General features: G+C 36.6%; 30 protein-coding genes and 5 tRNA genes (1 of these 35 running past the window's edge). 17 read left to right on the forward strand and 18 right to left on the reverse strand.

The features are described 5' to 3' along the window. Nucleotides 1–1,004: 1,004 nt before the first annotated feature. The 14 genes from rpoC to HCX49_RS22435 form a co-directional block, all read right to left on the reverse strand. The gene (gene rpoC, locus HCX49_RS22370; RefSeq protein WP_132773509.1) at nt 1,005–5,282 is read right to left on the reverse strand and encodes a DNA-directed RNA polymerase subunit beta'; all 4,278 of its coding nucleotides are present in this window, start codon (nt 5,280–5,282) and stop codon (nt 1,005–1,007) included. Between the two features lie 74 nt (nt 5,283–5,356). After that, nucleotides 5,357–9,166 (reverse strand): DNA-directed RNA polymerase subunit beta, encoded by a 3,810-nt coding sequence (gene rpoB, locus HCX49_RS22375; protein WP_132773507.1) that lies wholly within the window; start codon nt 9,164–9,166, stop codon nt 5,357–5,359. Nucleotides 9,167–9,335: 169 nt separating this feature from the next. Beyond that, on the reverse strand, nt 9,336–9,707 hold the full coding sequence (rplL, locus tag HCX49_RS22380) for a 50S ribosomal protein L7/L12 (protein WP_021191047.1): 372 nt from the start codon (nt 9,705–9,707) through the stop codon (nt 9,336–9,338). 80 nt (nt 9,708–9,787) lie between these two features. Further along, nucleotides 9,788–10,306, reverse strand: a complete 519-nt coding sequence (gene rplJ / locus HCX49_RS22385; protein WP_132773505.1) for a 50S ribosomal protein L10 — start codon at nt 10,304–10,306, stop codon at nt 9,788–9,790. 2 nt (nt 10,307–10,308) lie between these two features. After that, the gene (gene rplA, locus HCX49_RS22390; RefSeq protein ID WP_021191049.1) at nt 10,309–11,007 is read right to left on the reverse strand and encodes a 50S ribosomal protein L1; all 699 of its coding nucleotides are present in this window, start codon (nt 11,005–11,007) and stop codon (nt 10,309–10,311) included. A 22-nt stretch (nt 11,008–11,029) separates the two neighbouring features. After that, on the reverse strand, nt 11,030–11,473 hold the full coding sequence (gene rplK / locus HCX49_RS22395; protein ID WP_021191050.1) for a 50S ribosomal protein L11: 444 nt from the start codon (nt 11,471–11,473) through the stop codon (nt 11,030–11,032). Between the two features lie 186 nt (nt 11,474–11,659). Further along, the gene (gene nusG / locus HCX49_RS22400; protein ID WP_132773503.1) at nt 11,660–12,205 is read right to left on the reverse strand and encodes a transcription termination/antitermination protein NusG; all 546 of its coding nucleotides are present in this window, start codon (nt 12,203–12,205) and stop codon (nt 11,660–11,662) included. Nucleotides 12,206–12,223: 18 nt separating this feature from the next. Continuing rightward, a complete protein-coding gene (gene secE / locus HCX49_RS22405; protein ID WP_031288930.1) occupies nt 12,224–12,418 on the reverse strand; it encodes a preprotein translocase subunit SecE in 195 nt (64 codons plus the stop codon). A 19-nt stretch (nt 12,419–12,437) separates the two neighbouring features. Beyond that, a tRNA-Trp gene (locus tag HCX49_RS22410) sits at nt 12,438–12,508 on the reverse strand. A gap of 164 nt (nt 12,509–12,672) precedes the next feature. Then, the gene (gene tuf, locus HCX49_RS22415) at nt 12,673–13,860 is read right to left on the reverse strand and encodes an elongation factor Tu (protein ID WP_132773501.1); all 1,188 of its coding nucleotides are present in this window, start codon (nt 13,858–13,860) and stop codon (nt 12,673–12,675) included. A gap of 56 nt (nt 13,861–13,916) precedes the next feature. Continuing rightward, a tRNA-Thr gene (locus HCX49_RS22420) sits at nt 13,917–13,988 on the reverse strand. A 94-nt stretch (nt 13,989–14,082) separates the two neighbouring features. Next, a tRNA-Gly gene (locus HCX49_RS22425) sits at nt 14,083–14,155 on the reverse strand. A gap of 55 nt (nt 14,156–14,210) precedes the next feature. Further along, nucleotides 14,211–14,291, reverse strand: a tRNA-Tyr gene (locus tag HCX49_RS22430). Nucleotides 14,292–14,312: 21 nt separating this feature from the next. Continuing rightward, nucleotides 14,313–14,385 (reverse strand) — tRNA-Thr (locus HCX49_RS22435). 455 nt (nt 14,386–14,840) lie between these two features. Between HCX49_RS22435 and HCX49_RS22440 the strand changes: the two genes are divergently transcribed. Then, nucleotides 14,841–16,004, forward strand: coding sequence for a BamA/TamA family outer membrane protein (locus HCX49_RS22440; RefSeq protein ID WP_132773499.1), 1,164 nt, complete (start codon nt 14,841–14,843; stop codon nt 16,002–16,004). Between the two features lie 72 nt (nt 16,005–16,076). Here the strand turns inward: HCX49_RS22440 and HCX49_RS25625 are convergent, their stop codons facing one another. The 4 genes from HCX49_RS25625 to HCX49_RS22460 all read right to left on the reverse strand — a co-directional run bounded on the left by HCX49_RS25625 (nt 16,077) and on the right by HCX49_RS22460 (nt 21,063). Continuing rightward, nucleotides 16,077–16,604 carry a hypothetical protein gene (locus HCX49_RS25625; RefSeq protein WP_031288932.1) on the reverse strand — a complete coding sequence of 176 codons (528 nt, stop codon included), beginning with the start codon at nt 16,602–16,604 and terminating at the stop codon, nt 16,077–16,079. 362 nt (nt 16,605–16,966) lie between these two features. After that, nucleotides 16,967–18,286 (reverse strand): sensor histidine kinase, encoded by a 1,320-nt coding sequence (locus HCX49_RS22450; protein ID WP_021191053.1) that lies wholly within the window; start codon nt 18,284–18,286, stop codon nt 16,967–16,969. A gap of 3 nt (nt 18,287–18,289) precedes the next feature. Then, nucleotides 18,290–19,651, reverse strand: coding sequence for a sigma-54-dependent transcriptional regulator (locus tag HCX49_RS22455; protein ID WP_132773497.1), 1,362 nt, complete (start codon nt 19,649–19,651; stop codon nt 18,290–18,292). A 104-nt stretch (nt 19,652–19,755) separates the two neighbouring features. Next, nucleotides 19,756–21,063 carry a TolC family protein gene (locus HCX49_RS22460; RefSeq protein WP_168128204.1) on the reverse strand — a complete coding sequence of 436 codons (1,308 nt, stop codon included), beginning with the start codon at nt 21,061–21,063 and terminating at the stop codon, nt 19,756–19,758. Between the two features lie 312 nt (nt 21,064–21,375). Between HCX49_RS22460 and HCX49_RS22465 the strand changes: the two genes are divergently transcribed. The 16 genes from HCX49_RS22465 to HCX49_RS22540 form a co-directional block, all read left to right on the forward strand. After that, nucleotides 21,376–22,629, forward strand: coding sequence for an efflux RND transporter periplasmic adaptor subunit (locus HCX49_RS22465; RefSeq protein ID WP_168128205.1), 1,254 nt, complete (start codon nt 21,376–21,378; stop codon nt 22,627–22,629). Between the two features lie 105 nt (nt 22,630–22,734). Further along, entirely contained in the window at nt 22,735–25,101 is a 2,367-nt protein-coding gene (locus HCX49_RS22470) for an ABC transporter permease (RefSeq protein WP_168128206.1), read from the forward strand. Nucleotides 25,102–25,150: 49 nt separating this feature from the next. Next, complete coding sequence (locus tag HCX49_RS22475; RefSeq protein ID WP_132773513.1) at nt 25,151–25,828, forward strand: ABC transporter ATP-binding protein; 678 nt, start codon at nt 25,151–25,153, stop codon at nt 25,826–25,828. A gap of 97 nt (nt 25,829–25,925) precedes the next feature. Then, nucleotides 25,926–28,325, forward strand: coding sequence for an ABC transporter permease (locus tag HCX49_RS22480; protein WP_168128207.1), 2,400 nt, complete (start codon nt 25,926–25,928; stop codon nt 28,323–28,325). A gap of 54 nt (nt 28,326–28,379) precedes the next feature. Next, nucleotides 28,380–30,779, forward strand: coding sequence for an ABC transporter permease (locus HCX49_RS22485; protein WP_168128208.1), 2,400 nt, complete (start codon nt 28,380–28,382; stop codon nt 30,777–30,779). 71 nt (nt 30,780–30,850) lie between these two features. Next, nucleotides 30,851–33,250 (forward strand): ABC transporter permease, encoded by a 2,400-nt coding sequence (locus HCX49_RS22490; RefSeq protein ID WP_168128209.1) that lies wholly within the window; start codon nt 30,851–30,853, stop codon nt 33,248–33,250. A 46-nt stretch (nt 33,251–33,296) separates the two neighbouring features. Then, nucleotides 33,297–35,702: an ABC transporter permease gene (locus HCX49_RS22495; RefSeq protein WP_168128210.1), complete on the forward strand. Its 2,406-nt coding sequence runs from the start codon at nt 33,297–33,299 to the stop codon at nt 35,700–35,702. Nucleotides 35,703–35,755: 53 nt separating this feature from the next. Next, nucleotides 35,756–38,161 (forward strand): ABC transporter permease, encoded by a 2,406-nt coding sequence (locus HCX49_RS22500; RefSeq protein WP_168128211.1) that lies wholly within the window; start codon nt 35,756–35,758, stop codon nt 38,159–38,161. A gap of 158 nt (nt 38,162–38,319) precedes the next feature. Continuing rightward, nucleotides 38,320–40,692, forward strand: a complete 2,373-nt coding sequence (locus HCX49_RS22505) for an ABC transporter permease (RefSeq protein WP_168128212.1) — start codon at nt 38,320–38,322, stop codon at nt 40,690–40,692. Between the two features lie 132 nt (nt 40,693–40,824). Then, a complete protein-coding gene (locus tag HCX49_RS22510; RefSeq protein ID WP_168128213.1) occupies nt 40,825–43,206 on the forward strand; it encodes an ABC transporter permease in 2,382 nt (793 codons plus the stop codon). Between the two features lie 54 nt (nt 43,207–43,260). Continuing rightward, on the forward strand, nt 43,261–45,624 hold the full coding sequence (locus HCX49_RS22515; protein ID WP_132773475.1) for an ABC transporter permease: 2,364 nt from the start codon (nt 43,261–43,263) through the stop codon (nt 45,622–45,624). 164 nt (nt 45,625–45,788) lie between these two features. Further along, on the forward strand, nt 45,789–48,149 hold the full coding sequence (locus HCX49_RS22520; protein WP_168128214.1) for an ABC transporter permease: 2,361 nt from the start codon (nt 45,789–45,791) through the stop codon (nt 48,147–48,149). Between the two features lie 63 nt (nt 48,150–48,212). Then, nucleotides 48,213–50,603 (forward strand): ABC transporter permease, encoded by a 2,391-nt coding sequence (locus tag HCX49_RS22525; RefSeq protein ID WP_168128215.1) that lies wholly within the window; start codon nt 48,213–48,215, stop codon nt 50,601–50,603. 40 nt (nt 50,604–50,643) lie between these two features. Then, nucleotides 50,644–53,028, forward strand: a complete 2,385-nt coding sequence (locus HCX49_RS22530; protein ID WP_168128216.1) for an ABC transporter permease — start codon at nt 50,644–50,646, stop codon at nt 53,026–53,028. Nucleotides 53,029–53,066: 38 nt separating this feature from the next. After that, the gene (locus HCX49_RS22535; protein ID WP_132773467.1) at nt 53,067–55,451 is read left to right on the forward strand and encodes an ABC transporter permease; all 2,385 of its coding nucleotides are present in this window, start codon (nt 53,067–53,069) and stop codon (nt 55,449–55,451) included. Between the two features lie 71 nt (nt 55,452–55,522). Beyond that, nucleotides 55,523–57,671 carry the 5' portion of an ABC transporter permease gene (locus HCX49_RS22540; RefSeq protein WP_132773465.1) on the forward strand. Its footprint extends 257 nt past the window's final position, so only the first 2,149 of its 2,406 coding nucleotides appear in the window; the start codon lies at nt 55,523–55,525; its stop codon lies off the right edge, out of view.

Here is a 57,671-nt window from a genome sequence, read left to right on the forward strand (position 1 = left end):
TTCCGTTGGGACTGCAAAGGTAGAAATCTTTTTGGTTTCTCCAAAATAAATGTGAAAATTTATTTTTTTTGTTTTCCTGCTGTTTCTGCGTTTAACCTGAATTAAACCCTTCTTTTTTCAGTGCCTCACCTTTCGGATCAGCCGTTCCTCCCTTGCGGAGTGGTGCAAAGATAGCACCTTTTTATAATCACTTCCTAATCTTTTTTCGCTTATTTCTAAATAATAAGGTTAACTAACTGTAACATTGGGTGATTCATTTATAAGCTATAGATCTATAGCAAGACATCTGGAATAAAAAAGGACTGATTCCTTCTTTTACAAGGTATTTTTGACTGCTATACTTGAACTCCATTTCAATAACTAATTGCTGCAATCCCATAATATATATTGGTATAATGCTCAAAAAAATATTCGCTAATCTGAGAAAAACAATGATTCGCGCCCACTACAGACGTGCTCAGATAAGCATTTAATGCAGATCTTTTATAATTAACGGGAAATAGCCGATCATTTAATAGGGAATGTACATTTCAGTAGTCTAACTTTTAGCACCCGATATGTGGAGCATCAAAAGATCTTCACTTACATCTTATCCGTAACAAAAACCTTTACGTAATGAACGAAAATCTTATCTGGAACGCACATCGATTTATCAAATGCAGCATGTCGTGCTATTTTCTTGAGTCTCCCGCCCTGCTCAACCACTCCCGATGAAGACTATTTTATCTAAACATTCGAACTGGTGTTGAACGATCATCAACACTAAGCCGTTAACCTCTGTTGCTACTGAATTCAGTATACTATGCTTAGATTGAGGCTTTGCTGATGTTTCTCAAAAAGTAGTAAATGCCTATTCACCAAGAGGTAACTGAAACCAAATAGCATTCATTCTTTAACAAGGTTAAAACTACAACAGGCATATATACAAGAGTCGCAGTATAATGTTAAACAAAAAAAGGGTTGCAAATAAAATCTGCAACCCTTTTACGTATTATTAAAAATTATTAATCTTCTTCTTTCGAAGCTAATAATTGATCATATTCTTCACGTGAACCAACGATAATATTACCGTATTGACGAAGACCTGTACCTGAAGGGATCAAGTGACCCACAATTACATTCTCTTTCAATCCTAATAAATTATCACGTTTACCTGCAATAGCTGCTTCGTTCAAGACTTTAGTAGTCTCTTGGAATGATGCTGCAGAGATAAATGATTTCGTTCCTAACGAAGCTCTAGTTATACCTTGTAATAAAGGACTTGAAGTTGCTGGAATAGCATCACGTACCTCTACTAGTTTTTGATCACGACGTCTCAAGCTTGAGTTTTCTTCACGTAATCTACGTAATGAAACGATCTGTCCTGGACGTAAGTCATTAGAGTCACCTGCTTCAACTACAACTTTCTTGTCGTAAAGTGAATCGTTTTCTTCCATGAAATCCCATTTGTTAACTGCTTCTTTTTCTAAGAAACGCGTATCTCCTGGATCTTCAATATTCACTTTCTGCATCATTTGGTGAACAATCGTCTCAAAGTGTTTATCATTAATTTTCACACCTTGAAGACGGTAAACCTCTTGAATACCATTTACGATATAATGCTGTACTGCTGAAGGACCTTTAATTGATAAGATATCTGCTGGAGAGATCGAACCATCCGATAAAGGCATACCTGCTTTAATAAAGTCATTATCCTGTACTAAGATATGTTTCGAAAGTGGAACTAAGTATTTCTTAATCTGGCCATCGCGTGACTCAATAGAGATCTCACGGTTACCACGTTTAACACCACCTAAAGTTACAACACCATCAATCTCAGTTACAACTGCTGGATTAGAAGGATTACGCGCTTCAAATAATTCTGTTACACGAGGTAGACCCCCTGTAATATCTCGCGTTTTACCTGTAGAACGAGGAATCTTAACCAAGATACCACCTTCTTTAACAGTTACACCGTCCGATACAGAAACGTGAGCTCCTACTGGAATGTTATATGTACGAATTACTTCACCTTTTTTATCTAAAATCTTAATAGCAGGATTCTTCGTTTTATCACGAGTTTCAATAATTACTTTCTCTTTGTGACCCGTTTGCTCATCTGACTCTTCGCGGAAAGTTACACCTTCAACAATTGCATCAAATTCAACTTTACCGGCAAACTCAGAGATAATAACAGCATTGTATGGATCCCATGATACTAATTTATCACCCTTAGCTACTTGATTTCCTTCTTCAACGAATAATTGAGAACCGTAAGGGATATTTTGTTGGAATACAACTTTTTTAGTTTCATCCAAAATTTTAATCTCACCTGAACGACCCAATACTACTTGATGCGTACCGTCTTCACCTTCTTGAGATACTGTACGTAGATTTTCAAATTCTACAGTACCAGCATATTTAGAAGATATTTGTGACTCAGCAGCAATGTTAGAAGCCGTACCACCGACGTGGAACGTACGAAGCGTTAACTGTGTACCTGGCTCACCAATTGATTGCGCAGCAATTACACCGACAGCCTCACCCAATTGAACACGTTTACCAGATGCCAAGTTACGACCGTAACAGCTAGCACATACACCGCGTTTACACTCACATGTTAATACAGTACGGATCTCAACACCCTCAATACCTGAAGCTTCAATACGTTCAGCAACAGCTTCTTCAATATCTTCATTTTCAGAAACGAGTAATTCACCTGTTTCAGGATCATATACATTGTACAATGAAACACGACCTAAAATACGATCATATAACGGTTCTACAACATCATCGTTATCTTTTAATGCAGTTGTGTAAATACCTCTTAAACCTCCACAGTCTTGCGTAATAACAATCATATCCTGTGCAACGTCATGTAAACGACGTGTTAAGTAACCCGCATCGGCAGTTTTCAATGCCGTATCGGCAAGACCTTTACGCGCACCGTGGGTAGAGATAAAGTACTCTAATACTGAAAGTCCTTCTTTAAAGTTTGATAAAATCGGATTCTCAATAATTTCACCACCAGCTGAACCAGATTTCTGAGGTTTAGCCATCAAACCACGCATACCACACAACTGACGAATTTGCTCTTTCGAACCACGCGCCCCAGAATCAAGCATCATATATACGGAGTTGAAACCTTGGTTGTCATTCGATAAGATATCCATTACGTGTGATGTCAACTTATTGTTGATACGTGTCCAGATATCGATAATTTGATTATAACGCTCGTTGTTAGTAATGAAACCCATGTTATAGTTATTCATTACTTCTTCAACTTCGTTAGTAGCTTGTTGAATTAAGTCAGTTTTAGCAGCAGGAATGTTCAAATCTTGCAAGTTAAACGATAAACCACCTTTGAAGGCCGTTTGGAAACCTAATTCCTTCATATCGTCCAAGAACTGTGCAGCACGAGCCATACCCGTAGTTTTCACAATTTCTCCAATGATATTACGCAAAGATTTCTTCGTTAATAACTCATTGATAAAACCTACTTCATGAGGTACAACCTGGTTGAAGATAACACGACCAACTGTTGTATCTAATAACGTATCAACAATACTACCGTCTTTTGTTCTGATTTTAGTTTTTACCTTAATAAAAGCATGCAAATCAATTTTCTTCTCATTTAAAGCGATAATTACCTCTTCAGCAGAATAGAAAATCATATCTTCACCATGAACGATATGGTCTGGTGTGCTCTTACGGCCTTTAGTAATATAATAAAGACCCAAAACCATATCCTGAGATGGTACTGTTACTGGAGAACCATTTGCAGGATTTAAGATATTGTGGGCAGCCAACATTAAAACTTGTGCTTCCAAAACTGCAGCATTACCTAAAGGTAAGTGGACTGCCATCTGGTCACCATCAAAATCGGCGTTGAACGCTGTACACACTAATGGATGTAATTGAATTGCTTTACCCTCTACTAAAGTAGGTTGGAAAGCTTGAATACCCAATCTGTGAAGCGTAGGTGCACGGTTTAATAATACAGGGTGACCTTTCAACACGTTTTCTAAAATATCCCAAACAACAGGATCTTTACGATCTACAATTTTCTTAGCCGATTTTACAGTTTTAACGATACCACGTTCGATCATCTTACGAATGATAAACGGTTTGTAAAGTTCTGCTGCCATATCTTTAGGTATACCACACTCGTGCAATTTCAAGTGAGGTCCAACGACGATTACCGAACGAGCCGAATAATCCACACGTTTACCCAATAAGTTTTGACGGAAACGACCTTGTTTACCTTTTAAGATATCAGATAATGATTTCAACGCACGGTTACCTTCAGTTTTCACTGCGTTAACTTTACGTGAGTTATCGAATAATGAATCTACAGCCTCTTGTAACATACGTTTTTCATTACGTAAAATTACTTCTGGAGCTTTGATTTCAATTAAACGTTTCAAACGGTTATTACGGATAATAACACGACGGTATAAATCATTTAAATCTGAAGTCGCAAAACGACCACCATCTAAAGGCACTAATGGACGCAATTCCGGTGGAATAATAGGAACGATTTTAACAATCATCCACTCCGGACGATTCTCAATACGGTCTCTAGAACCACGGAATGCTTCTACAACGTGAAGACGCTTTAAAGCCTCATTTTTACGTTGTTGAGAAGTTTCGTTAGCCGCTTGATGACGTAAATCATAAGATAATTTATCTAAATCAATACGTTTCAATAATTCTTCTAACGCTTCAGCACCCATTTTAGCAACGAACTTTTGAGGATCGTTGTCATCTAAATATTGATTTTCTTTCGGTAATGTATCTAAAATATCTAAATATTCTTCTTCAGTCAAGAAGTCCATATAGTTGATACCATCGTCCTCTTTAATACCAGCCTGAATAACTACATATCTTTCGTAGTAGATAATCATGTCTAGTCTCTTGGTAGGAAGACCTAATAAATAACCAATTTTATTTGGAAGAGAACGGAAGTACCAGATATGAGCAACAGGAACCACTAATGAAATGTGTCCCATACGCTCACGACGTACTTTTTTCTCCGTAACTTCAACACCACAACGGTCACATACGATACCTTTATAACGGATACGTTTGTATTTACCACAGTGACATTCATAATCCTTTACAGGACCAAAGATACGCTCACAGAATAAACCATCACGTTCTGGTTTGTAGGTACGATAGTTAATCGTTTCCGGTTTTACAACTTCACCACTTGAACGCTCTAAAATTGTTTCTGGAGACGCCAAGCTTACAGTAATTGATGTAAAGTTGCTTTTAATTTTATTATCTTTTTTGTAAGACATACTTATTCAAAAGTTAAAGCTTTATGAAGAAGTTTTAGTGATCATAGCGATCACTAAAACTTCACTTTGCTTAATTAATCCAATGTGATATCTAAACCTAAACCACGTAACTCATGTACCAATACGTTAAACGATTCTGGTACAGATGGAGTTGGTAAATTGTTTCCTTTTACGATAGCCTCGTAAGTTTTCGCACGACCAACAACATCATCCGATTTCACAGTCAAGATTTCTTGTAGGATATTAGATGCACCAAATGCCTCTAATGCCCAAACTTCCATCTCACCAAAACGCTGACCCCCGAATTGAGCTTTACCACCCAATGGTTGTTGTGTAATCAATGAGTATGGTCCGATCGAACGAGCGTGCATCTTATCATCAACCATGTGTCCTAATTTTAACATATAGATCACACCAACTGTAGTTGGTTGGTCAAAACGCTCACCCGTTAAACCATTGTACAAGTAAGTTCTACCTGAAGCAGGTAAACCAGCTTTAGCTACCCAGTCTTCTACCTCTTCTTTTTCAGCACCGTCGAAAATAGGAGTTGCAAATTTAACACCTAATTTTTGACCAGCCCAACCTAAAACAGTTTCGTAAATCTGTCCTAAGTTCATACGAGAAGGTACACCTAATGGGTTTAACACGATATCTACTGGTGTTCCATCATCTAAGAAAGGCATATCTTCATCACGTACAATACGTGCAACAATACCTTTATTACCGTGACGACCAGCCATCTTATCTCCTACTTTCAATTTACGTTTCTTAGCAACGTAAACTTTAGCCATTTGAACGATACCTGATGGCAATTCATCACCGACAGAAACTGCGAATTTATCACGTTTGAAAGCACCTAACTCTTCGTTTAACTTAATGTTATAGAAGTGTAAAGAAGCTTTAATCATTTCATTCTTATCTTCGTCAGTTGTCCAACCTGTAGGGTTGATGTTATTGTAGTCTAATTCAGCTAAGATTTTTTGTGTAAACTTAGCTCCTTTCGCTACTAATAATTCTTTATATACATTATAGATACCTTGAGCAGTTTTACCATTTACAACTGTAAACAATTTCTCTACTAAACGTTCTTTCAAAATCTTAACAGCTCTTTCATGTGCTGTTTCTAATTTCTCTAATGTTTTACGCTCAACTTCTTTTGACATTTTCTTAGCGCGTGCAAATAACTTCGTATCAATAACAACACCTTTCAATGAAGGAGAAGCTTTTAATGAAGCATCTTTCACGTCACCCGCTTTGTCACCAAAGATTGCACGTAATAATTTCTCTTCTGGAGAAGGATCAGACTCACCTTTTGGAGTGATCTTACCAATCAAGATATCACCGCCATTAACCTCAGCACCAATACGGATGATACCGTTTTCGTCTAAGTCTTTAGTCGCCTCTTCCGAAACGTTAGGGATATCTGCTGTTAATTCTTCTTCACCACGTTTTGTATCACGAACTTCCAATTCAAACTCTTCAATATGAAGAGAAGTAAACCAGTCTTCTTTTGCTACACGCTCAGAAATTACGATCGCATCCTCAAAGTTATATCCTTGCCAAGGCATGAATGCAACTTTCAAGTTACGTCCTAATGCTAATTCACCATTTTCAGTGGCATAACCTTCACATAATACCTGACCTTTAGTCACACGTTGCCCTTTACCTACAATAGGTTTTAAGTTCATACAAGTATTCTGATTGGTTTTCTTGAATTTGATCAATCTATATGTTTTCACGTCGTCATCAAATGACACTAAACGGTCATCATCAGTACGGTCGTAACGAATTTTAATCTCATCCGCATCTACATACTCAACTACACCATTACCCTCTGCATTAATTAATGTACGAGAATCTTTCGCAACACGGCCTTCTAGACCAGTACCTACGATAGGTGCTTGTGGACGTAAAATTGGAACAGCTTGACGCTGCATGTTTGATCCCATCAATGCACGGTTGGCATCATCATGCTCCAAGAAAGGAATTAATGAAGCCGCAATAGACGTAATCTGGTTAGGTGCAACATCCATATAATCCAAACGTGTAGGTTCGATTACCGGGAAATCACCAAAATATCTAGCTTTTACTTTAGCATCGATAAAATTACCATTATCATCATATTGTGCATTAGCTTGACCGATTGTTTTCTCATCTTCGTCCTCAGCAGATAAATAATGTACAGGTTCTTCAACCACAACACGACCATCTTCAACACGACGGTATGGCGTTTCGATAAAACCTAAATTATTAATCTTAGCGTGAACAGCTAATGACGAAATCAAACCAATATTTGGTCCCTCAGGAGTTTCGATTGTACACAAACGACCGTAGTGCGTATAGTGAACGTCACGAACCTCGAAACCAGCACGCTCACGAGAAAGACCACCTGGACCTAAAGCTGAAAGACGACGCTTGTGCGTGATCTCTGCAAGAGGGTTCGTTTGATCCATGAACTGTGATAACTGGTTAGTACCAAAGAAAGAATTAATAACAGACGATAACGTACGTGCATTAATTAAATCTGTTGGTGTGAAAACCTCATTATCACGAATGTTCATACGTTCACGAATAGTACGTGCCATACGAGAAAGACCTACTCCAAATTGCGCGTATAATTGCTCACCTACAGTACGTACACGACGGTTAGATAAGTGGTCAATATCATCCACCTCAGCTTTAGAGTTGATTAAGTTAATCAAATACTTCACGATAGCGATGATATCTTCACGAGTCAATACCTTCGTTTCATCAGGAGTATTTAATTTCAATTTACGGTTAATGCGGTAACGACCAACATCCCCTAAATCGTAACGTTTGTCCGAGAAGAATAAACGGTCGATGATACCACGAGCAGTTTCCTCATCAGGTGGTTCAGCGTTACGTAACTGACGGTAGATATGCTCTACTGCCTCTTTCTCAGAGTTAGACGTATCTTTTTGTAATGTGTTATATATAATTGAATAGTCCGCATTGTTAGATGCATCTTCTTTCGCTAAAATAATAGATTTTACTCCAGCATCGATGATCAAGTCAATGTGATCTTCTTCTAAAACAGTCTCACGTTCAAGTATGATTTCATTACGGTCAATAGATACAACTTCACCTGTATCCTCATCAACAAAATCTTCAATCCATTTTTTCAATACCCTTGCCGCCAAACGACGACCAACGTATTTCTTAAGACCAGATTTACTAACTTTTACTTCATCAGCAAGATCAAATAATTCTAAGATATCCTTATCCGAATCATAACCGATAGCACGTAATAAAGTAGTAACTGGGAATTTTTTCTTACGGTCGATATAAGCATACATAACGTTATTTACGTCAGTTGCAAACTCGATCCAAGATCCTTTAAAAGGAATTACCCTTGCAGAATATAGTTTAGTACCATTTGTGTGTCTACTTTGACCAAAGAAAACGCCAGGTGAACGGTGTAATTGAGATACGATTACGCGCTCCGCACCATTAATCACGAAAGTACCTTTCGGTGTCATATATGGGATAGTTCCCAAATATACGTCCTGTACAATAGTTTCGAAATCTTCGTGTTCTTCATCATTACATGATAACTTTAACTTCGCCTTTAGAGGAACGCTATAAGTTAACCCACGTTCGATACATTCTTGTATATCATAGCGAGGAGGATCAATAAAATAATCCAAAAACTCGAGCACAAAAATGTTTCTAGAATCAGAAATAGGGAAGTTTTCCGAGAATACCTTGAACAGCCCTTCCTGATGGCGGTTGTCAGAAGTAGTTTCTAATTGAAAAAACTCCTTGAAAGATTGCAATTGCACATCTAAGAAATCTGGATATTCCAGAACTTTCCTGCTTGTCGCAAAATTTACTCTTTCTTGTTGAATATTATTGTTTGCCAAGGGGATATGAATTTTAGTTTTAAAAAAACTGAGCTTAACTATGCTGTTATTACTACATCTCGACTATGTTCAGCACACACATAGACTAGTAGTCAAATATCATAAATAGGAATAGACTCTAACGAAAATACGTCAGAGTCTAAACCTTTTGAGGGCTTGTTAGCTAAGATTATTTAATCTCAACAACAGCTCCAGCTTCTTCTAATTGTTGTTTCAACGCTTGTGCTTCGTCTTTAGAAACACCAGTTTTAACTTCTTTAGGAGCACCGTCTACTAAATCTTTAGCTTCTTTCAAGCCTAATCCAGCTAAATCTTTTACTAATTTAACTACAGCTAATTTAGCACCACCAGCTTCTTTCAAGATAACATCGAAAGATGTTTTCTCTTCAGCAGCAGCAGCTTCAGCTGGAGCAGCAGCAACTGCAACAGCAGCAGCAGCAGGCTCGATACCGTACTCGTCTTTTAAGATATCAGCTAGTTCTTTAACTTCTTTTACTGTCAAGTTTACTAACTGCTCAGCAAGTTGTTTTAAATCTGCCATTTTATTTTGAATTTTTGAATGTCGTTATGAAAAATTGTTATTATTAATAGTACGAATGTTTTATTTTAAAAGAGTATTCGTTAACCTCTTTGCTCTAAAGCTTTTACTAAACCTGAAATTGTATTTCCACCCGATTGAAGAGCTGAAATAACATTCTTAGCAGGAGATTCCAATGCAGCGATAACGTCAGCGATGAGTTCATTTTTAGATTTAAGACTCACTAATGCTTTCAACTGATTGTCACCTACGAATGCAGTTTCTTGAATATAAGCAGCTTTTAACAAAGGTTTATCACCTTCTTTACGTAAAGCTTGAATTAATTTTGCTGGAGCATTTGCTACCTCAGAAAACATCATTGTAGATGCACCTTTCAATGCGCCAATAATTTCTTCTGAATCAACACCAGCTTCAATTAATGCTTTTTTGATTAAAGTGTTTTTAACAGCTTTAATTTCAATACCACCTTCGAAACACTTGCGACGAATGCCGTTCACTTTTTCAACCGATAATTCAGAAGTGTCAGTAATATAGAAATTACCGTAAGATTTAATCTGCTCGGCAAGAGCTTGAACAATTTCTTGTTTTTCTTCTTTTCTCATGATTAAATACCCGCTACTGATTTAGTCTCAATATGAATACCAGGACTCATAGTTGATGAAATGTGAATGCTTTTAAAGTATGTTCCTTTTGCTGCAGACGGTTTCAAACGAGAGATAGTTTGTAATACCTCTAATGCGTTTTCATAAATTTTGTCTGCATCGAACGACGCTTTACCAACTGAAGTATGGATGATACCAGTTTTATCAACTTTGAAATCAATCTTACCGCCTTTAACATCTGTCACTGCTTTACCTACTTCTGTAGTTACAGTTCCAGTTTTAGGATTTGGCATTAAGTTTCTTGGACCTAAAATACGACCCAATTTACCTACTTTAGCCATCACACTAGGCATTGTAATAATGATATCAACGTCAGTCCAACCGCCTTCAATTTTACTGATATACTCATCTAAACCCACGAAGTCAGCACCTGCTGCTTTAGCTTCTTCTTCCTTATCAGGAGTACATAAAACTAAAACACGTACAGTTTTACCAGTTCCGTGAGGTAAAGTTGCAATACCACGAACCATTTGATTTGCCTTACGGGGATCTACGCCTAAACGAACGTCGATATCCACAGAAGCATCGAATTTGGTCAATGAGATTTCTTTAACTAAAGCCGCAGCTTCTTTTAAAGAGTATGCTTTACCAGCTTCAATTTTGGATAGTGCCGCTTTTTGATTTTTTGTTAATCTAGCCACTTTTCTTAAATTGATTTCTTAATTAATTGTTCCAAGGAGCATTACCTGCTACAGTAATCCCCATACTACGTGCTGTCCCAGCTACCATTCTCATAGCAGCATCTAAAGTAAACGCGTTTAAATCTACCATTTTATCTTTAGCAATAACTTCTACTTGTTCCCAAGTAACTGAAGCTACTTTCTTACGGTTAGGCTCACCTGAACCGCTTTTTAAACCCGCAGTTTCTTTCAATTGAATAGCAACTGGTGGAGTTTTAATGATAAAATCAAAAGATTTATCAGCGTAAACTGTAATGACAACAGGCAATACTTTTCCTGGTTTGTCTTGCGTACGAGCGTTGAACTGTTTACAGAAATCCATAATGTTCACACCTTTAGCACCTAAAGCAGGTCCTACTGGTGGAGATGGATTCGCAGCTCCGCCCTTAACTTGTAATTTTACTAACGCACTGACTTCTTTTGCCATCTTGTTTTGAATTAAATTATTAAATGTTTGTTAGTAAGTTGGAAGCAAATAACGTAACATTTATTATTTCACCTGGTTATTAACTTGCGTTTAACCACCAAATGAGGTGCAAAGATATATAGAATTAAATCTATTTGCAAATTTATTTTAACATAAAAAGAGCAAAGTTGTGCTTTGCTCTTTTTATTATTCTTTTTCTACTTGCATGTAGTTTAATTCCAATGGTGTTTTTCTTCCGAAAACTTTCACCATCACAATCAGTTTTTTCTTATCTTCATGAACTTCTTCGATCTCACCTGTGAAACCATTAAATGGACCATCATTCACTTTCACTGTCTCACCAACGTAATATGGTACATTAATTGTCTCACCTTGCTCAGCCATCTCATCTACTTTACCTAGAATACGATTAACCTCAGCTTGGCGCAACGGAATAGCATTACCTGCTTTATCCCCTAAAAATCCAATGACACTATTAACTCCTTTTATAATGTGTTCCAACTCACCATCTAAAGCAGCCTCTAGCAAAACGTATCCAGGATAGTAGTTACGCTCTTTAGCCACTTTCTTTCCATCACGCATCAAATAGTACTTCTCCATCGGAATCAACACTTGAGTAATCAAATGCTCAATTCCTAAACGGCTAACTTCGGCATCGATATATTGCTTTACCTTCTTCTCCTTACCACTCACTGCACGAACTACGTACCATTTTAAACTTTGATCTGCCATAAATAATGTTTGATGAAATTAAGAAGCAATACCGTACAATAACTCTAATACGTTACTTGAAGCTTTATCCATTACAAAAACCAATAATGCTATTATAACAGAAGCAACAAGTACAATCACAGCGGAGTTCTGTAATTGACCCCAAGTAGGCCAAGTAACCTTCTCTGTAATTTCGACATAAGAGTCTTTAAAAAAATCAAGTACTTTTGCCATTTTCAGTTTATTTATTAAGCACGGGAACAAGGATTCGAACCCTGATCAAAGGTTTTGGAGACCTCTATTCTACCGTTGAACTATTCCCGTGTATTATCTTATTTTGATGATGCAAATATAGTGTTTTTAACTATTCCCTGCAAATTTTTTTAATCTTTTTTTATTGTTTTTTAATCAATATTTCAGACTGAAAAAATAAGCTAATCAGTATGAACTGATTAGCTTATTATATGTGATTCTAGAATCTTTAAAGACTATAAAATTTCAGTTACCTGACCAGCACCTACAGTTCTACCACCTTCACGGATAGCGAAACGTAAACCTTTTTCCATAGCAATAGCAGAGATCAACTTAACAGTAATCGTTACGTTATCACCTGGCATTACCATCTCAGTACCTTCAGCTAAAGTGATTTCACCTGTAACATCTGTTGTACGGAAATAGAATTGAGGACGGTATTTGTTAAAGAATGGAGTGTGACGTCCACCTTCAGCTTTTGATAATACGTAAACCTCAGCTTTGAAGTAATCGTGTGGAGTTACTGAACCTGGTTTAACGATAACCATACCACGACGGATATCAGTTTTCTCAATACCACGTAATAATAAACCTACGTTATCACCAGCCTCACCGTAATCCAAAATTTTACGGAACATCTCAACACCTGTTACTGTAGATTTCAAACCTTCAGCAGCACCCATACCTAAGATCTCAACTGGATCTCCAGAGTTGATTACACCTCTTTCAATACGACCTGTAGCTACTGTACCACGACCTGTGATCGAGAATACATCCTCTACTGGCATTAAGAAAGGTAATTCAGTTAAACGTGGAGGGATTGGAATGTAGCTATCAACAGCATCCATTAATTCCATGATTTTAGCAACCCACTCAGGCTCACCGTTAAGAGCACCTAAAGCAGAACCTTTAATTACTGGAACATCATCTCCTGGATAATCGTAGAATGATAATAATTCACGAACTTCCATTTCAACTAAATCTAATAATTCTTCATCATCTACTAAGTCAGTTTTGTTTAAGAAAACAACAATAGCAGGAATACCTACTTGACGACCTAATAAGATGTGCTCACGCGTTTGAGGCATAGGACCATCAGTAGCAGCAACTACGATGATAGCGCCATCCATCTGAGCAGCACCAGTTACCATGTTTTTCACGTAATCGGCGTGACCTGGACAGTCAACGTGTGCATAGTGACGTGAAGCAGTTGAGTACTCAACGTGTGCAGTATTAATAGTGATACCACGCTCTTTTTCTTCAGGAGCAGAGTCAATTGAATCAAATGAACGAGCTTCTGATAAACCTGCGTCTGCTAATACTTTAGTAATAGCTGCAGTTGTAGTAGTTTTACCGTGGTCAACGTGACCGATTGTACCAATGTTTAAGTGTGGTTTACTACGGTCAAATTTCTCTTTTGCCATGTTTATGCGAATTAGTAATTATAAATATTTCTATACTTGTTATACAATGTTGTACGAGCCAAAGATGGGATTTGAACCCACGACCTCTTCCTTACCAAGGAAGTGCTCTACCCCTGAGCTACTTCGGCTTTTCGAAAATCCTATCTACAGATTAATGCCCCCACCTTTAGATATAATATTATCAAAGAAGACAGAGACTAAAAATCAAGACTTAAAAATTTGAGCGAAAGACGAGGTTCGAACTCGCGACCTATAGCTTGGAAGGCTATCGCTCTACCAACTGAGCTACTTTCGCTTTTTTTGCGTTTTTCTTAGACTTTCGTCACCAACAGTACGCTAACTGCTTAGTGTGGGGGGAGAAGGATTCGAACCTTCGAAACCGAAGTAACGGATTTACAGTCCGTCCCATTTGACCGCTCTGGAACCCCCCCATAACTCTAAAGTTATGTTTGAGCCTCTTATCGGAATCGAACCAATGACCTACTGATTACAAGTCAGTTGCTCTACCAGCTGAGCTAAAGAGGCATCTTTATTTAAAAGCTTTTTTAATCTCCAAACGCAATTTCTTTTGTTTAGCGAGTGCAAATATCTATTTTAATTTTGACACTTGCAAGCTTTTTTTTATTTTTTTTCACTCTTAAAAGAACTATCAAACTTTCTGTGTTAGCATCGCTATTTCCTTGTTTGCTGATGCAAAGATATACACTAAACCCACATTACAAAAATATTTTTTTAAAAAAAACGCTACTTTTTCACAACACTACTGATACGCAGATAAATAAATTTCAAGCGAAATAAGACAATTAATAACGCTGGTGCAAAATTCGGTATTTCATCTACTAGATTATTATCCTTGACAGCTCGGGATCAAGAACAGAACAGCAAACATAAAGCCTAAAAAATAAATGTTAATCGATAAATTTGTTATCTATATGACGCAATTAAAATTGTAAATAAAACAAATTTATCTAAGTTTGGCCATGCAAAATCGAGATCAGCGTAAAGTGATCAAAATACTAGTTTCAATACTATTCATTGTTTTCATCACCGATACACATATTGTAAAAGCTCAAAATATAATAGAAAAAGTTACAAAAAAAGTTTTTTCGACCTCAAAGGACTCAACAAGATCTGGCGTATTCATGGTATTGCCGGCTTTGGGTTATGCGCAAGAAACAGGTGCTGAATATGGCATCGCCAGCAATTACAATTTCTATTTTAACAAAAAAGATTCAAGTATTAGGTCATCAAACATTTTATTAATGGGTACCTATACAACTAAAAAACAATCAAATATTAAACTACAGGCTGATATTTGGACAGATAATAATGATTATCATATTATTTCAGAGATCCGGTACCGCAATTGGCCCTCGAATTACTATGGTATAGGTATGGATACAAAAAAAGCTGACGAAGATCTTATCAGTCAGAAACTTTTCCGTGTCAAATTAGAAGTAGAAAAAAGAATTGCGTCCAAATATTATGCTGGTGTCAATATACAATATGACTATGTACAATTTAAGGACAAGGAAATAGACGGTATCTTTGACGACGCATCGTTACTAGGAAAAAATGGTGGACAGCAGTTACTGCTGGGTATTTCACAGCTATTTGACAGCAGAAACAATGTATCTTACACGACTCAAGGATATTACGCAAGAGCTAAACTAGCTTATGCTCCAAAACTATGGACAAAAGAAGATTTTGAAGGTGGCAATTTTGACGCTGATCTGCGTGCATTTTTTCCTATTCATCCCAAACTAACATTGGCTGCTCAGGCTATTTATAGATCTACCTTTGGCAAAACCATTCCATATTACGCCTATAGAGATTTAGGCGGAGACATGATGATGCGGGGTTATTATATCGGTCGGTATAAAGATAAGAACTACCTGGCATCGCAAGCGGAATTACGTTACCGCTTTCATCCCAGATTTGCAGCAGCAGCCTTTACAGGTGTGGGATCTGTCTTTTCAAAAGAGTATAATGCTCGATTTATTCCATCGTATGGAGGAGGATTTCGTTATTTTTTCAGCTTAGAACATAATAGTAATATTCGAATTGATTACGCTTACGGTGAACAGAGGCCTGGAGAAAAAAGACAATCGGGATTCTACCTTTCTCTTAGCGAAGCATTTTAAAATAAAATACCAATAATTAATTGATCATCTTTTCCTAATAAGAGATGATCAATTTCATAAATACCCCTTCTTTTAAAAACGAATGACAAAATCTTCTTTTCTTTGACCTTTTTTAAAAAAAACCAATCCTAAATGGAAAAGATCAATAGTCACAACTACCTTTTCAGCTTGTTTTAGTAGGTTCCAGTATTTTTCATGGTTTTTAGAAGCATGTGGCTCTTCAATGATTAAAATAGCATGTTCATCAACATCATCCAATACAGATAGATAATCCTCATCGGTATCAATATAATAAATAACTCTAGGGAAGTCATCTCTTCTAATTTGCCCAAACAATTCTAAAAGATCCTGCTGGACCAATTTACCTCTTATTTTAAAGGTTTTAAAGGCAAATGTCCCAAAAAAACGTTCTAGAAATAAATATTTTTTAATAGCCCTCTTCCCTGCTCTCTTATAAAATAATGGTACAGCATCCAACTGTTCAACAGTAGGTTTTCGATAAAGAACTTCATCAACCAATTTATATACAAAAGGTGAATGAGTCCCATGACGACTATGAGAGATTAAGTAATGGCGTAAATATTTTAGATAAAACTGCATTTCGAGAACAAATTTACATAGAGTTATACATATTTGGATCACCTGTATAGCATATTGGACATTTCTTTAGCGTTTATACTAATTTTACTTAGTATTAATAGAGGGTTTATAGAGCTTTACCTCTATGAACCCTCTATCAAACCTCTAGAAAAGCTCTATAAATCCTTTAGAAAATAATAATAAGGCCTACACATATTTCCTATTAAGAAACAACATGATCTACCTTCGTTTCTCTAAAAAGATATAAAACAGGAAATATTTCACATGGAACATTCGTGAATGGTTGATGATAAAACACAGAAACATAGGACTAACCAGCGGAGAACTGTTAGCGATAAAATGAGTCAATAGCAAGAAATAACTTAAAACTGTAAAATAAAAACACTTCCTTTTCCTTCTTCACTATTAACAAAAATCGTCCCTTTGTGCAACAGCATGATCTGCTTGCTCAATGTCAAGCCAACACCTGTACCGGTCTTCTTTGTTGTAAAAAATGGTGTAAAAATTTGTTCTTGCAAATCACTGGGTATACCAATTCCATTATCTTCAATCCTTACCTGTATCTTACCGTCGGCTTCTATGGCAGAAAGACTGATATATGGATTGTCATTTAATTTAACTGCGTCAATAGCATTTAACATCAAATTGATGATAACCTGTTCAATCAGATTAACATCAGCGTGAAGAACCAAGCGCGTATTCTTCAGAATAATATCTACATCCACATTCTTTTGAAGAATTGTCGGTTCCAATAATTGGTAAATATGTTCAAAAAGCTGTGCCGCAGAAATGGGAACCAGCAAAGGCTCGTCGACCTTATTGATCATCCTGTAGCTTTTAGCGAAATGCAAAAGTCCCTGACTTCTGCGCTGGATGGTCGAAATTCCTACTTTTAAATCCTCTATATCTTCCTGTCCTCTGAAATGATTTAGCCTTCCGTTTAAAGTCTCTGCTAGCGAACTGATCGGAGCAATTGAATTCATGATTTCATGCGTCAACACCCTTAAAAGCTTTTGCCAGGCTTTCGTTTCGGTCTCATCCATCGCTTCATTGATGTTTTGATAGACGACAATCCGAAAGACTGCGTCTTGTGTTTCAAAGCTGGAACTCTGAATAAGCAACTTTATCTTTCCTTTTTTTGACTGTACAGATTCCATTTGTTGCTGTCCAACATCCAAACGCATGGTCTTTTCGTACAATTCTTCGTGTTTTTTCTTCAGGGCAGAAATATTTCCTAGATGCGGCATATGAAACAATTGCTTAAAAGCATCATTTACCCACATCACTTTTCCGTTGTCCAATTGATAGAATATAATAGCCGAATTTAGCATATTAATAACCCTGTCGAGATATTGATGCTGGATCTCCTTATCCATGCTGATCTCCTTATAGGTGTCGTTAATCTGATTAAAAGAGGTAAAAAGTCTACCTTCCGTTGATTTCGCATTTTTAACAACGAATCTACGTGTAAAATCATGGTATTTCACCGCCTCGGAAAACTCGACCACTTGCTGCGATAAAAAGTGGATTTGCTGATAGATGCTGTAAGCTAAGCAGGCAAGCAGAATAAAAATCAAAACAGCATAGGTATAAAAACCCTTAAACACCAGAAAGGCATCGATCACACATCCTGCCAACAAAATCAGTAATTTAACTAGATTAAAGAATCGATTACCTTTCATTCTTTAGATATCATATTTTTCCAATCTTCTGTATAAGGCTGCCCGTGTCAGTCCCAACTCCTTTGCTGCTTTACTTATATTTCCATTAAATCGGTCTATCGCCGCTTTAATCGCTTTTCTTTCTAATTCTTCCAAATTTGTACCAGCAATGCTCGTGTCAAATGAACTTTCTTCGGGCTGTTGCTCAATTGGGGAAAAAAAGATATCGTTACCGCTAATACTCGCTTGGTCGGCCATAATCACCGCGCGTTCAATGCTGTATTGTAATTCTCGTACATTACCCGGAAAATGATAAGAAAAGAGTTTTTTTATGGCATCTGCTTCAAATCCGTCAATCCGTTTATTATATTTCTTAGCATAAACGTTTAAAAAATGTTCTGCGAGAAGTTGAATGTCATGTCCCCTATGTCGTAAAGGTGGAACCTGTATTTCTACAGTATTGATCCGGTAAATCAGATCTTTTCGGAACCTATTTTCATCCGCAAGTACTTTCAAGCCAGCATTTGTAGCTGTTATGAGGCGGATATCGACAGGAATCATCTGATGTGATCCTAATGGCGTCACATAACGATTTTGAAGGACGGTCAATAATTTAGACTGTTGCTGCAGCGAGATATTTCCAATTTCATCTAAAAACAAAGTCCCTCCATTGGCTGTTTCAAACCGACCTTGACGATCTTCCCGTGCATCCGTAAAAGCTCCCTTTTTATATCCAAACAATTCGCTTTCAAACAAACTTTCCGTTAAAGAGCCTACGTCAACTTTCACATAGACATCATTGGCACGAAGTGAACGTTTCTGAATGGCCTGTGCGATCAGATCCTTTCCTGTACCATTTTCTCCTAAAATCAATATGTTTGCATCTGTCGGAGCAATCTTCTCTAACTTATATTGCAACTCATCCATTACGACCGACTGCCCGATTAAATCGGGAACACCGTCCAACGTTAAAAGCGAATTTTTAACTTTTTTGTCTTGATTTTTATTTTCTGTCAGCGCACTTTCTATTGTAGCCAATAGATGTTCGTTAATCCATGGTTTTACCACGAAATCTGAAGCTCCCTGTTTGAGCGATTTCACGGCTAGGTCAACAGCTCCATACGCTGTAATCATGATAACCCGAATATTTGGATATTTTTCTTTTATCCGTGACAACCAGAACAATCCTTCATTACCCGTATTGATTGTACTTTTAAAATTCATATCCAGTAAAACCAGATCGTACGACATCTTATCCAGATGTCCCATGAGATTTTCTGGATTAGATTCTACTTGCACATGGCTCACTTTGGGCTTGAGTAATATGCGTGCTGCTGTTAATAAATCATGGTCATCATCGACGACTAAAACTGCTGACTTTTTCATTAAAATAATTTGTTCTGCACTGGCAATGAGGTTATCATGAGTAATTTATTGTTCATTATTCTAAAAGAATACTCATGCATGCATTTATTCAGATACTAAGATAACTATAAATTCAACGAGCCTGCATAATAATCATTGATATATTTTTGAAGCAACCATTCATATTGCTTCACAAGCAACTGAATCTGACTACTGTCCAATTTATTCTTTGCTGTTAAGAAAAGTACGGAATTGCTATTTCCTGCCTCAAAATGTACCTGTGCAATACGAAATGATTCCGAATAACTTTGTTGCTGTTCTTGCAATTGAACGATGTTATTACTGACATTTTTCAAATTAAAAACAGCCTTAGCCGTCTCGGTACGTAATTCATTGAGACTAACATCTTTTTGAAATTTGGCAGATTCCAAATCTAATTTAGCTAATTTCACTTGATTATATACAGCGAGATGATTGAAGATCGGAATGTTTAAATTGAGTCCAATTGACTTCCCTAAATTATTGTTGAATTGCTTAAAATAACCAAAATCAGCACCGTTTGAATAATTTGTAGATAAACCTGCACTGAAAGACAAGGATGGCCAATAATTTGATTTCACCACTTTAATATTGCGTTCAGCAGCCTTGATCCGCCAATCCAGTGCTGGTATAATTGGCAAATTCTCACTTGCAGCATCAAACAATTGCGCTGCAGTTTTAATTTCAGCATCCTGTTTAAATTCGATCGCTTTCAACTCGCCCAAACTTGTTTCATCTACATTCAATAAAGTAGATAACCTCACTCTATTGAGATACAAAATCTGTTTATTATTTTCAATTGCATTGATATCATTCGCCAATTGTCCTTTCAGATCAAAATAATCCCCCGGTGCAATTGCACCTTCTTTATGAAGTACTTCTGCCCTACGAACCTGTTCCCTGGTCACCTCTGTTTGCAATTCGGACTGTTTCAAGACATCCTGAGCAGTCAAAATCTGAATAAACGATTCGATCACATCCAGTTTAAGCGTATTGATCTGCGAATCGAATTCCAACTTGCTGGCAGTTTTTGCATCAGCTTTCATACGTATGTCGTGCAAAATTCTAAATCCGTTAAATACAGGAACAGTTACTCCTAAAGAAGCTCCTCCCGAAGAATTGTTTGTTGTCGTATATTGATTGATTGTTTTATCCAAATAACGCCCCGTACTAAAACCGTGATTTAAACCTGCATTGACATCTGGCAATCGATTCGCTTTTGCCTGTTTCAAATTAATATCCGCCCTTCTTACATCTAGTTCGTTCTGCATTAAAGCCGGATTTGCTTTTATAGCCAACTGTATGCATTCATTCAACGAGCGCTGTTGAACTTGTGCACGCACAAAAGTCAAGCTATAAAGAAAACACAAACTGTATATAAAGATTCGTTTCATATTTCATATTTTCCAAATCTTTAACCACAGGCCATGCCAAACAAACAAATCACTAATTATCAACTAAATAACAATAACCAATAATGATATATGTTCATCTTCGTACATGCAGGTGTTCGCTTTCGAACACTTCAAGAATACACTCATTGTTCACCATAAAAAACGGCTTTGTGATCAAGTTGTACGCAGCCGAACAATAAGTGTTCGATTACGAACACTAAACAAATAGCTAAAACACAATAATTAAATGAATATCAATGCATTACATTTATGGCACATCTTTCATAGATAATAACAAAATTGAAACGTATTATGGACAGACCTTTAGAAAAGAAGAAGTGGAATAACAAACGCATATTAACCTTAGTCGGAATTACAGGTTTGGTCGGCCTTATAGCCGCAAGCTTTTATTTTACAAGCGGTAACAGCAAATTGAATGTAGAAGCAGATCGTATTTCCATCGTTGAGATTAAAAAAGACAATTTTCAGGAATTCATTCCAATCAATGGATCTGTTCTTCCTATTAGCAGTATTTATTTAGATGCTTCCGTTGGAGGCCGTGTGGAAGAAAAATATGTAGAAGATGGTGCGACCTTAAAAAAGGGAGATCCAATCATGCGGTTGTCCAATACGGATCAGGAACTTAATCTTATTCAACAGGAAACACAGGTTTTAAACCTCTTGACACAATCACAGATTGCCCAAACCAATGCACAACAGGTTTCGATCAATAATCGTAACCAGATGGCAGATGTAGAACAGGCTTATAAAGAGGCTGAACGTGTATATCAATTAAATAAAAAATTATTGAATGAAAAAGCGATTGGATCACAAGAATTTGAAAAATCAAAAAATGAATATAACTACCAAAAAGAACGGGTTAACTTAACAAAACAAATCCTAAAACAGGATGAGGTTTCGACCAATCAAAAAGCGCATCAGGATAAAGAAACATATCAACGTACACAAAGTGCTCTTGAATTGATGAAGAGAAAAATCGGCGATTTGATCGTTCGTTCTCCTGTAGATGGTCAATTAACATCATTTGACGCTGAGATTGGACAAAATAAAAATGCAGGTGAACGTCTTGGACAGATCGACGTACTTACGGGATTTAAGGTTCGTGCGGATATTGACGAGCATTATATCAATCGAATTTTTCCGGATCTTCAAGGTGAATTCACGATTGGTGATAAAGCATATAAGTTAAGAATCAAAAAAGTATATACACAAGTAACAAATGGACGGTTTCAGGTCGATATGGAATTTATCAATGAAGTTCCTAAGGGTATACGCAGAGGGCAGACTTTACAGATCAGATTGGCTTTGAGTGACGAGACCAAAGCAGTATTACTTGCAAAAGGAGGATTTTATCAGCAGACCGGTGGTAATTGGATCTTTAAACTGGATAAAAATGGAAATACTGCTTACCGTGTGGATATTCAACTGGGAAGACAGAATCCTGAATATTATGAGGTCATTAAAGGTCTACAGCCTGGTGATAAAGTAATTGTATCCAGCTATGAAACTTATGATAAAGTACAGGAGTTAAATATTAAACGCTAATAAAACTTATGATAGGATGCTCGCGCTAATCCTCCAAAAAAGTAAAGAGAAAATTTCTGAGGTGTTTTTCAATAGTTTAACACCTCATTCTAATACATTAAAGACATGATTAAAAATTTTATAAAAGCCACCTTTCGTAACCTTTGGAAAACCAAAAGCTACAGCTTTCTTAATATTTTTGGGCTCGCTATTGGCATTGCCGCAGCAGCTTTAATTTTTCTATGGGTAGAAAATGAGATAAACTATAATAAGAACTTTACGAAAATAGATGACATCTATGTTGTTAAATCCAAACAGACTTATGATGGTGCTACTTTCGTATTCGAATCAACTCCAGGCACCTTAAGCCAAGCTATTGAAAAAGAAATTCCAGGTATAAAACATGCAGTAAGAGTTGGCTCGAATAATTCCCTATTGTTTTCAAATGGGGAGAATAATCTCTATCTAAATGGTTATCATGCCGAACCCGAAATTCTCGATTTATTATCAATAAATTTCCTACAAGGTAATCGTTCTGAAGCACTTAAAGAGCCTAATAATATTATTCTTAGTTTGGATGGTGCAAAGCTATTATTTGGGGATGAACCCGCACTTGGAAAGTCTGTTCATATCGGTAACAATGAATCGTATATTGTTTCTGGTATTGTCCAGGATTTTCCGAATAATAGCAGTTTGAAATTTAATTGGATGATTCCTTTCAAAAAATTTGAGACCGGACAAGAATGGTTAAAAGAATGGGGTAATAATGGAATCATGACCTTGATCCAACTGGAGAAAAATGCTGATGTTAATCAGATTAATGCTAAGTTATTAGACTTTGTTAAAAATAAAACAAACGGCCAAGTTACATTTTCTAAGAACTTCCTTTATCCGATGAACCGCTGGCGCCTTTACAATGCATTCGATCAAAATGGGAACGAGAAAGAAGGTGGGATTAAAAATGTCAAGTTATTTAGTCTTGTCGCCTGCATCGTATTACTAATTGCTTGCATTAATTTCATGAACCTGGCTACAGCCAGATCGGAAAAAAGAGCTAAAGAGGTTGGTATGCGTAAAGTGGTTGGAGCAACAAAAAATTCTTTAATTGCTCAGTTTTTGGGAGAATCTTTGATCTTCGCCTTTCTTTCCGCATTATTGGCGATTGTGTTTGTTTACATCTCAATTGGACCATTTAATAGTATTATCAATCAAAAACTCGAGGTAAATCTATTCAGTACAAACCATTTATTATTTCTACTCACTATCGTATTGTCATGTGGCATATTTGCAGGAAGCTACCCTGCATTTTATCTTTCGTCATTCAATCCTATTTCGACTTTAAAAGGACACAGGCAGAAAGCTGGTGCGTCAATTTTCATTCGAAAAGGATTGGTAGTTTTGCAATATACCGCATCAATTGTTCTTATAATAAGTACGATTATCATTTATCAACAGATAAACTATGCTAAAGGTCGAGATTTAGGTTACAATCGCAGTCAAGTCATTACCACAAATCTCCAAGGGGATTTATCGCAACATATTGATTTAATTAAAGATCAGTTAAAGGCTACAGGAAGTATTGAACATGTAGGCATTAGCGACATGAGTATTTTAAATATCGGCAGCAATTCAAGTGGGTTTGAATGGGAAGGGAAAGATCCCAAATCCAGTATTCTAATTAGTATGTTGCGAACTGATGATGGTTTTATTCCAAGCATGGACATGAAAATGATAGATGGACGTAACTTTAATCCACACTTTTTAGGAGATAGTACATCTATTATCGTAAATGAGACTCTCGCAAAAATGATCAAAAAAGATGGAATGGTTGCAGGAAGTACGATTACCTATGGAACAGAATCCTTTCGAATAGCGGGTGTTGTTAAAAACTTTCTTTATAACAGTGTCTATTCATCGCCAATGCCACTTATTTTTATTCCTTTTTCTGCATCTAATGGAATCTTAAATATTAAAACTAAAAATGGTGTTGATTTTCCGGTCGTTATTCGGCAAATTGAAAAAATTATTAAAAAATATAATCCCTCTTATCCTTTTGAATATCGGTTTTTAGATGATTCTTTTAATAATACATTTCAATCTGAACTGTTTATTCAAAAATTAGCCTCAGTGTTTTCCATCCTTTCTATTATCATCTCTTGCCTAGGTCTATTTGGACTGTCAGCTTTTGCAACAGCACAGCGATCAAAAGAAATTGGTATTCGAAAAGTATTGGGAGCATCTGTTACGCGACTGATCAATATGCTCAATCGTGAATTCATTATACTCATCTTTCTATCTTGCCTAATTGCTTTTCCGATCGCGTGGTACATGATGAATCAATGGTTAGGTAATTATGGTTATCGCATTGATATCTCCTGGCTAGTATTTTTACTCAGTGGAGCACTTGCACTTGTTATCGCCATCATAACGATTTCAGGCCAAGCTTTAAAGGCGGCATTATCTAACCCTACAAACTCATTAAGAGATCAATAATAAAATAGAACAATTACAAACAATACATAAAGATATGAGCACAAAAAATATGATCAAAATCAGTAATCTTCAAAAGTACTATCGTACAGAAGAAGTGGAAACCGTAGCACTCAACAATTTGAATATCCATGTTAAGGAGGGTGAATTTGTTGCCGTCATGGGACCTTCTGGATGTGGTAAGTCAACGCTGCTCAATATTATCGGGCTTCTGGATGATTTGGATGAAGGTAGCTACTTATTTAATGAAATCGAAGTCGCTAAATTCAAAGAACGTGGCCGTTCGGATTTACGTAAGCATAATATTGGTTTTGTCTTTCAGAGTTTTAACCTGATCGATGAACTGACGGTATTCGAAAACGTGGAATTACCACTTGTTTATACCAATGTTCCTGCAGCAGAGCGTAAACGTCGTGTTGAAGAGGTGCTGGAGAAAGTACAGATTATGCACCGACGCAATCATTTCCCACAACAATTGTCTGGAGGTCAGCAACAGCGTGTTGCAGTGGCCCGCGCTGTGGTCAATAATCCAAAACTAATTCTTGCCGATGAGCCTACAGGTAACTTAGATTCCAATAATGGTAACGAAGTGATGCAATTATTAACAGAGTTGAATGAAGCTGGAACAACGATCGTCATGGTAACACATAGTGAGCATGATGCTAAATTTTCAGATCGTGTGATCCGTATGTTAGATGGACAAGTAATTATGGAAACAGCAACATTATAATTGAGCACTTTAATAAATAATTGAAATAATAGCAACCCTAAAAAACGGAATTAGGATTGTAAGTAAAAGTGTAACAGTTGCAGTAACGTAAAGTAAGATGATAAAGAACTATTTAAAACTAACCTTTCGTAGCCTTTGGAAAATCAAAGGGTACTCGGCTATTAACATTCTTGGACTCACTGTAGGTCTAACTAGTTTCTTGATGATCTTATTATACCTCAACTATGAACTTAATTATGACCGTTGGGATGCGGAACTTGAAAAAGTATATAAAGTATCGCTTCGTGACGCCGAGAATGATATTTCTCCCAATACACAGGCACCTTTAGCGACTTTATTGCTTGAAAATGGTTCTCAAATCGAATCTAGCACTAAAATTTCAACAGATGCTACTTTTGAAGTACCTCTTTCTGTAGGAGAAAAAACATTTTCACAAAGTGGTACCATATCTGCAGACTCACTCTTTTTCTCAGTCTTTCCATATAAGATTGTAGCAGGAGATGCATTAAATCCTCTACAAAAACCAAATGCCATGGTCATTAGTGAATCGATGGCTAATAAACTTTTCGGAAATGAAAACCCAATAGGAAAGACTATTAAAACATTCAATTCATTTGATTTCGAGGTGACTGCAATTATGGAAAATCCAGAAGGGCCGACTCATCTGAATATTGAAATCGTATACCGTTCACCATTTGAAAAACAAAACTATCATTGGGGAAATTGGTCCTTCCATACGTATGTTAAAACCAAAAATATCCTAGCTGGAAATGATTTGGAGACAGCAATAGACCGTATTTATTATACGGAAAGACTTATGAAAGAAACAGGCAAGACATATGATCAGTATATCAAATCTGCCAATCACACAAGTCTTTTTGTCGATGCCGTTCATGATATCCATAATTTCCCTAAACACGGAACTAGCAATATTGGCACGATTTCAATCTTATTGGTTTTAGCTATACTGCTTCTCTTTACCGGAGCAATTAATTTTAGTAACCTTTCGATTGCATCTTCTTTGAGACGCGCTAAAGAGGTGGGGATCAAAAAAGTTCTTGGCTCTAGCCGTGCTAATTTATTTTGGCAATTTATGGTGGAAATTGCCCTGCAATGTACCATCGCATTATTCTTATCCTTCCTACTTTTAAGCGTAGCCATACCTTATTTTAATCAGGAATTCGGAGTCTCTTTAAATTTATTTGGTATAGCATCTTCGTGGTCATTAATTGCTCAGATTGCCGGTTCCCTTGTTACTGTCACCTTGCTTTCCGGACTTTATCCGGCCGTTTTCCTCTCGCGCTATAACACCACAAAAGTTCTTAAAGGTGATTACTCAACCGGAAAACAAGGACTTGCTTTACGAAACGGATTAATTGTGGTTCAATTTGTTGTGGCGACCTTCTTCATTATCAGCATTGTAGTTGTTAATCGGCAATTGACTTACATGCAGCAGTCAGACAAAGGGTTCTCGAGTGAACAGGTGCTACGTGTGCAAGCATTCATACAGAAAAACAGAGACGAAAACTTTGACCAGGTTAAAAATGAACTGCTTCGTATACCGGGTGTACAGTCTGTGGCGAAAACAACCAAGGTTCCTGGTGATGTTTTATCGGATACATCGACAATGAATTTTAAACATGCAGGGGCTTCCTATCGCCTGGGGTCGGTCAAAGTAAATCAGGATTATTTTAAAACGCTCAACATTGATTTAGTTGACGGCAGGTCATTCAATGACAATCATGCTGACCAGCATACAAGATCGGCTATTATCAATGAGGCCGCAGCTCAAAAATTAGGTCTTAAACATGCTGGAGGAGCATATATTAGTTACCCTGACTGTGATAGTGTTCCAATCGAGGTGGTAGGAATTGTGAAAAACTTTAATGTGCTGGGCTTTGAGCGGGAAATACAACCGACTGTCTTCACGATAGGTAATGATGCTTGTGTTTTTCAATCAGGAGGTGCGATTTTGGTTAAACTTTCTGGCGGTGACACGCACAAAACGGTTGCAGGTATTGAGAAACTATGGAAAGGTATTGAACCTGGTTTAGGAATTCGTCACTCTTTTTTAGATGAAAATTTTCAACAACTATTTGCGAGTCATCTGCGCTTAAAACGCATCGTCACCTTCTTTGGATTTACAGCCATTGCAATGGCCATTATTGGGTTATTCGCGCTAACTGCATTTTTAATTGGACGTAGGACAAAAGAAATCAGTATCCGTAAGATTCTGGGAGCAGACTTAAGCGATTTAGGAATGTTACTTGGTAAAGATTTTTTACGTCTAGTTGCTTTAGCTGTATTGATTGCGATCCCGCTTGGTTGGTGGGCGACAAATGCTTGGTTGCAAGGCTTCGCTTATAAAATATCTCTTAGTGTGTGGCAATTTGTACTATCGGCAGCTGTCTTACTTATTGTCGCAGCCTGTACGATATGCATTCATATTGTAAAAGCATCCCGTTCAAATATCTCTGATAATCTAAGGAATGAGTAGTATATAAAGAATAAAGCACTTACCGGTTTTAATAGCCTGTGTTATAAAAAAATTATGTTAAAGAATTATATCAAAATCGCATGGCGTAGTCTTTGGAAGAATAGATTTTTCAGTATTCTCAATATATTTGGTTTAGCCATAAGCTTGTCCGTTGCTATCCTATTGATAACTTACGGTCGCCAAGAATTAAGTTTTAATAAGCAATTTAAGAAGGAAGCCAATATATATCGTGTTCTATTGGAATCCAACGGGGAATATAATTATGAGAAATGGAGCAATCTTCCTAATGCGGTTGGTCCCGCAATGCAAGATGATATTCCTGAAGTAAAATCAACCGCCCGATTGGTAAGGCTAGATTTTACAGGATTTGGTTCTGTCCGTGCTAATGATAATAATTTCATCGAAAAAAATATTTATCTCACCGACTCCTCCTTGTTTAATTTATTTGATGTGGAATTTATAGAAGGAAATAGTATTACTGCCTTTTCAAATCCAAAAAATGTTGTCATTTCATCCAGTAAGAAAAACAAAATATTTGGTAAAGGACCTGCATTAAATAAAAAAATAATTATTAATCAACGAGATACTTTAAACATTTCGGGTGTGTTTCAGGATTTTCCGGAAAATAGTTCCTTTGAAGGCGACATTTTTTTGAATATGATGGATTCTTGGATGGGAAAAAATGTGCACTGGTCTAACGCAAGCTACTATACATTTTGCTTATTAAGCAATCACACTGATCCTGCTCAAATCGAAAAAAAAGCAACAGCCCTTATTGATAAGTATGTACCAAAGGACAATCAATATTTCACTAAATTTTACTTACAACCTTTATCCCAAGTTTATTTACAATCACAGGATTTACGCGATAATATGTCTACTCGAGAAGGAAATATAAAAACTGTTAAAACAGTATTTTTTCTTTCCTTTCTTATTATCATGATTGCGTGCATTAATTATATGAATCTTGCGACAGCTCGCTCGCAAAAAAATGCAAAAGAAGTAGGAATTAACAAAGTTTTGGGAGCACATCGCAACCAGATTAAATTTCGTTTTTACATTGAAACAGGTATTATTGCATTTTTGTCTATTACTGTTGGAATAATTTTGGCTCTTGTAGCACTCCCTACATTTAATCACATTATTGGCTCTGGTCTCGCTGTTCCTCATTTATTTACCCTAGAAAATATGGGCATCTGCCTGACTATATGGTTAATTATAACGCTTGTAGGGGGTAGTTATCCTGCCTTTATGATGGCCAATATTCCGAGCCTTTCCCTTATGAAAAATGTCATCACACAAGGTAAGATTGCTCAATACCTACGTAAGGGTTTGGTTATATTTCAATTCACCTGCTCTATTATATTGATTATTGGCGTTATCATTATTTCGCTACAGATGAGACATATTTCTAAAAAAGATCTCGGATATCAGGCGACTAACATTGTTACGATTCCAATACGCTCCGTGCCTTCTATGGACAAATTAAAGAATATTAAAGAATCTATTCAAAAGTTAACAGGCACTGTTAGTATCGCTACTTTACAAACATTCCCTGGTTTTGGTGAAAGTGGAAAAACAATGCATAAACCAGGTGATACGAATGAAGGTCTACCAATCAATACTTCAAGTAGTCTTGGAGCTGTAGTTCCCACACTAGGACTACAGCTGATTGCAGGAAAGGATCTGCCGGAAGTATTAGCTCCTACAGATTCTACCTGTTATATTTTGATTAATGAAGTAGTTGCTGCCTATTTAGGCTATGAAAATCCAAGCGATGCTGTAGGACAAAATATTCCAACTGAAATAACTCCAAATACGACTATTGTAGGAGTCGTTCGAAATTTTAACTTTCAAAGTTTAAAAGAATCCATTGGTGGGTATATGTATTACCGTATGCACATCCCCAATGAAAGTTATCGTTATTTACTTATTCGATACGATACGCAAAATGTATCTTCCTATATTAGCCAAGTCCAACAAATATTTACACAACAGGTTCCTGAGGCAGCATTTGATTATCAATTTTTAGATGAACACATCAAGAAATATTACACAGCCGAGAACCGAACAAATAATATCATTTCAACATTCTCCATTTTAACGATTTTTATTGCTTGTTTGGGTTTATTTGGTTTAGCGGCATTTACCGCTCAGCAGCGAAAAAAAGAAATTGGAGTACGTAAAGTACTTGGTTCAAGTACTTTTAAAATCGTTCAATTGCTTTCCGGCCACTTTCTAAATTTGATTATACTTTCATTATTTATTGCTATACCTATAGCTTGGTGGCTATTTTCTCATTGGCTTCAAGATTTCAATGATAGAATTGCATTCCCATTATGGTCATTCGCGATTGCTGGCTTATTTGCTCTGATAATCGCGTTTGTAACCGTAGGTTATCAAGCTCTAAAAGCTGCTTTAATAAATCCTGTAGAAAGTTTGCGAGATGAGTAAATCGTTTTTAATCAATACTAAAAAAAACACTATTGATTCTGTCAGTAAAATCAATAATAAACCTTACGATAATGAACAATTTTAAATTAATATTTAGACAATTATGGCGCAACCGCCTCTTCACCTTACTTAATATTGTAGGGTTATCCATCGGTATCAGTGCCTGTTGGGTGATATTCCGTATTGTCAATTATGAATTTAGTTTTGACCAGAAACATCCTGATAAGGAATTGATTTATAAAGTCCACACGAGCTATCTTGAAAACAACAAAACAGATCATTTTGACGGTATTCCTGCACCACTACCCGCCTTTGTAAAAGATAATTTTTCTGATGTAGCATTATCTGTTCCTGTATTCAGTGAATATTTTGAAAAGGTCAGTTTACCGAATACTAAAGCATTAGCTTTTGAAGACCCAAAGGAAATTATTGGAACTACACCAGATTATTTCAAACTCACCGATTATCGCTGGTTGCAGGGAAATAAAGATATCGTATTTAAGAACCCTAATGAAGTGGTTTTGACGGCATCAAGAGCAAAATTATATTTCCCGAAAAACACGTTTGCAGATATTATTGGCAAAACCTTATCCTACGACAGTACGTTATTTACAGTTGCTGGAATCGTGGAAGATCTAGCTTACCCAAGTAGTTTTATCGGTAAAGAATTTATGCAGATTCCGGAAAAGGATTGGACAAGTACCACTTGGACAAATTCTAATTCCAATTGGCAGATGTTTATTAAGGTTAAATTGCCGAACGTTATTGCTCCCATTTTAAAATCGGTTAATGCTAAATTCCATGAGATGACCAATGAAGAATTTAAAAAATACGGCTTCAGTATGTCATCAAACTTAATTCCGCTATCTGAATTACATTTCACATCATTTGCACAAAAAAGTAGCGACAAAAAAACAATGTATGGCATTATTGGCATCGGAATTTTTCTACTGATACTTGCTTGCATAAACTATATCAATTTAACGACAGCCCAAGTTCCACATAGAGCAAAGGAAATAGGTATCAGAAAAACATTGGGAGAGAGCCAAAAGAGAATAACCGTCATCTTCTTTCTCGAAACATTTATCATCACAATATTGGCACTCTTATTATCATGGCCACTAGTTAAAATTATCCAATCGAGCTTAAGTTCCTACATTCCGCAGCAGATGTACAGTTTTGCTGACAACTTAATGGTTCTATCATTTATAGCCGGGACGACAATTTTAATCACACTACTATCTAGTTGGTATCCGGCCATGCTCATTAATAGAGTTAAAATCTCCGAAGTTATCAAAATTACAGGAGGCAGTAAAGTGAAAATGGGCGGCCTGTCTTTACGAAAAACACTTATTGTATTTCAATTTGTGATTGCTCAAATATTTGTTGTGTCCACGTTTATCATCGGAATGCAACTTAAACATTCTTTAAATAGTAAACTTGGCTTCAACAAAGAAGCAATTATTACGCTACAGCTTCCACATAAAAGCTTTCAAAATGCTGATACGGATCCCTTCACCTATAAGCATGCTTTGGAAGGACTTTCTGTCATCAAACACGTTTCTTTGGGGCATCTCCCGATGAGCGGTGATCATTGGGGTAATTCGATCGTTGTAAAAAGTGATACCGGAGAAGTACGGGTGGATCATCAATTTAAGTTTATAGATGATGACTATTTTAAATTATACAATATCAATATACTGGCTGGTCGAGCGATTAAACTATCGGACACAGCTTCAGGTATTGCTCTAAATCTAGTGGCTATTGAGAAACTAGGATTTAAATCTGCATCAGAGGCTATTGGTAATTTTGTAAAAATAGATGATCAGGATCGACAAATCGTTACCGTGATTGATAACTTTCACAGTAAAAATATGCACAGTAAAATTGGCCCTTTAGAGCTCAGACCTTCAAACAAAAAAGAACAATTAAAGAATATGAGTATTCAATTGCCGGATCATCAGGAAAAATGGCCATCTGCCTTGCAACAAATTGAAAAGGAATGGAAAAAATACTATCCAAATGCTCCATTTAAATACGAATTTTATGATCAGCAAATAAAAAATCAATATGAAAACGATACGAAGTTTTCAAAAATAATCAATTTGTCTACCTCAATAACCATTTTATTAAGTTGCTTAGGACTGATTGGTCTTGTGACGATTACTACAGCCCAACGGACAAAAGAGATTGGAATCCGTAAGGTATTGGGTAGCAAAATTTCTGGAATCATTGCATTACTATCCAAAGAATACATCAAATTAATTTTCATTTCGATTCTGATAGCATCTCCAATTGCCTGGTGGGCGATGAATCATTGGCTGAATGATTTTGCTTACAAAATTACGCTTAGCTGGTGGATGTTTACAATTCCTGCAGTGATTACTTTGCTTATTGCATTTATTACCATGAGCTATCATTCCATCAAAGCCGCAAACGCCAATCCCGTTGAGAGTTTGCGCGATGAATAAAGCTAAAATTTAGACATTAATGTTAACATCTTAAATAATTACAGCCATGATCAAGAGCTACATTAAAATAGCAATAAGAAACTTAAAGCGAAATATTTCTATTTCATTAATCAATGTATGTGGATTAGCTTTAGGCATTGCGACCTGCTTACTCATCAGTCTGTATATCACTGATGAACTTAGCTATGATCGTTTTAATAAACAGGCTGACCGCATCGTTCGCGTAGTTTTTAAAGGAAAAGTAAAGGGTGGCGATATCAAGGAAGCTCATATCATGCCACCTGTTGCTTCAACGATGAAGGCTGAATTATCGGATGTCGAAGAAACGGCTCGCTTACGCATGGGAGGAGTTCCGCTATTTCAAATAGGCAACCAGGTTTTTCACGATGCCAATTTAGCATATGTTGATGCATCCTTCTTCAAGATATTCACATTACCTTTATTGAAAGGAGATCCTTTAACCGCATTAGCGGAGCCGAATACTGCTATTATTACTGAAACGATGGCACGTAAATACTTCAATACCATTGATGTGATCGGGAAAGAACTACCAATAAAGGGAAATGGGACAATTCTTAAAATAACGGGTATAATGAAAAATATACCCAAAAACTCTCATTTTAATTTTGATATTTTCACTTCCATCGATGCGCTTGAAGATGCACGATCTATTTCCTGGATGACTTCGGAATATTATACCTATGCGCTATTAAAAAAAGATGTAACAGTTAAACAAGTGGAGACTAAACTCGCGACCTTATTTGACAAGCATGTGGGACCTCAGTTTATGGCAGGTTTCGGAATGAGTTATGAAGATTACAAAAAGACCGGGAATAAGATCGGACTTTATCTGCAGCCTTTAACTGATATCCATCTACACTCTGACTTTGTATATGACCTGAGTCCGTCTGGCAATATCAGATACCTTTATATTTTTGGAGTAATCGGCATCTTTATGCTCCTGATTGCTACGATCAATTTTATGAACCTATCGACCGCCAGTGGGTCTAAAAGATTTAAAGAAGTTGGCGTAAGAAAAGTATTAGGAGCTGGAAAACAAAAACTGTTGATTCAATTTTTCACCGAAGGTATTCTGACTACTTATATTGCTTTAGTATTAGCTATAGCTATTGTATTACTTGCACTCCCCTTGTTTAATCACTTTTCGGGAAAATATTTGGAGATCGGACAGCTTTCCTTCATCACAACAATTCCTTTATTACTTGGATTTGGTTTACTGATCGGTTTATTCTCCAGTAGTTATCCTGCTCTATACTTATCATCATTTAATCCTATAATGATCTTAAGAAACAGGTTCAACGCCTCTGGAAATGGTCTGGGATTAAGAAGTGGCCTTGTGGTATTTCAATTTATCGTTTCAGTCGGATTGATATTTAGCACTGTAGTGGTAAGTCGTCAGCTGGACTACATGCGTCATATCAAACTTGGTTATGACAAGGAAAATGTTGTCATTATTCAAAGCTGGCCTCTAGGAGCTAACGAAAAAGATTTCGCTGAACGCCTAACTCAGGATAGCCGCGTACTACATGTTTCACACTCGTCTTATCTTCCTGCGGGAGCTACCTACAATAACAATTTTTTTATCTATCCAAAAGAGAGCCCTAACCAATGGGTAAAAACTCTCCGTTATGATGTTGACGAGCAATACATTCCTACCATGGGTATGAAGTTGAAAGAAGGGCGCAATTTTTCAACAACCTATGGCAACGATAGCCTATCGGTTGTGATCAACGAAACTGCTGCCAAAAATCTAGGTTGGAAAGATAATATCATTGGTCGAACATTAACCGATAAGGATAATAAAGTCTTGCAGGTGATCGGTGTTGTTGAAGATTTTCATTTTAAACCGCTGCATGAAACTATTGCTCCTTTGGTGATGGTATTGAATGATCAGGCAGGAAATCTGATTATCAAAACTAAGGCGACAGACATGGAAAAATTACTGGCAACAGTAAAACAGTATTACAATGCATATCCTTCGGATCTTCCCTTTGATTATTCTTTTCTTGATGATCGTTATAATCAGACCTATCAGTCGGAACTTAAGACCGGACAATTACTGACTATCTTTGCGTCACTGACCATTTTTGTTGCCTGCCTTGGATTATTGGGATTGGCGATTTTCACCACGCATCAACGTAAAAAAGAAATTGGAATCCGAAAAGTAATCGGTGCTTCTGTGCCTGATATTGCGCGTATGTTATCCTTTGAATTTATTCGATTAGTGGTCATTGCCATCATTATTGCCTCCCCTATTGCCTGGTGGATGATGCACATGTGGCTGGAAGATTTCGCTTATCGCATCGACATTCAATGGTGGATGTTTGCTGTTACAGGACTTTTAGCTGTCGTCATTGCACTGTTTACAGTCAGTTCACAGGCTATACGGGCAGCAGTTGCCAATCCTGTTAATAGTTTAAAAGATGAATAGAAGAATTAAAGCATAAGTAGTCCTAAATAAATCGCTACTCTAAATTATAAACTATGTTTAAGAACTATATAAAAATCGCTTGGAGAAACCTTTGGAAAAACAAGGGTTATTCTTCCATCAACATCGTTGGGCTAGCCATAGGGTTAGCTTGCTGTTTATTAATCGTCTTATATATTCATGATGAATTATCCTATGATAAATACCATGTAAATAAAGACCGCATTTACCGTGTTATTAATTCTTTCGAAGACAACGAGAAATTAATCCGAAAAAATGTATGGGGTGTTGCGCCTATAGGTCCAGCTTTAAAAGCTGATTTTCCAGAAGTCAAGAATGTGGTTCAATTTTCAGGAGTTACGTCCATTTCTTTAAAGAATAAGGAAAAGGTTTTTCAGGAAGAACGTGTTTTTTTCATGGACTCAACTGCATTTGATGTTTTTAGCTGGAAAGTACTGGCTGGTAATCCAACAACTGCTTTGACAGCACCCTATACTGCTGTTTTAACTGCAAGTACAGCCAAAAAATATTTTGGAAATGAAAATCCGATTGGCAAAACACTAGAAGGGGGACTTGCCTCCGGACGGGCAGATCCGGGACTATACAAAGTCACAGCGGTTATTGAAGATGTTCCTTCCAACTCCCATTTTACATTTGATGCTTTGCTCTCGATGAGTACCTTTAGAAAAGCTTTTACAGATCGTTTTGAAAGCTGGGGATATGTCGATTTTTATACTTACATACTGGTATCCGATCAATTTAACCTTTCTAATTTTAATAAGAAAATTCCGCAATTTCTCAAAAAGAATGTTCCTTCTGCAGAGGGCAAGTATAATTTCCAACTCGAACCTATACTGGATGCCTATATGCATTCGTCTGCAGGCAGACAGCCTGGTGTAACGGGGAGCGTACAGAATCTGTACATATTTGCTATCATAGGGCTATTTATCCTTTTCATCGCCTGTGTAAATTTCATGAATTTGGCTACATCTCGTTCCATGGAGAGAGCGAAAGAAGTAGGTGTGCGAAAAGCGATTGGCGCGAACCACCGTAATTTGATTCTTCAATTTATGTGTGAGTCGTTAGCTTTAGTTTTTATCGCTGCATTACTGGCATTGCTATTGGTTATCGTACTTCTTCCTTCCATGGAGGCCTTTGCAGGGAAACATTTTGCATGGAGCAGTCTATTCAATTTGACAACATTCAGTATCTTTCTAGGTATCGTGACCATAACCGGTATTGTTGCTGCTAGTTATCCGGCTTTTATTTTAGCGCGTTTTAAACCTATCGAAGTTTTAAAGGGAACATTTAAAACTGCTGCTGGAGGGCAATTTTTACGAAAGGGATTAGTAATCTTTCAGTTTGGTTTATCCATTGTACTTATTGCAGGAACCTGTATTGTCTTTTCACAATTATATCACCTGCAACATACGAATCTTGGTTTTCAGAAAGATCAGATGCTGGTTATCGATTATAATTTTGACGATGGGGTCAACAAGAATTTAGAAGCAATTAAAAATACGTTTAAGAGAGATAAGGACGTCATAGCGGTATCATCATCGCGCAGTGTTCCGGGTACATTTTTCCCTAATGCGGGCACAGAGATAGAGACTAAAGAAGGAAAAATGACGATGTTGGGTCCTGCACTTTTTGAGGTGGATATTGATTTTATCCCGAACATGGGGATTGAAATGGTCGCAGGACGGGCTTATTCCCGGGATTTTCCTGCCGACACTGCGCACTCCATGATAATCAATGAAGCTGCAGCTAAACTTTGGGGCTATAATAATTCACAGGATATTATTGGAAAGCGTTTTACGCAATGGGGACAAGAGGGACAGGTTATCGGCGTTGTAAAAGACTTTAACTATATGTCTTTACATAATAAGGTTGAACCACTTGCTTTGCGATTATCACCGTGGAGCAGCAAATTTATAACGATTAAATTGCAAAAAGCGAATCAACCGGAAACTATTGCCCGCATCGAAAAGATCTGGACAGGTCTAGCTCCCCAGATTCCTTTTAATTATACATTTTTGGATCAGAGTTTTAAACGTCAATATGAAGCAGATTATCGTTTCCAAAGAATTTTTACCACATTTTCAGGATTTGCAATTTTTATTGCCTGTTTAGGGCTCTTGGGGCTTGTGACTTATACCGCTCAACAACGCACCAAAGAAATTGGCATCCGTAAGGTCCTCGGATCTAGTGTTTTTGGAATCATACAATTATTATCTCTTGACTTCATCAAGCTGGTCATTATTGCTATATGCATTGCCATACCGGTAGCCTATTGGGCAATGGGTAAGTGGCTCAATAATTTTGCTTATCACATTGATATGCAATGGTGGATGTTTGGTATAGCGGGAGTAAGTGCATTGTTCATTGCTTTAACAACTGTCGGTTATCAAGCTCTGAAAGCTGCAAAGGCAAATCCTGTTGATAGTTTAAGAGATCAGTAATTTAGTGTACGTTTGCGAACGCCAACTGTTCGGAAACGTACACTTATGCAAATACACAACTCACCCTAAACACCTGTATACAAGAATATTAAAATAATGGCTTAGGGATTGGCCTTTAAAATTAGAAAAGGAACAAAAATATAATCAATTAAACCTTTATGATTTTTAAATATATTAAAACTGCCTGGCGAAATCTAAAAAAAAGCAAGTTTTACACCGCCATCAATATCGTAGGACTTTCGATCAGTATTGCCACAGCAATTATGATATTGCTATGGGTACAGGACGAAATCAGTTTTGATCGTTTCCACAAAGATTATAAACAGATATACAATGTCCATAACATCTGGAAGGGAGGTGGTAAAGAAAACATTTCTAGTAACACACCTGGGCCAGTTGCATTCTATGCAAAAGACGTTCCTGCAATAGCATCATCAGTGAGAATAGCCCGCGAGTATTCTGGCATCATTCGCCTAAAGAACCAAAAAGATTCTTATACGGGTTTATCCATGGCTTATGCAGATAGTTCATTTTTTAAGTTCTTCTCTTTTCCGCTACTGCAATCCAGTAAGCCAAACTTATTGACAAATATAGACGAAGTGACCATAAGCGAAGCGCTAAGTCAAAAACTATTTAAAGGAGAAGATGCCATTGGCAAAATGATTTTATTTGAGAAAACACCATTTTTCGTCACGGGAGTTTTCGTTGATATGCCGCAGAATTCAACATTAAGATACGATGCAATTTTTCCAATGACCTATCGTGCAAAAATTTTTACTGAAAATGGAGGGAATGGAATATGGAAAACGATTGATGAAGATCTTGGTAATTACTCCTTTGATACCTATTTCAAATTAACTCCAGAAGCAAACCCTGATCAAGCAATTGCTCAAATAAATAATAGCTATATTAAAGCTAGAGAAGGTAATAAAAATACCATTTTTAAATTAGGATCACTTGCTGATAAACATTTAATCGATCCTGACGGAAACAAATCAGCCTTACGCATGGTGCAGATATTTGGTGCAGTAGCTTTACTCCTACTTTTTATTGGCGCTATTAACTATGTTAATCTTGCTACAGCTCGGGCTATGGACCGTGCTAAGGAGGTAAGTATTCGAAAAATTGTGGGCGCAAGCCGTAAACAACTATTTTTTCAATTTATGGCCGAAACCTTCCTGACATTTACCTTAGCAACTTGCGTTGCAGTTATATGGATTGGATTATCCTTTTCTACTTATAACAGTATTTCGGGAAAATCAATGGCTTTTAATCTGAATAATCCCACGCTTTGGCTTTTAATAGGGTCTTCTTTACTAATGACCGTTTTATTTTCCAGCATATACCCTGCTATTCAACTGTCATCTTTCAAACCTATTGCAGCACTTAAAGGCAAATCATCCAAACCCACAAATAGTATTTTCCGAAAGGGCTTGGTTGTATTTCAATATGTATCATCAATTATTTTAATCATCTGCACCTTGGTTATTGAAAAGCAGATGAAGTTTATCCGCGAATTTAACTTAGGATATGACACTTCATATATTTTTACCGTAGAGCTCAATGAAGGAGCCGTTGAAAATAAATCTACTGTAGCGTCCAAACTTTCTGAAGATCCTTCCATTGTTTCCTATTCCATTAATGGAATATATAATCCAATGGACTATGGCAGTTCAACTGGAGATATCGACTGGCCAAATCGTACTAAAGATCAATCACTCATAGTAACCCAAGCTACAATAGACAAAAATTTTATTCCCATGATGGGCATGGAATTCATCGAGGGTGGTAATATCAAAGGAACACCTGCCGACTCATCAAGTTATATCATCAACGAAACGATGGCAAAACAATTGGGATTGGAAAAACCGTATGTTGGCGCGCAAATGTCATTACATGAGGTACCCGGAACGGTGATTGGTGTTGTAAGGGATTTCAACTTCAGTAATCTGAAGAATAAGATTGAACCTCTAGTCTTTTGGACTCATCGTTATGCAGGTACCTTATATGTTAAAACGACTGCTTCACATGCTCAAAAGGCAATTGAGAAGGTAAAAACGATTTTTAATAGTTATCCTTCGGAACAACCTTTCGAATATACATTTTTGGATAGCAAATTCGATAAAATGTACAAATCGGACTTACGTACCGGATTGCTTTTCAACATCTTTGCTTCGATCGCAATTTTCGTTTCTTCACTAGGTCTTTTAGCTTTGGCCACCAATGCGGCACAAACGAAAGTAAAAGAAATCGGAATCCGCAAAGTCTTAGGTGCTAGCATACCACAAATTGTTCAGTTATTAGGTAAAGAGTTTGTGAGCTTACTCATCATCGCAATTTTAATTGCAAGTCCTCTTGCCTGGTATTTTGCAAATGAATGGCTGGCTAATTTCAGCTTTAAAACAGAATTGAATGTTTGGATATTTTTAATCGGCGCAAGTATAGCGCTATTAATTGCAGGATTGACCATCAGTTATCAAGCCATTCGAGCGGCAAAAGTAAATGTGATCAATAGCCTAAGAGATGAATAGGTAGTATGTGTTTTATAAGTTAAGTATTAAGTGTGAAATGAAGGTCGTCGGATTGTGAAACCGACGGCTTTCTATGTTAACGAAAACAGTATAGTGACCAATTAAATCTAACCACTGACAATCACCTCAATCATGATAAAGAATTATATAAAAATCGCATGGCGAAGTATTTTCGCTAATAAATTCTATACAGCCATTAATATTTTAGGATTGTCGGCGGGATTAGTCGTAGGGATATTCCTCCTACTTTGGATTCAGGATGAGCTATCTTTTGACAGATTCCATAAAAATGAGCGTAAGATCTATAAAATTGGTATTGAAGGTGGAACTGGAATCACTAAAAAAATATTTGAGAATATCATTGCCCCTGTTGGCACTTTTGCAAAAAAAGAGATTCCGGAAGTAAAAGACGCCGTACGTATCCTCAAAATTGGAGATGGTCCCATCAAATATAAAGAGAAAATATTTATCGAGAAAAGCTTTGCTTTTGTAGATCCGAGCTATTTTTCTGTATTTAATTTTCCTTTGGTTCAAGGCATTCAAAAGTTACCTTTTCCAGACAACAATTCGATTGTCATCACAGCCAGTACTGCCCAACGCTATTTTGGAAATGAAGATCCCATTGGTAAAACGGTCACCATAGGTCTAGATGAACTTTGTGTGGTATCGGGTGTTATCGCAGATTATCCCGAAAATTCGAGTTTACAATTGCAGGTACTTCTTCCCCTTTCTAGGTTTAATGAGCAGGCATATGTAAAAAATAAAACCACTTATGACAACAAAACATATTTGTCATCCATGGATATGGATTGGTCCAGTTTTTCATTTGAAACTTATCTACTGCTAACTCCCCAAGCGAACCTCACTGCTTTAACTAAAAAGTTACAACAGATACATGAGCGCAATAAACCTGAAGATACACCTGTACCTTACGTAGCACAACCACTATCTAAAGTTCACTTATACCACATGGATGGTAGCGATGGAGGAATCGGCGCTGTACATATTTTTATGGGAGTTGCCCTGATGATTATAGCAATAGCGAGTATTAATTATATTAATCTTTCGACTGCCCGTTCTTTAAATCGGGCCAAAGAGGTCGGAATTCGAAAAATTATTGGAGCTGGCAAAAGGGAACTTTTCTTTCAGTTTATCATAGAAACTACATTGTTGTTTCTTTTTGCAGTGACCATTGCGATAACGGTCGTTTTTATTTTTCTCCCTTCTTTTAATAACTTCTCTGGAAAACAAATATCATTGGATCTCACTAGTATTAATTTATGGGTCTACATTTTCATCTTACTGATTGGAACACTTCTCTTAGTGAGCATCTATCCGGCTTTACTGCTATCAACTTTTGATCCTATCAAAGTCTTAAAAGGTAATCTGGGAATGAAAAAATCTAGTTCCAGAAAGGTATTAGTTGTATTACAGTTTACGGTTTCTATTGTTTTGATAACCATGACAATTGTCATTGGTCGTCAATTAGAGTTTATCCGCAACAAAAATCTTGGCTACGAAAAAAGCCATATTTTCGCGGTTCCTATGGGATCAAAAATGGGCGAACATTTTGATGCCATCAGAAATGAACTGATAAAAAACGAAGGAATAAATGATGTAATCCGACTGGGGCGTGATATGATACACGGCGGTGATGCTACTGGAGATAACGATTGGGAAGGAAAACCTGCAAAGTCAAATCTCTGGTTTAATATCACGCATTCAGATCAGCATACGCTCGATTTCTTTAAGATAAAACTAGCGGAAGGACGAAACTTTACGGGCTCATTAGCGGACTCTACCCATTTTATTCTAAATGAAACGGCTGTTAGAGAGATGGGGTTAAAAAATCCTATTGGCACCCGTTTGAGAATCCGAACTGTACCCGGAACTATTATTGGTGTCGTGAAAGATTTTAATTACGCTAGTGTACGTCAGAAGATTGAACCTATCGTTTTTAAGTTTAATCCAAAAAATTCTCGACAGCTTTATATAAAAACGAATGAAAATAAAACTGTTGATGCTATAGGCGCTATGGAAAAAATTTGGAAGCAATACTATAATGATATGCCTTTCACTTATAATTTCCTGGATGAAAGCTATCAAAAACTATACACAAGTGAACAAAAACAGGGTACCATATTTAACTTCTTTGCTGTCATAACCATCTTAATATCTTGTTTAGGTCTTTTAGGTTTATGTACATACACCGCACAAGTAAAAACAAAGGAAATTGGGATTAGAAAGGTGCTAGGTGCGACGGTTTTCCACATTATACAAATGCTGAATCGGGAGTTTTTCATCTTAGTCATTATTGCGAATATTATTGCGATTCCTCTTGCTTTATATTTCGCAAATGACTGGCTTCAGGGGTTTGCCTTTAGAACTAATTTACCTATATCTATATTTTTATTTTCCGGTATTCTCACATTGTTCATCACGGCACTTACAGTTAGTTTTCAATCCATTAAGGCTGCAATTATCAATCCTGCAAATAGTTTAAGAGACGAATAGTTACGACCTTTTCATATAAAAGAGATTGCTAAATAAAATAATTGATTCAAAATCATGATAAAACTATTTTTTAAAACTTTTCTACGCAATATAAAACGTAATCCATTAAGTGGAATTATCAATATAATCGGTCTAGCATTGGGATTTACAGTCGTCATAATTAGTTCATTGTGGATAATGAAGCAGTTTTCTGTTGACAAAAACTTCAAAAACTACGATGATATCTACCAGGTCATGATCACAGGTACATTTAATGGTGAGAAGTCTACAGATCGATCTACTCCCATACCATTGGCTAAGCTATTGCAATCTGATTTTAAAAATGAAATGCAACATATTACTTTAGTCAGTAAACGTGAAAATGCTAATTTTAAGAGTGGTGAAAAAAGGATCACTGGCAAAGGATTGTATGCAATGGGTGCATTTTCTGAACTTTTCACATTTGAATCTATAAAAGGAGACGTATCTACACCTGCCCTACCATCAAAAATGATTATTTCCGAATCATTAGCACGTCGGTTATTTGGAGATGTAGACGTTATAAGTAAAGTCGTTGAACTTAACGGTAAAGCGCAGTACCAGATAACAGGCGTTTATGCTGACTTGCCAGAAAATAGTACTTTTCATCAATTGGATTATATATTGCCATTTTGCGACTATCTGAAACAAAACCCTGATGCCGATCAAAGTTGGGGTAATTGTTTTTTCCATACCTATGCCTCTATTCAAAATCCGCTCTCTCTACCTTCATTAGAGAGAACGACAACCACCATTTTAAAATCGAAACTTACAGACATAGATCCTGAAGTTCTTTTACATCCTATGTCTAAATGGTATTTGTATGATGATTTTAAAAATGGTAAAAATATCGGTGGGCAGATTCAATATGTTTGGATGTTTGCATTGGTAAGTGCTTTGATTATTTTGCTAGCATGTATTAACTTTATCAACCTCAGTACCGCTAGAAGTATCAAAAGAGGTAAAGAAATCGGTATATTAAAATCGATCGGCGTAAATCGCCGCCAATTGATTCAGGGCTTTTTATTTGAATCTATCTTATCTGTATTTTTAGCATTTATACTCAGCCTCCCCCTTATACTCTTACTTCTTCCATGGATAAACGGTTTTATAGGAACTGAATTACGAATACCTTTTCATTCGATATTTTTCTATCTTATTGCTTTCTTAAGCATCGTTCTTCTTGGTCTTTCATCCGGATTATATCCATCCCTGTTCCTAACTTCATTTAATCCAATTTTAGCACTTAAAGGAAAATCAATTCAAGGAAATAGTAAATTTAAAGCGCGGAAGATTATGGTTGTTATTCAGTTCGCTATTTCTATTTTTATGATGATCGCCACATACCTCGTCATCACCCAATTAAACTATGTAAAAGATCGTCCAATTGGCTACAGCAACAAAAATTTAGTTAATGTCACGAGTTCAAGCGGTGAGATTATTAAAAAATTCGACGTCCTCAAAAAAGAATTGTTTGACAAGGGACTAATCCAAAACGCAACTTTATCCTCTAGTTTTGTAAACAATCTCGCTTTAACAGGCGGTGGATTTACCTGGCAAGGTAATGATGCTAAAGAAGGATCAATCATGGGCATATATACTATTGACGAAAATTTTGCTCCTACTGTCCAATGGAAATTTATGAAAGGTAGAAACTTTTCGAAAGATTTTAAAACAGATTCTATTGCTGTCATTTTAAACGAAGCTGGTGCAAAATATATGGGAGTATCCGATTTGAATAGCAAGCAATTAAGTTTTAGAGGTGTAAAATACAGAATCCTTGCCATCATACAGAACACAATGTCGGAATCTCCTTTCAAATCAATCACACCAACGGTTTATTTTCTTGATTTCCTTCCTAAAAACAAAATTACACTTCGCTTAAAAGATGGAGAAAATCAAAGTCAAATACTAAAAAATATCGGGGAGAAATTTTCTGCTATAGATCCGAATCTGGTATTTGAATACACATTTACAGATCAAGAATATGCGAAACAATTTAAGCAGATGGAAATGATTCGTAGTTTAACCAGTTTATTTACTGGTCTTGCAATTTTGATTTCCTGCCTAGGATTGTACGCCCTCGTTTCATTCTTAACTGAACAACGTGAAAAGGAAATTGGGATCCGAAAGGTATTAGGCGCATCTGAGCTCGGCTTATGGAAGTTACTATCAACCGAGTATATCTGGCTTACTTTTATCGGTTTTATGATAGCCACCCCGCTTGCTTATCTTTTTATGGAAAAATGGTTAGAAAATTATGTTTACCGTATTACTATTAGCTGGTCCATTTTTGCTGTCACGGGAGGTCTTGCTCTTTTCATTACGTTAATCACCGTAAGTTATCAGGCTATTAAAGTTGCTTTATCAAATCCTATTGATACACTACGGAATGAATAATCACCCTCATAACCTGTACGCTTACGAACGCTAGGTGTTCGAAAGCGTACAGTTAAAGAAGGATACAGCAATAAACAATTAACTGATTAGCAATAATTTAAAACATTGGCTTATGGATTGAACTTAAAAAGTGGCAAAAAAATACGAGTCTAAAGTTTAAACAAATGATACAGAACTATATTAAAATAGCATGGCGCAATCTTTTGAAAAGTAAGGGATATGCAACCATTAACATTATTGGCTTAGCTATTGGTATGGCAGCTGTATTGTTAATAGGCATCTGGATACAGAATCAATCACAATTTGACAATTTCTATAGCAATAAAGATAATCTATATAGACTCTGGAACAAATATGACGAGGAGGGTGAAATCAACTTGCTAAACATCACAGCAGGAACTGCTTCATCTACTTTAAAAGCAGAATATCCAGAGGTGGAGCATGCTGCTCGTATGTATTGGAGCACCGATAGATTATTATCCTTTGATAATAAAAAGATAAAATCTAAAGGAAATGAAGTTGATCCAAATTTTATTGAAATGTTCGATTTCAAACTTTTAAAGGGTAATCGCAATGAAGTATTAAACGGTCCAAACAATATTATCCTAACAGAGCGACTCTCAAAAAAAATATTTGGGGATGCGGATCCTTTGAACAAAACGATTACATTGGATAACAAAGAACCTTATCAGGTGACTGGAGTAATAGCAGATTTACCCAGCAATACAGATTTTGATTTTACATATCTGATTCCCTTAATCAATGCAAGTAGTCAATCTCCCACTTGGAACATAAATACATTTATGACTTATATCCAGCTAAAGAATGGGACAAATGTAGATGCCTTTAATAAAAAACTAGTCAATATCATTGCAAAGAAAACGAATAATGAGCAGAAAGGTTCACTCTTTTTATATCCAGTATCCAAAATGCACTTGTATTCTAAATTTGAACAAGGTATCCCAGTTGGAGGCAAAATCACCCAAGTTAAACTTGTTGCTGGTCTTGGATTTTTGATTTTAGTGATCGCTTGTATTAATTTCATTAATTTAAGCACTGCGCGCAGTCAAAAGCGAGCAAAAGAAGTCGCGGTACGTAAAGTGGTTGGCGCCCAACGCAGCAGTTTGATTATACAATTTTTAACAGAGTCGGTCCTACTATCTTGTATTGCAGGAATACTTGCCATAGGATTAACATCTATATCCCTCCCACTATTTAATAAAGTATTGGACAAACCTTTAGTTTTTTCGATTACAGATCCTATGATCTGGGTCTCTCTTCTCGGATTTATATTGTTTACAGGAATATTAGCTGGGTTATACCCTGCATTTGTGCTATCGTCTTTTAAACCCGTTAAATCATTGAAAGTATCTGGAAAGTCTCAAAGATTTGCCTTCAATTTCCGTGAAGTATTAGTTGTTTTCCAATTTGGAGTTGCCTTAATCTTGATTATTGCAACCCTGATCGTCAATAAACAGATTGAATATGCAGGAAAACGTGATGTTGGTTACTCACCTTCACAACTGATCGAAATTCCAATGGAAGGTGATATGACAAAAAATTATGAAGTTATCAAATCTGAATTGATCAATAAGGATATTGCGCAAGCTGTGACCCGTACCGGATGGTCAATTACCCAAAACAATTCCAATTCAGGGGGTAATTTTTCATGGGAAGGATCTACCCCTGAACAAGGAAAAAAAATCGTATTCAATATTGGAAAAGCTGAGAGTGATTTTGTTAAAACTCTGGGATTAAAATTGATCGAAGGTCGTGATATTGACTTCGAGCGATTGGCTTCTGATAGTATGTCGGTACTCGTAAATGAGGCTGCTATCAAAGAAATGAAATTGAAAAATCCTATTGGCAGCATTTTGAAATGGGGAAGTAATAACTTTACAATTATAGGAGTTATCAATGATTACATCAGCGGATCTCCATACAGTCCAGTTACTCCACTTCTTATTCATCCTGCCAAAGAGTGGATGTTAAATATGGTTGTTCGTACTCCTGCATCTGTACCTATAGAACAGAGCTTGAAACAAATGGAGCAGGTACTCAAAAAATTCAATCCGGCGTACCCTTTTGAATACAAATTTGTTGATCAGCAATTTGCGGCAAAGTTTAAAGAGCAACAACAAACAGCTCAGTTAGCACTCATATTCTCTACATTAGCCATTTTTATATCTTGCCTTGGATTATTTGGACTGGTATCGTACATCGCGGAATTGAGAACGAAAGAAATTGGTATCCGCAAAGTATTGGGTGCGTCTGTAACAGGTATAACAGCGATGCTCTCAAGAGATTTTGTAAAATTGGTTCTTATTGCCATTTTAATTGCCTCACCTATTGCCTGGTGGATCATGAATAAATGGTTGCAGGATTTTTCTTACCGCATGGAGATTCAATGGTGGGTCTTTGCTTTAGCGGGGATTGCCGCATTAACTATCGCAATTATTACGGTGAGTACACAAGCCATTAAAGCGGCCAATACAAATCCTGTAAAAACATTACGGGATGAATAATAACATACACTTACTGTAGGGTTATCTGAATGAATTAATGAAAAAAGCTTTAAAGCATAAAAAATGATACGAAACTATATTAAAATAGCATGGCGGAATATTCGAAAGAATAAAGGGTTTTCACTGTTGAACATGTCGGGATTAACAATTGGAATAACCTGCTTTTTGTTATTAGCTACTTACATATACCATGAATCCAGTTATGAACGTTTTTTCTCTCATGCAGATCGCATTGCGTATTTCAGCCTATCATACAAGGCTCCAAATAGCCCAGAAATGGTTTCATCCAGTACAACGCCAACAGGTCTACAACAGACTTTACAATCTGATTTTCCCGAAGTTGAGCAGGCCAGTCGTTTATATCCGTATATACAAGGTGGATTAGTTGATATTGGAAATCAATCTTTAAAGGAAAATAAGCTGATTTATGCTGATAAAAACGTATTTGAAATTCTCGATTATGATTTTATTGAGGGAAACAAAAAACATGTATTGGATGAGCCTAATCAAATTGTATTAACAGAAACCTTAGCTAAAAAATATTTTCCAAATGAATCGGCTATAAATAAAACATTGATTATTGATAAAGTGAACTGGAAGGTATCTGGGGTAATAGCCGATATGCCAAGTAATACGCAGTTCAGATTTTCTGCCATTCTCTCTAACCAAGGTCTAGCACGCTATAAAGAAGCTTCATGGAATTCAGCTAACGATATTACTATAGGATTATTAAAAACTGATCAAAGCTTTCAATCGGTGCAACTTAAACTGGATAATCTGGTTAAGGACAAATTTAGTGAGTCTATTAAACAGGGATATGAATTCGGTTTTAAAGTAGAAAAATTAAGTGATATTCATTTGCACTCAAAAACTGCAGGTACAGGAAATATCCTCTATGTTTATATTTTAATGGCTTTGGGTATTGCTCTTATCGTCTTGACCTGCATTAATTTCACCAATTTGATTCTTGCAAATGCGATTGAGCGCAAAAAAGAGATCGGTGTAAAGAAGGTACTGGGTGCAGGACGAAAAACAATATTCTTTCAGTTTCTCTTCGAATGTAGCTTAATGATTTTGATATCCTTAATTGTAAGCTTAGTGGCAACATGGTTACTGTTACCTCTATTCGGTCATTTTATGGGAGTAGAAATGCAGATCAACTTTTGGAACAAACCTATCCTCTATATAGCAATATTAGCTTTCTTTATTATCCTGTCACTACTTGCAGGTGGTTGGCCTGCCTACTCGATTTCGAGTTCAAAACCGATTTCAATATTCAGAAGTAAACTGATCGAAAAACAGACAGGGATATCCTTGAGTAAAGTGCTGATTGTGTTCCAATTTTGTATTTCCATATTTTTTATCATCTGTACATTATTTGCTGGTCAACAAATGAAATTTATTCAATCTAAAAATACAGGACTGGATCGTTCAGATATATTGGTGCTCGATGGCCGAGGATGGCAGGATAAAGAGCGTCAATTGCTAAAGGATAAGCTAATTCAATTAAACAGTGTTAAAGGCGTAACGGCATCTTATGATAGTCCGGTTAATATTCAGGGGGGCTATACGATTAATGAAGTAGAAGGACAGGCTCCAGACTTCTCTATTGATGTCACTGCTATTCCTATTGAAAAAGACTTTGTATCCGTGTTCAACATTAAATCTATTGCTGGTTCTTCCCTATCGGATACGGACATTTTAAGAGCAAGCGATACCGTCGCTCCGGAGAATAGTTTTATTATTAATACGCTAGCTGCAACTGCTATGGGCTGGACTCCTAAAGATGCAATCGGTAAAAAAATAAATTTAAATGGCCGCAAGGGCACTGTAAAACAAGTGGTTGAAAGCTTTAATTTTAAATCTTTACATAATGAAATCACTCCTGTTGTGCTCTTTCTTGAATATGGTTATTTCGGAAATATCTTTATTAAGCTGCATGCTGGAGTTCCTACACAAGACGCATTGAATCAGATCAAAACGATTGTAAAAGAGATCGCTCCGAAAAACAATTATGACTATCATTTTTTAAATGACGACTTTAATCAACTTTATCTACAGGATCAACAGACAACACGAGCGATGCAACTTTTTTCATTAATTACTATCTCCATAGCGTGTATGGGATTATTTGCACTTTCGACCTATACGGTGCAACAAAGAATTAAAGAGATTGGAATCCGGAAAATTGTTGGTGCATCTGTTATAAAAATTGTTAGCTTATTAAGTGTAGATTTCCTCAGGTTAGTAGTTCTTGCGCTCGCTATTAGCATTCCTTTTGGCTGGTTTGCAATGCATAAATGGCTAGACAATTTTGCTTATCATATTGAACTTGACTGGTGGATCTTTATACTTGCCGGTGGCAGTGCTTTACTCATCTCGTTCTTAACAATAAGTTACCAGACTGTCCGTGCTGCTATGGTCAATCCAATTGATTGTTTACGGGATGAATAATTTACTGCATTAAAAAAATTGACTACTTTATACGATAACGATGATAAAGAACTATATCAAAATCGCATGGCGTAATTTATTGAAAAATAAGGCTTTCTCTAGCATCAACATCATTGGATTGGCTATTGGTATGGCCGGAGCTTTGCTTATTGCGCTATGGTTGCAAAACATGCTGAGTATGGATCGGTTTCACGAGAAAAGTGATAGGCTCTATGCGATAAGTAACCGAGATGATCATACTGGCAAGAAATGGGCATGGTTAAATACACCCAAAATAATGGGACCAACCTTGAAAAATGATTTTCCTGAAATTGAAAGTTTTACAAGACTTGACGATGGAACTGGTAATCAATTTATTGCAACATACAAGGATCAAAAAATAGTATCCCAAATCGGATTCGCTGATCCTGGATTTTTCAACATGTTTAGTTTCCCTTTGTTGAAAGGAGATAAAAACAACCTATTGAATGATGCTAACTCGATCGTAATCACACAAAAATATGCAAAGACTCTCTTTGGAAACGAAGATCCTATAGGAAAGATCATTAAAATTGATTCTGTCAATTTGGTTACTGTAACTGGACTTCTTCTAGATCTGCCCAATAATAGCAGCATGAATTTTGAAGGTTTAGTTTCTTGGGATTATGCAAAAAAAATAAGATATGTAGATACAAATTGGAGTAATAACTCCACCTATACCTATGTACTATTAAAAGCAGGGACATCGTTGCCAGCATTCAATGAAAAAATAAGATTAGTTAGTCAAAATCATATAAACATTGGCGATAATGAGATCAAGTCCACAAATGAAATCTTTGCATTTCCATTTAAAGATAGTTATCTCTACGATAAAGGTGACGGTGGAAACTATACTTCCGGTCGCATTCAACTCGTTCGTTTGTTCGCTTGGATCGGTGCTTTTATCTTGCTCGTCGCCTGTATTAATTTTATGAATCTAAGTACTGCTCGCTCTGAAAGAAGAGCCAAAGAAGTAGGTGTTCGTAAAGTTGTAGGTGCTGATCGTAAAAGCCTCATGTTACAATTTATCTCTGAAAGTATTTTGATCAGCTTGTTAGCTATGGTACTTGCAATCACATTTATGGTGTTGGTACTACCGGCTTTTAATAATTTAGTACAAAAAAATCTAACACTTTCTCTTCTCTCAGTCCAAACCTGGTTATCATTAATAGCATTCAGTGTAATTACGGGTATACTGGCAGGAAGTTATCCAGCATTTTTTCTTTCATCTTTTAAACCTTTGAAGACATTGAAAGGAAAGTTAAATACTTACAATAAGGGAATGAGCATCCGTTCGATGTTGGTAATTATTCAGTTTTCACTCGCCATTATCTTAACCATTGCTACTATAATCGTATCAAAGCAAATTCAATTTACGAAAGACCGGGAACGTGGTTACGATGAAAATGGTTTAGTTTATACCAGTATCTCCGGGAAATTAGATAAAAATTATGTCAGTTTACGGAATGAGTTACTAAACAGTAATGCAGTTCTTTCGGTATCAAAAAATATGTCTCCAGTTACTGATCGCTTTAGCAATGGCTGGGGATTTAGCTGGCCAGGAAGTACTGAGAGTGACAAGAAATTATTATTCAATCGCTTTAGTTCGGATGCCAATGCTGTACAAAATTTAGGATTTAAACTCGTGAAAGGTCGAGATATTGATGTATACAAATATTCTACTGATAGCAATGCAGTGTTACTGACAGAAACAGCTGTAAAATCCATGCGCTTAAGTAACCCGGTCGGTCAAGTCATTCAAGCCGACGGCGAAAATTGGCCAGTGGTTGGTGTAATCAAAGATTTTATCATTGATTCACCCTATGACGAAATAGCGCCAATGATTATTCTTGGTCCTAAATCCTGGTTCACAACGATACATTATCGACTGAATCCGAATAACAGTACCGAAACAAACCTAAAAAAGATAGCGGATATCTTCAAGAAATTTAATCCTGACTATCCTTTTGATTATAAATTTATTGATAAAAATTTCGAATCTAAATTTAAAGAGACACAATCCATTGGAACAATTTCTATGCTATTTGCAGGATTAACAATCTTTATTTCATGTCTTGGACTATTGGCTCTTATCGCCTACATGGCAGAGACACGGATGAAGGAAATTGCTGTTAGGAAGGTATTGGGGGCATCTGTTGGGCAATTAACATCTTTGCTCTCTTTAGATTTTCTAAAATTGGTCCTTATAGCAATTCTTATCGCATCACCGATAGCATGGTGGACAATGAATGACTGGTTGAAAGATTATAGTTATCGCATTGAAATCCAATGGCATTATTTTGCTATTGCAGGTCTTATGGCTATTCTGATCAGTTTGGCAACGATTAGTTACCAAGCGATCAAAGCCGCTCTTTCAAATCCTGTCAATAGTCTACGTGATGAATAACAGCTTAATAGATATTTTAAATAATTTAGAACAAGCTAATGATTCAGTTATTTTTTAAAACAGCATTTAGGCAGCTCTTAAAGCACCGGTATTATTCAATTCTGACAATTATTGGTTTAGGATTAGCGATTGCATGTGGTTTGTTCATTTATATTTACAATAGCTATCAGCTTAGCTACGATCAATTTCATCATCAAAAAGATCGGACTTACATGGTTGTTTACGATCTTAAGCTGGAGCAGGTTGAGCATGAAAAAGGAGGATCATTTGCCATGTATGAGGCCATTTCGAAAGAAATGCCACAGATCGAGAAAACTGCTTTATATATTGACAAAAAAGATTTCACTATAGGCATCGAAGATAAACAGTTCAAAACTGATGGAAAAGCAGCTTTTGCTTCTTCAAATTACTTTAATATGCTTGATTTCCCCTGGAAACAGGGAAATCCTAAAGACTTAGATGCGCCTAATACTGTCGCGCTTACTGCATCTACTGCTAAGCTTTATTTCGGAGATGAAAATGCAATAGGAAAAACAATCCTAGTTGAGGGTGAGTTTCCTATAAAAGTTATTGGTATTATCGAGGATAGTCGAAAGAATTCTGACTTTAGATCGGAAGTTTACTTTTCCTTAAAATCGATTCCGACACTTTTTAAGATTGATACCAAGGATGATTATTTTCATAATTGGGGTTATACAAATACGAACAACAATATTTTATTGACTTTAAGGAATAATGAAGATAAGGTTCAGGTAGAAAAAACCATCCATGAGCTTGTCGGAAAATATTATGATAAAAGTGTACTAGAATATTATTCCTATAAACTGCTTCCGTTAACCGATTTTCATTTTGATAAAGACTATGGAAAAGGTACCCAAAAATCGCTACTACAGATATTGTCAGTTATTGCCCTTGGCATTAGTATCATGGCAATCGTGAATTACAGCAATATTCTTTTTGCGCAACAAATGAACCGTAGTGTTGAAATGGGGGTAAGAAAAATTTTAGGGAGCTCAAAGAAACAACTCTTTTTCCAGTTTTTATTGGAGACTTTAATATTGACCTTTCTGTCCACTATTTTTGCACTCATTTTATTAAGCATTTTCCTAAACTGGAGTAATGGATATCTTTTTCAAGATGAACCTATAGCAATTCTTTCTTTCAGTTCACTGATTAGTATTGTCGGATTGACCTGGATCTGCACGGCTCTTCTGACTAGTGTTTATCCTTTACTTTTCGTCAATAGGACACCTATACAAGATGCTCTAAAAAAACTGACAATGGGTCCATGGAGTTTCACCAGAAAGTCTTTCATTATTTTGCAAAATGTAATCGCGATGGTACTTCTGATCGCAACCTTAGTGATCATTCTTCAAGTCCATTATCTTAAAAATACGGATCTGGGATTTGAGCGCGAGCAGGTATTCCTTTTTCCTATGAAAAAAGAAATGTTTGCCAGCAAAGAAAAAATTAAGCATTTCCTTGCGAAACGGCCTGATATTACCTCATTTAGTTTTTGTGATAATCCGCCAGCAAATGATAAAGTTTGGGGAGGAACTATTCAATTTGATGATCGATCAGATTGGGAAAAATGGCCTGCCCGTTATGCTATTGCTGACTCTTCATATATTAAAACATTTAATATCAAACTTGTCGCTGGACATAATTTTAATGATAACCCCAAGAATCCGGAGTTTTTGATCAATCAAAAAATGGCTAGGGACCTTGGATATGAGAACCCATATGATATCTTAGGAAAAAGCCTTAACGCGGGAGGATTAAATGAGGAAAGCATCGGAAAGATTGTTGGTGTTGTAGCTGATTTTAGTACAAACTCTCTAAAGGAAGGTATAGCGCCGACAGTTATCGGTTATAATGCGGGGCGTTTAAAAAATATAGCCATCAAGTTTAATGGTACAAATCCACAGCAATTTATACATGAATTTGAACAGCAATGGAGGGATTGGTACCCTAAGGAAATATTTGAATACAAATTTTATGATGAACAAATCGCTAATTTGTATGCAAAAGAAACACTAACTGAAAAACTGATTTGGATCGCTGCAGTCGTTTCTGTTATCATAAGCACTATGGGCTTTTTAGGATTGTTATCGATTACTATTCTGAAGCGAACCAAAGAAATTGGTATCCGAAAAGTTCTTGGCTCTTCTATAGCAGGAATTATTCAATTATTGACGCAAGATTTCGTTAAATGGATGATCATTTCTGGTATAATAGCTACGCCTATTGCCTTTTATTTGATGAATAGATGGCTAGAAGATTTTCCTTTCCGAATTGAGCTGACATGTTGGATTTTTGCTTCAGCGTTGCTCTTTGGAGTCATGATTACGTTATTGGTAATCAGCTTTCAATCTTTCAAAGCCGCGCGAGCAAATCCGGTAGACAGTTTGCGGGATGAATAATTAACGCGATTAATAAACCCAAAATAAGATAATCAAACCCGAAGCTTAGCGCTGCGGTAAAAAATATAGCTATGTTAAAGAATAATATCAAAATCGCCTGGCGCAATATCATAAAACGTAAGTATGAAAGTTTAATCAATCTTTTGGGTTTGATCTGCAGTATTACTTTCGTCATACTGGTCGGCGCATATGTTTGGGAAGTGCATCAGGTCAATAGTGAACTTCGCAACAAAGAGCAACAATATATATTACAAAGTAATTATAAGAAAGAAGGTTTCGGCATCCCACTAACAAGTATTGGTGCTTTGCCAAAAGCTTTAAAAGAAGAGTATCCACAATTGGTGGCAAATTATTACCGCATCGACGGTTTGACCTGTATTGTCTCCCATGGCGACCAGATATTTGAAGAAGGGACAGTTTTAGGCGATCCGACATTACTGGATATGTTTGGTTTTGAGGTTTTTGCTGGAAATTCAACAACTGCATTAACGAAGCCTTTCACTGTGGTCATCACAGAAAAAGCTGCTCAAAAGTATTTTGGAAAAATAGATGTTTTGGGTCAAACACTTGAAATCAAAAACTTCAAAGGCGATAAGCAACCCTTCACCATTACAGGTGTAATCAAAGAAAATACTCAAAACTCCGTCATGCAATTAAATGACGCCATGAAGTCCGATGTTTTTTTACCGATAGCGAGTGAATCGTATTTTGGAAGGTCTATCGACAACTGGCAAAACCCTTATATTGCATCATTTATTGAGCTACAGAAAGGTGTTACGCCTGAGCAACTCGCTATTCCTATCCAGGATCTGGTAAAGCGCAATACGGATGGTGAGTTTTCAACAAACTATGCCCCGGATTTAAAGCCTTTGAAAAGTTACTTTCTAGATGATAATAAGGGAGCTGTCCGCAAAATGATTGCTACTTTATTATGGATTGCAGGCTTCGTATTGTTGATGGCCATCATTAACTTCATCAATATCACCATCAGTCAAAACATTACCCGATTGAAAGAGATCGGGATTCGCAAAATGATGGGTTCTTCCCGTTCACAGATCATTTCCCAGTTGATAGCCGAATACATGACAACCATGCTGATTGCTGTCACGATCAGTCTTCCTATTTATGTACTTTTAAGTCCTATTTTTGAAGAAATCTTTATGCGCAAGTTACCATCGTTGACAGCACTACCTTTTAGTTTTTATATTTTACTTTTCTTATTTGCATGTATTGTTGGTCTTTTAGCAGGTATCTATCCAGCAATCAAACTTTCAGGCAATGACATTCTACAGTCTGTGAAAAATAAGTTTACACAAGGTAACGGCAAGCAGGCCGTTCGTCGTGTACTCATCTTCACACAGTTTGCGGTCGCTGTCATTATACTAATGGCTACAATCATTATATCGAAACAAATTAATCTATTTATAAATGGTGAGCTGGGCTATAATAAAGAATCGGTATTGAACGTTCAGGTACCCCGTGACTGGACTGAACAGGGGCTTAAAAAGATGGAAACGACGCGAGATGAGTTCCAAAGACTTCCACAAATAGAGTCCATTAGTCTTTCTTATGAGATCCCTGGCTTTATAGGAGGCAATAATCAATCACTTTTCAACACGAAATCGGAAAAAACAGTGCACTCTAAGATCATTATGTCTGATTCTTATTTTGCAAAAACGTATCAGATCCAGCTATTAGCGGGTCATTTTTTAAATCCTAACAGTTCACAAAATGACCAAAATCCTGATGTAGTCATTAATAAAGAGGCACTGCTCGCTTTAGGGTTTACAAAGGCGGAAGAGGCTATTGGCCGAACCATCGGTTTTGGAGAAGCTAACGTTCCTGTCATGATATCTGGGGTAACAGCAGACTTCGTTCCAAACTCCATGAACGATGAAGCTACGGCAATAGCGTGGATCAATATTTCCAGATCTGCACAATTCCGATTTTTGAGTATCCGTTTAAAGGATGGTTCTTTGTCTTCATCTATGGAGGCTTTGGAAAAAAAATGGAAAGAACTCCTTCCTGATGCACCGTTTGAGTATCAATTTACAGATGACCGCATCCAAAAATTATATGAAACAGAACTGCAATTGCAACGTGCCTCCCAGATTGCAACTATTGCATCTTTACTGATCGTCGCCTTGGGCATCATCGGGTTGATTACATTATCCATCAACCTGCGTAATAAAGAAGTCGGTGTACGCAAAGTGCTTGGTG

Origin of the sequence: Sphingobacterium sp. B16(2022), assembly GCF_012030425.1 — a bacterium.
Taxonomy (GTDB): Bacteria; Bacteroidota; Bacteroidia; order Sphingobacteriales; family Sphingobacteriaceae; genus Sphingobacterium; species Sphingobacterium anhuiense.

Coding starts and splice junctions, on each gene's coding strand:
- rpoC (WP_132773509.1), bottom strand. CDS start 5,282: ATGTCTTACAAAAAAGATAATAAAATTAAAAGCAACTTTACATCAATT.
- rplL (WP_021191047.1), bottom strand. CDS start 9,707: ATGGCAGATTTAAAACAACTTGCTGAGCAGTTAGTAAACTTGACAGTA.
- rplJ (WP_132773505.1), bottom strand. CDS start 10,306: ATGAGAAAAGAAGAAAAACAAGAAATTGTTCAAGCTCTTGCCGAGCAG.
- rplK (WP_021191050.1), bottom strand. CDS start 11,473: ATGGCAAAAGAAGTCAGTGCGTTAGTAAAATTACAAGTTAAGGGCGGA.
- nusG (WP_132773503.1), bottom strand. CDS start 12,205: ATGGCAGATCAAAGTTTAAAATGGTACGTAGTTCGTGCAGTGAGTGGT.
- secE (WP_031288930.1), bottom strand. CDS start 12,418: ATGGCAAAAGTACTTGATTTTTTTAAAGACTCTTATGTCGAAATTACA.
- tuf (WP_132773501.1), bottom strand. CDS start 13,860: ATGGCAAAAGAGAAATTTGACCGTAGTAAACCACACTTAAACATTGGT.
- HCX49_RS22440 (WP_132773499.1), top strand. CDS start 14,841: ATGCAAAATCGAGATCAGCGTAAAGTGATCAAAATACTAGTTTCAATA.
- HCX49_RS25625 (WP_031288932.1), bottom strand. CDS start 16,604: ATGCAGTTTTATCTAAAATATTTACGCCATTACTTAATCTCTCATAGT.
- HCX49_RS22450 (WP_021191053.1), bottom strand. CDS start 18,286: ATGAAAGGTAATCGATTCTTTAATCTAGTTAAATTACTGATTTTGTTG.
- HCX49_RS22455 (WP_132773497.1), bottom strand. CDS start 19,651: ATGAAAAAGTCAGCAGTTTTAGTCGTCGATGATGACCATGATTTATTA.
- HCX49_RS22460 (WP_168128204.1), bottom strand. CDS start 21,063: ATGAAACGAATCTTTATATACAGTTTGTGTTTTCTTTATAGCTTGACT.
- HCX49_RS22465 (WP_168128205.1), top strand. CDS start 21,376: ATGGACAGACCTTTAGAAAAGAAGAAGTGGAATAACAAACGCATATTA.
- HCX49_RS22470 (WP_168128206.1), top strand. CDS start 22,735: ATGATTAAAAATTTTATAAAAGCCACCTTTCGTAACCTTTGGAAAACC.
- HCX49_RS22475 (WP_132773513.1), top strand. CDS start 25,151: ATGATCAAAATCAGTAATCTTCAAAAGTACTATCGTACAGAAGAAGTG.
- HCX49_RS22480 (WP_168128207.1), top strand. CDS start 25,926: ATGATAAAGAACTATTTAAAACTAACCTTTCGTAGCCTTTGGAAAATC.
- HCX49_RS22485 (WP_168128208.1), top strand. CDS start 28,380: ATGTTAAAGAATTATATCAAAATCGCATGGCGTAGTCTTTGGAAGAAT.
- HCX49_RS22490 (WP_168128209.1), top strand. CDS start 30,851: ATGAACAATTTTAAATTAATATTTAGACAATTATGGCGCAACCGCCTC.
- HCX49_RS22495 (WP_168128210.1), top strand. CDS start 33,297: ATGATCAAGAGCTACATTAAAATAGCAATAAGAAACTTAAAGCGAAAT.
- HCX49_RS22500 (WP_168128211.1), top strand. CDS start 35,756: ATGTTTAAGAACTATATAAAAATCGCTTGGAGAAACCTTTGGAAAAAC.
- HCX49_RS22505 (WP_168128212.1), top strand. CDS start 38,320: ATGATTTTTAAATATATTAAAACTGCCTGGCGAAATCTAAAAAAAAGC.
- HCX49_RS22510 (WP_168128213.1), top strand. CDS start 40,825: ATGATAAAGAATTATATAAAAATCGCATGGCGAAGTATTTTCGCTAAT.
- HCX49_RS22515 (WP_132773475.1), top strand. CDS start 43,261: ATGATAAAACTATTTTTTAAAACTTTTCTACGCAATATAAAACGTAAT.
- HCX49_RS22520 (WP_168128214.1), top strand. CDS start 45,789: ATGATACAGAACTATATTAAAATAGCATGGCGCAATCTTTTGAAAAGT.
- HCX49_RS22525 (WP_168128215.1), top strand. CDS start 48,213: ATGATACGAAACTATATTAAAATAGCATGGCGGAATATTCGAAAGAAT.
- HCX49_RS22530 (WP_168128216.1), top strand. CDS start 50,644: ATGATAAAGAACTATATCAAAATCGCATGGCGTAATTTATTGAAAAAT.
- HCX49_RS22535 (WP_132773467.1), top strand. CDS start 53,067: ATGATTCAGTTATTTTTTAAAACAGCATTTAGGCAGCTCTTAAAGCAC.